The organism is Pseudonocardia sp. CA-142604 (genome assembly GCF_050948475.1).
Classification (GTDB): domain Bacteria; phylum Actinomycetota; class Actinomycetes; order Mycobacteriales; family Pseudonocardiaceae; genus Pseudonocardia; species Pseudonocardia alaniniphila.
This window is the reverse complement of record NZ_CP192045.1, coordinates 7839592-7895397: the sequence shown is the minus strand read 5'-3', so window position 1 is coordinate 7895397 and position 55806 is coordinate 7839592. Positions and strand designations below refer to the sequence as shown.

General features: G+C 67.6%; 54 protein-coding genes and 1 tRNA gene (2 of these 55 cut by a window edge). 26 read left to right on the top strand and 29 right to left on the bottom strand.

Going from position 1 to position 55806, the window contains the following annotated elements; translation table 11 throughout:
- The 7 genes from galK to ACQPZQ_RS35620 all read right to left on the bottom strand — a co-directional run.
- Positions 1-908 carry the 5' portion of a galactokinase gene (gene galK, locus ACQPZQ_RS35650; RefSeq protein ID WP_433288294.1) on the bottom strand. 223 nt of this gene lie to the left of the window's left edge, so only the first 908 of its 1131 coding nucleotides appear in the window; it begins with the start codon at positions 906-908; its stop codon lies off the left edge, out of view.
- A complete protein-coding gene (gene galT / locus ACQPZQ_RS35645; RefSeq protein WP_433288292.1) occupies positions 905-1993 on the bottom strand; it encodes a galactose-1-phosphate uridylyltransferase in 1089 nt (362 codons plus the stop codon). The genes galK and galT overlap by 4 nt, the downstream gene beginning before the upstream one ends.
- Positions 1994-2111: 118 nt before the next feature.
- Entirely contained in the window at positions 2112-2879 is a 768-nt protein-coding gene (locus ACQPZQ_RS35640; protein ID WP_433288290.1) for a DeoR/GlpR family DNA-binding transcription regulator, read from the bottom strand.
- Positions 2879-4864 (bottom strand): beta-galactosidase, encoded by a 1986-nt coding sequence (locus ACQPZQ_RS35635; RefSeq protein ID WP_433288288.1) that lies wholly within the window; start codon positions 4862-4864, stop codon positions 2879-2881. Before ACQPZQ_RS35635 ends, ACQPZQ_RS35640 begins: the two co-directional genes overlap by 1 nt.
- Position 4865: 1 nt before the next feature.
- Complete coding sequence (locus tag ACQPZQ_RS35630; protein ID WP_433288286.1) at positions 4866-5699, bottom strand: carbohydrate ABC transporter permease; 834 nt, start codon at positions 5697-5699, stop codon at positions 4866-4868.
- Between the two features lie 172 nt (positions 5700-5871).
- Positions 5872-6795, bottom strand: coding sequence for a carbohydrate ABC transporter permease (locus ACQPZQ_RS35625; protein ID WP_433288284.1), 924 nt, complete (start codon positions 6793-6795; stop codon positions 5872-5874).
- 13 nt (positions 6796-6808) lie between these two features.
- Entirely contained in the window at positions 6809-8149 is a 1341-nt protein-coding gene (locus ACQPZQ_RS35620) for an ABC transporter substrate-binding protein (protein ID WP_433288282.1), read from the bottom strand.
- A gap of 310 nt (positions 8150-8459) precedes the next feature.
- On the opposite strand from ACQPZQ_RS35620, the gene ACQPZQ_RS35615 reads away from it, so the two are divergent.
- Positions 8460-8675 (top strand): hypothetical protein, encoded by a 216-nt coding sequence (locus ACQPZQ_RS35615; RefSeq protein WP_433288280.1) that lies wholly within the window; start codon positions 8460-8462, stop codon positions 8673-8675.
- A 93-nt stretch (positions 8676-8768) separates the two neighbouring features.
- Positions 8769-8841: transfer RNA gene (locus ACQPZQ_RS35610), tRNA-Asn, on the top strand.
- Between the two features lie 154 nt (positions 8842-8995).
- On the opposite strand, the gene ACQPZQ_RS35605 is transcribed toward ACQPZQ_RS35610, so the two are convergent.
- On the bottom strand, positions 8996-9997 hold the full coding sequence (locus tag ACQPZQ_RS35605) for a hypothetical protein (protein WP_433288278.1): 1002 nt from the start codon (positions 9995-9997) through the stop codon (positions 8996-8998).
- Between the two features lie 111 nt (positions 9998-10108).
- Between ACQPZQ_RS35605 and ACQPZQ_RS35600 the strand changes: the two genes are divergently transcribed.
- The 4 genes from ACQPZQ_RS35600 to ACQPZQ_RS35585 all read left to right on the top strand — a co-directional run bounded on the left by ACQPZQ_RS35600 (position 10109) and on the right by ACQPZQ_RS35585 (position 13678).
- Complete coding sequence (locus ACQPZQ_RS35600; RefSeq protein ID WP_433288276.1) at positions 10109-11365, top strand: sensor histidine kinase; 1257 nt, start codon at positions 10109-10111, stop codon at positions 11363-11365.
- Positions 11362-12063 carry a response regulator gene (locus ACQPZQ_RS35595; protein WP_433288274.1) on the top strand — a complete coding sequence of 234 codons (702 nt, stop codon included), beginning with the start codon at positions 11362-11364 and terminating at the stop codon, positions 12061-12063. The genes ACQPZQ_RS35600 and ACQPZQ_RS35595 overlap by 4 nt, the downstream gene beginning before the upstream one ends.
- A gap of 101 nt (positions 12064-12164) precedes the next feature.
- Positions 12165-12701: a universal stress protein gene (locus tag ACQPZQ_RS35590; protein WP_433288272.1), complete on the top strand. Its 537-nt coding sequence runs from the start codon at positions 12165-12167 to the stop codon at positions 12699-12701.
- A gap of 695 nt (positions 12702-13396) precedes the next feature.
- Positions 13397-13678, top strand: coding sequence for a hypothetical protein (locus ACQPZQ_RS35585; protein ID WP_433288270.1), 282 nt, complete (start codon positions 13397-13399; stop codon positions 13676-13678).
- 275 nt (positions 13679-13953) lie between these two features.
- Here ACQPZQ_RS35585 and ACQPZQ_RS35580 read toward each other — a convergent pair whose 3' ends face one another.
- The 4 genes from ACQPZQ_RS35580 to ACQPZQ_RS35565 all read right to left on the bottom strand — a co-directional run bounded on the left by ACQPZQ_RS35580 (position 13954) and on the right by ACQPZQ_RS35565 (position 16784).
- The gene (locus tag ACQPZQ_RS35580) at positions 13954-14283 is read right to left on the bottom strand and encodes a hypothetical protein (RefSeq protein ID WP_433288268.1); all 330 of its coding nucleotides are present in this window, start codon (positions 14281-14283) and stop codon (positions 13954-13956) included.
- A gap of 172 nt (positions 14284-14455) precedes the next feature.
- Complete coding sequence (locus tag ACQPZQ_RS35575) at positions 14456-15064, bottom strand: sulfite oxidase-like oxidoreductase (RefSeq protein WP_433288266.1); 609 nt, start codon at positions 15062-15064, stop codon at positions 14456-14458.
- Positions 15065-15091: 27 nt separating this feature from the next.
- Positions 15092-15298: a hypothetical protein gene (locus tag ACQPZQ_RS35570; RefSeq protein WP_433288264.1), complete on the bottom strand. Its 207-nt coding sequence runs from the start codon at positions 15296-15298 to the stop codon at positions 15092-15094.
- A gap of 1021 nt (positions 15299-16319) precedes the next feature.
- Positions 16320-16784: a GNAT family N-acetyltransferase gene (locus ACQPZQ_RS35565; protein ID WP_433288262.1), complete on the bottom strand. Its 465-nt coding sequence runs from the start codon at positions 16782-16784 to the stop codon at positions 16320-16322.
- Positions 16785-17141: 357 nt separating this feature from the next.
- Between ACQPZQ_RS35565 and ACQPZQ_RS35560 the strand changes: the two genes are divergently transcribed.
- Both ACQPZQ_RS35560 and ACQPZQ_RS35555 read left to right on the top strand, forming a co-directional pair.
- Entirely contained in the window at positions 17142-18011 is an 870-nt protein-coding gene (locus ACQPZQ_RS35560) for an arylamine N-acetyltransferase family protein (protein ID WP_433288260.1), read from the top strand.
- A gap of 155 nt (positions 18012-18166) precedes the next feature.
- Positions 18167-18673, top strand: a complete 507-nt coding sequence (locus ACQPZQ_RS35555) for an AAA family ATPase (RefSeq protein ID WP_433288258.1) — start codon at positions 18167-18169, stop codon at positions 18671-18673.
- 1257 nt (positions 18674-19930) lie between these two features.
- Here ACQPZQ_RS35555 and ACQPZQ_RS35550 read toward each other — a convergent pair.
- Positions 19931-20200 (bottom strand): hypothetical protein, encoded by a 270-nt coding sequence (locus tag ACQPZQ_RS35550; RefSeq protein WP_433288256.1) that lies wholly within the window; start codon positions 20198-20200, stop codon positions 19931-19933.
- A gap of 265 nt (positions 20201-20465) precedes the next feature.
- Here ACQPZQ_RS35550 and ACQPZQ_RS35545 point away from each other — a divergent pair, with 265 nt between their 5' ends.
- The 9 genes from ACQPZQ_RS35545 to ACQPZQ_RS35505 all read left to right on the top strand — a co-directional run bounded on the left by ACQPZQ_RS35545 (position 20466) and on the right by ACQPZQ_RS35505 (position 30016).
- Entirely contained in the window at positions 20466-20684 is a 219-nt protein-coding gene (locus ACQPZQ_RS35545) for a cold-shock protein (protein WP_433288254.1), read from the top strand.
- A 625-nt stretch (positions 20685-21309) separates the two neighbouring features.
- Positions 21310-22560 carry an epoxide hydrolase family protein gene (locus ACQPZQ_RS35540; protein ID WP_433288252.1) on the top strand — a complete coding sequence of 417 codons (1251 nt, stop codon included), beginning with the start codon at positions 21310-21312 and terminating at the stop codon, positions 22558-22560.
- A 98-nt stretch (positions 22561-22658) separates the two neighbouring features.
- Positions 22659-24356: a formate--tetrahydrofolate ligase gene (locus ACQPZQ_RS35535; protein WP_433299511.1), complete on the top strand. Its 1698-nt coding sequence runs from the start codon at positions 22659-22661 to the stop codon at positions 24354-24356.
- Positions 24357-24647: 291 nt separating this feature from the next.
- Complete coding sequence (locus ACQPZQ_RS35530) at positions 24648-26168, top strand: GMC family oxidoreductase (protein WP_433288250.1); 1521 nt, start codon at positions 24648-24650, stop codon at positions 26166-26168.
- A gap of 501 nt (positions 26169-26669) precedes the next feature.
- Positions 26670-27002 carry a hypothetical protein gene (locus ACQPZQ_RS35525; RefSeq protein ID WP_433288248.1) on the top strand — a complete coding sequence of 111 codons (333 nt, stop codon included), beginning with the start codon at positions 26670-26672 and terminating at the stop codon, positions 27000-27002.
- Positions 26999-27310: an SH3-like domain-containing protein gene (locus ACQPZQ_RS35520; protein WP_433288246.1), complete on the top strand. Its 312-nt coding sequence runs from the start codon at positions 26999-27001 to the stop codon at positions 27308-27310. The genes ACQPZQ_RS35525 and ACQPZQ_RS35520 overlap by 4 nt, the downstream gene beginning before the upstream one ends.
- Before the next feature lie 2 nt (positions 27311-27312).
- Positions 27313-27939 carry a nitrile hydratase subunit alpha gene (gene nthA / locus ACQPZQ_RS35515; RefSeq protein WP_433288244.1) on the top strand — a complete coding sequence of 209 codons (627 nt, stop codon included), beginning with the start codon at positions 27313-27315 and terminating at the stop codon, positions 27937-27939.
- A complete protein-coding gene (locus tag ACQPZQ_RS35510) occupies positions 27936-29072 on the top strand; it encodes an MIP/aquaporin family protein (protein WP_433288242.1) in 1137 nt (378 codons plus the stop codon). Before nthA ends, ACQPZQ_RS35510 begins: the two co-directional genes overlap by 4 nt.
- Before the next feature lie 59 nt (positions 29073-29131).
- Positions 29132-30016, top strand: a complete 885-nt coding sequence (locus ACQPZQ_RS35505; protein WP_433288240.1) for an NAD(P)-dependent oxidoreductase — start codon at positions 29132-29134, stop codon at positions 30014-30016.
- 52 nt (positions 30017-30068) lie between these two features.
- Here the strand turns inward: ACQPZQ_RS35505 and ACQPZQ_RS35500 are convergent, their stop codons facing one another.
- From ACQPZQ_RS35500 to ACQPZQ_RS35480, 5 genes are all read right to left on the bottom strand, one after another.
- Positions 30069-30347, bottom strand: coding sequence for a GlsB/YeaQ/YmgE family stress response membrane protein (locus ACQPZQ_RS35500; RefSeq protein WP_433288238.1), 279 nt, complete (start codon positions 30345-30347; stop codon positions 30069-30071).
- A 144-nt stretch (positions 30348-30491) separates the two neighbouring features.
- The gene (locus tag ACQPZQ_RS35495; RefSeq protein WP_433288236.1) at positions 30492-31589 is read right to left on the bottom strand and encodes a permease; all 1098 of its coding nucleotides are present in this window, start codon (positions 31587-31589) and stop codon (positions 30492-30494) included.
- 106 nt (positions 31590-31695) lie between these two features.
- Positions 31696-32214: a peptide-methionine (S)-S-oxide reductase MsrA gene (gene msrA, locus ACQPZQ_RS35490; RefSeq protein WP_433288234.1), complete on the bottom strand. Its 519-nt coding sequence runs from the start codon at positions 32212-32214 to the stop codon at positions 31696-31698.
- A gap of 157 nt (positions 32215-32371) precedes the next feature.
- The gene (locus ACQPZQ_RS35485; RefSeq protein ID WP_433288232.1) at positions 32372-32878 is read right to left on the bottom strand and encodes a hypothetical protein; all 507 of its coding nucleotides are present in this window, start codon (positions 32876-32878) and stop codon (positions 32372-32374) included.
- Positions 32879-33112: 234 nt separating this feature from the next.
- Positions 33113-33661, bottom strand: coding sequence for a carboxymuconolactone decarboxylase family protein (locus tag ACQPZQ_RS35480; protein WP_433288230.1), 549 nt, complete (start codon positions 33659-33661; stop codon positions 33113-33115).
- A gap of 150 nt (positions 33662-33811) precedes the next feature.
- Here ACQPZQ_RS35480 and ACQPZQ_RS35475 point away from each other — a divergent pair, with 150 nt between their 5' ends.
- Together ACQPZQ_RS35475 and ACQPZQ_RS35470 are read left to right on the top strand one after the other, a co-directional pair.
- A complete protein-coding gene (locus ACQPZQ_RS35475; protein ID WP_433288229.1) occupies positions 33812-34459 on the top strand; it encodes a CGNR zinc finger domain-containing protein in 648 nt (215 codons plus the stop codon).
- A 227-nt stretch (positions 34460-34686) separates the two neighbouring features.
- Positions 34687-37431 (top strand): helix-turn-helix transcriptional regulator, encoded by a 2745-nt coding sequence (locus ACQPZQ_RS35470; RefSeq protein WP_433288227.1) that lies wholly within the window; start codon positions 34687-34689, stop codon positions 37429-37431.
- Between the two features lie 139 nt (positions 37432-37570).
- Here ACQPZQ_RS35470 and ACQPZQ_RS35465 read toward each other — a convergent pair whose 3' ends face one another.
- Both ACQPZQ_RS35465 and ACQPZQ_RS35460 read right to left on the bottom strand, forming a co-directional pair.
- Entirely contained in the window at positions 37571-37972 is a 402-nt protein-coding gene (locus ACQPZQ_RS35465; protein WP_433288225.1) for a GlcG/HbpS family heme-binding protein, read from the bottom strand.
- 72 nt (positions 37973-38044) lie between these two features.
- Positions 38045-39511, bottom strand: coding sequence for an amidase (locus tag ACQPZQ_RS35460; RefSeq protein WP_433288223.1), 1467 nt, complete (start codon positions 39509-39511; stop codon positions 38045-38047).
- Positions 39512-39779: 268 nt separating this feature from the next.
- On the opposite strand from ACQPZQ_RS35460, the gene ACQPZQ_RS35455 reads away from it, so the two are divergent.
- On the top strand, positions 39780-40133 hold the full coding sequence (locus tag ACQPZQ_RS35455; RefSeq protein WP_433288221.1) for a hypothetical protein: 354 nt from the start codon (positions 39780-39782) through the stop codon (positions 40131-40133).
- A gap of 75 nt (positions 40134-40208) precedes the next feature.
- On the opposite strand, the gene ACQPZQ_RS35450 is transcribed toward ACQPZQ_RS35455, so the two are convergent.
- Complete coding sequence (locus ACQPZQ_RS35450; RefSeq protein ID WP_433288219.1) at positions 40209-41723, bottom strand: PstS family phosphate ABC transporter substrate-binding protein; 1515 nt, start codon at positions 41721-41723, stop codon at positions 40209-40211.
- A 531-nt stretch (positions 41724-42254) separates the two neighbouring features.
- Positions 42255-43253: a helix-turn-helix domain-containing protein gene (locus ACQPZQ_RS35445; RefSeq protein WP_433288217.1), complete on the bottom strand. Its 999-nt coding sequence runs from the start codon at positions 43251-43253 to the stop codon at positions 42255-42257.
- A gap of 214 nt (positions 43254-43467) precedes the next feature.
- On the opposite strand from ACQPZQ_RS35445, the gene ACQPZQ_RS35440 reads away from it, so the two are divergent.
- Both ACQPZQ_RS35440 and ACQPZQ_RS35435 read left to right on the top strand, forming a co-directional pair.
- Entirely contained in the window at positions 43468-43830 is a 363-nt protein-coding gene (locus ACQPZQ_RS35440; RefSeq protein WP_433288215.1) for a TraR/DksA family transcriptional regulator, read from the top strand.
- A gap of 84 nt (positions 43831-43914) precedes the next feature.
- The gene (locus ACQPZQ_RS35435) at positions 43915-44571 is read left to right on the top strand and encodes a Clp protease N-terminal domain-containing protein (protein WP_433288213.1); all 657 of its coding nucleotides are present in this window, start codon (positions 43915-43917) and stop codon (positions 44569-44571) included.
- A gap of 26 nt (positions 44572-44597) precedes the next feature.
- Here ACQPZQ_RS35435 and ACQPZQ_RS35430 read toward each other — a convergent pair whose 3' ends face one another.
- Together ACQPZQ_RS35430 and ACQPZQ_RS35425 are read right to left on the bottom strand one after the other, a co-directional pair.
- The gene (locus ACQPZQ_RS35430; protein ID WP_433288211.1) at positions 44598-44789 is read right to left on the bottom strand and encodes a hypothetical protein; all 192 of its coding nucleotides are present in this window, start codon (positions 44787-44789) and stop codon (positions 44598-44600) included.
- A gap of 352 nt (positions 44790-45141) precedes the next feature.
- The gene (locus tag ACQPZQ_RS35425) at positions 45142-46782 is read right to left on the bottom strand and encodes an amidohydrolase (RefSeq protein WP_433288209.1); all 1641 of its coding nucleotides are present in this window, start codon (positions 46780-46782) and stop codon (positions 45142-45144) included.
- 354 nt (positions 46783-47136) lie between these two features.
- On the opposite strand from ACQPZQ_RS35425, the gene ACQPZQ_RS35420 reads away from it, so the two are divergent.
- Positions 47137-47505, top strand: a complete 369-nt coding sequence (locus ACQPZQ_RS35420; protein WP_433288207.1) for a DUF1622 domain-containing protein — start codon at positions 47137-47139, stop codon at positions 47503-47505.
- A 17-nt stretch (positions 47506-47522) separates the two neighbouring features.
- Here ACQPZQ_RS35420 and ACQPZQ_RS35415 read toward each other — a convergent pair whose 3' ends face one another.
- From ACQPZQ_RS35415 to ACQPZQ_RS35395, 5 genes are all read right to left on the bottom strand, one after another.
- Positions 47523-48410: an ABC transporter substrate-binding protein gene (locus ACQPZQ_RS35415; protein ID WP_433288205.1), complete on the bottom strand. Its 888-nt coding sequence runs from the start codon at positions 48408-48410 to the stop codon at positions 47523-47525.
- 10 nt (positions 48411-48420) lie between these two features.
- A complete protein-coding gene (locus tag ACQPZQ_RS35410; RefSeq protein ID WP_433288203.1) occupies positions 48421-49146 on the bottom strand; it encodes an SDR family NAD(P)-dependent oxidoreductase in 726 nt (241 codons plus the stop codon).
- Positions 49147-49345: 199 nt separating this feature from the next.
- Positions 49346-50053, bottom strand: a complete 708-nt coding sequence (locus ACQPZQ_RS35405) for an SDR family oxidoreductase (RefSeq protein ID WP_433288201.1) — start codon at positions 50051-50053, stop codon at positions 49346-49348.
- Between the two features lie 179 nt (positions 50054-50232).
- Entirely contained in the window at positions 50233-52053 is a 1821-nt protein-coding gene (locus tag ACQPZQ_RS35400; protein ID WP_433288199.1) for an AMP-dependent synthetase/ligase, read from the bottom strand.
- Positions 52053-52847, bottom strand: coding sequence for an enoyl-CoA hydratase/isomerase family protein (locus tag ACQPZQ_RS35395; protein WP_433288197.1), 795 nt, complete (start codon positions 52845-52847; stop codon positions 52053-52055). Before ACQPZQ_RS35395 ends, ACQPZQ_RS35400 begins: the two co-directional genes overlap by 1 nt.
- Before the next feature lie 163 nt (positions 52848-53010).
- Between ACQPZQ_RS35395 and ACQPZQ_RS35390 the strand changes: the two genes are divergently transcribed.
- The 3 genes from ACQPZQ_RS35390 to ACQPZQ_RS35380 form a co-directional block, all read left to right on the top strand.
- A complete protein-coding gene (locus ACQPZQ_RS35390; RefSeq protein WP_433288195.1) occupies positions 53011-53616 on the top strand; it encodes a TetR/AcrR family transcriptional regulator in 606 nt (201 codons plus the stop codon).
- A gap of 380 nt (positions 53617-53996) precedes the next feature.
- Complete coding sequence (gene hpt, locus ACQPZQ_RS35385; protein WP_433288193.1) at positions 53997-54566, top strand: hypoxanthine phosphoribosyltransferase; 570 nt, start codon at positions 53997-53999, stop codon at positions 54564-54566.
- Between the two features lie 55 nt (positions 54567-54621).
- On the top strand, positions 54622-55806 hold the 5' portion of the coding sequence (locus ACQPZQ_RS35380; protein ID WP_433288191.1) for a phytoene desaturase family protein. The gene runs 456 nt beyond the window's last position; the window shows 1185 of its 1641 coding nt (coding positions 1-1185); it begins with the start codon at positions 54622-54624; the stop codon falls past the right edge of the window.

Here is a 55806-nt window from a genome sequence, read left to right as displayed (position 1 = left end):
GACACCTCGTAGTCGTGCGCGAGCGACGCATGCGACGCGTCCAGCAGCGGGCCGATCTCGGGCAGCCGGCCCGCGTCGAGAAGTTCGACCGTCTCACGGACCCGCGCGATCTCCGTGACGATGTGGCGCGCCCGCGGGACGAGGTCAGGATCCAGCGTCGTGACCTCGGCGAGCGTGGCATCGCGGAGGCTGGGCCTGCCGAGCGCCGCCGCCGCCTTCTCGACGGCGGCACGGCGCATCCCGTACTGCCCGTCGGCGAGCCGGTGCCGCACCCGGGTGTCGATCACCATGAGGACGAGCCCGTCGTCCGCAGGGGCGAACGGGACCGCCCGATCCGTTCCGTCGCGCATGTCGAGCAGGAGCGCGTGGCCTGCGACGCCCAGCAGCGACGTGGCCTGGTCCATCCCGCCGGTGGCCGCGCCGACCACGTCGTTCTCCGCGCTGATACAGGCCGCCGCCAGGGCACGACGACCGGACGGGGTGTCGCCCAGCCCGAGTCCGAACAGCTCGTCGACGGCCAGGGCGGTGGAGCACTCCAGGGCCGCCGACGAGGACAGTCCGGCCCCGAGTGGGACCGTGTCGGTGACCAGCAGGTCGATCCCGCCGATCTTGTGCCCGGCCTGCCGCAGCGCCCACAGAACCCCTGCGGCGTATCCGGCCCAGCCGTCGGGGGAGCGGGGGGCGATCTCGTCGAGCGTGCCGCTCCAGGAGTCCTGCTCCGCGAGGCTGTGCAGCCGGACGCGGTCGTCGTCGCGGGCCGCGACCTCCACGACCGTGCGCTCGGCGATCGCGAACGGGAGGCAGAGCCCCTGCGCGTAGTCGACGTGCTCGCCGATCAGGTTGACGCGGCCCGGCGCGGCCCACCGGCCGTCGGCCTCGCGGCCGAAGAGTTCACGGAAGCCCGTCATGTCGTGCCCACTTCGCGTAGCCGCTGGGCGATCCGCTCCGGTGCGGCGTCGTTGATCCAGGCGCCCGCGCCCGATTCGGACCCGGCGAGGTACTTGAGCTTGCCCGGCGCCCGGCGCAGCGAGAACAGCCGCAGGTGCAGCCGGGTGAGGTCACGTCCGGTGTGGACGGGAGCCTGGTGCCACCCCGCGATGTAGGGCGGCAGCTCGCCGAAGTACCGGCTGAACCGCTGCAGCAGGTCCCGGTAGAGCACGGCGAGCTCGTCGCGCTCCGCGTCGTCGAGGGCAGCGAAGTCGGGAACGGCCCGGTGCGGTACGAGGTGCGCCTCGACGGGCCAGCGCGCCGCCGCGGGCACGAACGCCGTGAAGTGCCGGCCCTCCAGGACGATCCGCGTGCCGGCTTTGCGCTCGCTGTCGAGCACATCGCCCATGAGGTCGCGCCCGGTGCGCTGGCGGTGCTCCGCGGAACGCGCGAGCAACTGAGCGGTGCGCGGGGTGACGAACGGGTAGGCGTAGATCTGCCCGTGCGGGTGCTCGAGGGTGACCCCGATCTCCTTGCCGCGGTTCTCGAAGGGGAAGACCTCGTCGATCCCCGGCATCGCGGAGAGCTCGGCGGTGCGGTCGGCCCAGGCCTCGATCACGGTGCGCACCCGCTCGACGGGCAGCGCAGAGAAGGACGAGTTGTGGTCGCTCGTGAACAGCACGACCTCGCACCGCCCCACGGCCGGGCGCTGCGGCCACAATGGGTTGCCGTCGACCTCCGGCGCGACGTCGACCGCGATGTCCTGTGCGAACGAGGGGAACCGGTTCTCGAACACCACCACGTCGTAGTCGGACGCGGGCACTTCTGTCGGCTCGCGTCCGGGCCGCGTCGGGTCGAGCGGGCAGTGCTCCGCCGGAGGCAGGAAGGTGCGGTCCATCCGGTGCGCCGCGATAGTCACCCACTCGCCGGTGAGCACGTCGAACCGCATGATCGACCCGTGCTGCACCGTCGGGAGATCACGCGTGTCGGGCACCACCCGGCTCGCGCCACCGCTGACGTACGGCTCGGTGTCGTCGAAGTAGAACAGCTCGCGCCCGTCAGCCATCTGCGCTTGCGTGCGCCGGACCCTGTGCGCCGTCGAGGACCCGCTCATCGCTCGCCCTCGCTGCGCTCGGTCGGCGCTGCGCGAAGGCGCTGTATCGATGATTCACTCGCAAGCTCGCTCATGACGCCAGCACCAGCCGTCCGCAGGAGCTCTCGAGGATCTTGCGGGCGTCCTCGTCCAGCCCCACGTCCGTCACCACCACGTCCACCTCGTCGAGTGTCGCGATCGTGCTCAACCCCACCACTCCCCATTTCGAGTTGTCGGCCACCACGGCGACGCGGCGGGCACTCGCGACCAGAGCCCGGTTCGTCTCCGCCTCCACCAGGTTCGGCGTCGTGAATCCCGCCTCGGCGTCCATTCCGTGTACGCCCATGAGAAGCCAGTCGACGTGAAGCTGCCGCAGCGCAGCCACCGCCACCGGCCCGACCAGCGCGTCCGACGGGGTGCGCTCCCCGCCCGTGAGCACCACGGTCAGATCGTCACGTGGCGACTCGTGCAGCACCTCCGCCACGCGCAGCGAGTTGGTCACGACCGTCAACCGCGGCACGGTGAGGAGCGCCGATGCCACGGCATGCGTGGTGGTGCCCGCCGAGAGCGCCACAGACGCGCCAGGCTCGATCAGCGCGGCCGCCGCCGCGGCGATGGCTTGCTTGGCCGCTGTGTGCAGGCCCGACTTCGCGGCGAACCCCGGCTCGTCGACGCTGCTGCCGGCGGCGGTCGCCCCGCCGTGCACGCGCGTGACCAGGCCGCGGGTCGCGAGGACCTCGATGTCGCGGCGCACGGTCATGTCGGAGACCCCGAGCCGCTCGACGAGCTCGGAGACGCGCGCGCCTCCGGTGGTGCGGACGGCGTCCAAGATCAGCTCCTGTCGCTGGCGAGCCAGCATCAGGACTCCTCCTCACGTACGACGGCGGCGCCCCCCGCCTGCACGACGACCGTACCTTCGACGTTGGCGCCGGTGAGCAGGTCACAGCCGTGTGCGGGCACCTTCACAGGTTCGTGTCCGCGGTTGAGGACGAAGAGGTAGCGCCCGCGGCGGACCAGCTCGACACCCGCCGCCGCTCCTGCCAGGCGCCTCACCCCGGCATCCCGGGTCAGCCGGTTGGCGAGGGCGGCGGTGGCAGCGTCGTCCAGCCGGGTCGCGAGGTACCAGGCGACGCCGTCGCCGACGGCCCGGCGGGTGAGCGCAGGCGTGCCTGGGAGCGGCCCGTCGGTGTAGCGGGCGACGACCTCGGCGTCGAGCGCGGTGAGAACCTCGGTCCAGAGGTCGGCGGTGCTCCCGTCGTCCAGCGTGACGGTCGTTGCTGGCAGCAGTGGCGCGAACTCCTCGGATCGCACGCCCAGCAGCTCGCGGAACGCCCCCGGGTAGCCGCCCAGCCGGATGTGGTCGCTCTCGTCGACGATCCCGGAGAAGTACGTGACGAGCAGTTGCCCGCCGCCGCGCACGTACGCGTCCAGCGAGGCGGTCGTGGCGTCGGAGGACAGGTACAGGGTGGGCACGATGACGAGCCGGTAGCCGGAGAGGTCCGACTCCGGGTGCACGACGTCGGCCGTCGCGCCCAGCTCCGTGACGGCGCGGTGCCACCGGTGCACGGCGTCGACGTAGCGGAGCTCGGCGGAAGGGTGGGAGCTGAGGTCGCACGCCCACCACGAGTTCCAGTCGAACAGCAGCGCGACGTCGGCCTCGACCGGGCTGCCGGCGACCTCACCGATCCGCCGCAGCGCCTCGCCCAGCCCGACGACCTCCCGGAAGCGCTCGGAGTCCCGGCCCGCGTGGGGGACGAGCGCGGAGTGGAACTTCTCCCCACCCGCCCGCGAGGCCCGCCATTGGAAGAACCCGATCCCGTCGGCACCGCGGGCGATGTGGCGCAGCGAGTCCAGCAGCAGCTCACCGGGCCGCTTCGCGACGTTGACCGGTTGCCAGTTCACCGCCGACGTCGCCGACTCCATCAGCAGCCACGGCGCGCCGCCTGCGACCCCGCGGGTGAGGTCGTCGGTGAAGGACTGCTCGGCGCGCGGGTGAGGCAGCCGGGCGTCGAGGTAGTGGTCCTGCGCGACGAGGTCCAGCTCCGGGGCCCAGCTGAAGTAGTCCTGTTCGGATTGGTGCGAGCTGACCATCAGGTTCGTCGTCACCGGGACGTCCGGCGACAGCCTCCGCAGCACGTCCCGCTCGACCCGGTAGTAGTCGAGCAGCTCGTCGGAGGAGAAGCGCGCGAAGTCCAGCTCGTGGGTGGGGTTGGGCACGGCCGGCGTGATCCGGGGAGGCAGCACCTCCTCGAAGCTCCGGTAGTGCTGCGACCAGAACGCGGTGCCCCAGGCGTCGTTCAATGCGTCGATCGACCCGTAGCGGTTGGAGAGCCAGCGCCGGAACGCCGCGGCGCTGACGTCGCACCAGCACTTGCCGATGTGGCATCCCAGCTCGTTGCTGACGTGCCAGAGCCGCACCGCGGGATGGCTGCCGTAGCGGCGCGCCATCTGCTCGACGAGCGCCACGGCGTGCTCCCGGAAGACCGGCGAGCTCGGGCACCACGACTGCCTGCTGCCCGGCCAGAGCGTCCTGCCTTCGGCGTCGACGGGCAGCATCTCCGGGTGCGCGGTGGTGAGCCACGGTGGTGGGGCCGCGGTGGCGGTCGCCATGTCCACCGCGATCCCGCCCTCGTGCAGCAGCTCCAGCACCTCGTCGAACCAGCCGAAGTCGTACCGGTCTGGCTCGGGTTGCAGCAGCGCCCAGGAGAACACCCCGAGGGTCACGAACCCGACGCCCGCCTCGCGCATCAGCGTCACGTCCTCGCGCCAGACCGACGGGGGCCACTGCTCGGGGTTGTAGTCGCAGCCCATGCTGATGCCGTCGAACGGGAGGGAGGAAGTCACGTCAACCTTTCGTGGAGCCGAGCGTCAGCCCGGAGACGAACTGCTTCTGAAGAGCGAAGAACACGACCAGAACGGGGAGCGCCACCAGCACCGACCCGGCCGACAGCAGGTTGTAGTCGACGAAGAACTGGCCACGCAGATTGTTCAACGAGCTGGTGATCGGGAGCTTCTCGAAGTCCTGGATGAGCACGGTGGCCCAGAAGAACTCGTTGTAGATCCATGTCGTCTGCAGCACGGCCAGAGCGGCGAGAGCGGGCCGGCACAGCGGCAGGGTGAGCTGCCAGTACTGGCGCCAGACACTCGCCCCGTCGATCTCGGCCGACTCGTAGATCTCCCTGGGCACCGTCTTCATGTAGTTGCTCAGCACGAACGTGCAGAAGCCCAGCTGGAATGCGACGTTGATCAGGATGAGGCCCCAGTAGCTGCCGAGCAGCGAGCCGCTGTCGCTCAACCATTCCGGCAGCGGGATCTGCCGGTACAGCCGGAAGATCGGGATCAGCAGCGCCTGCGGTGGCAGCAGGTTCGCAGCCAGGAACACGCCGAGCAGCGTCAGGTTGAAGGCGTAGTTGAAGCGCGCGAGGACGAACGCCGTGCTGGAGGCCAGCAACAACACCAGTACGACGGCGGGGACGGTGATGATCACCGAGTTGAGGAAGCCCTGTCCGAAGTTCCCGCGCTCCCACGCGTTCACGTAGTTGTCGATCGTGAACCCGCCGAACGAGACGTAGCCGTGCTCCGCGGTGTAGGAGTAGTCGCGGAAGGAGTTGATCACCGCCCAGGCGAGCGGGAACAGCCACGCCACGGACACGACGATGAGGAACGCGTGCAGCAGCATCCGCGGTCCGCGCCGTCTCGGCGGGCCGGCCCGCCGGGAGGGGCCGGGTGCAGGCGGTGCGGTCGGTGCAACCGTCGTCATGCTCATCGCACGCCCTCGCTACGCTCGGCCGGCCCGAATGAAGACGTCACAGGGCGCAGGCGCTGTGTCGATGATTCGCTCGCAAGCTCGCTCATGACTCGTCCTCCCGCATGACCACACGCAGGTAGATCGTGATGAAGATCGACGAGATCAGCAGCATGATCGTCGCCATCGCCGATCCGAACCCGATCCGGCTCGCCTCACCCACCACGTTCGACGTCACCAGCGCGGCGATGATCTCCAGGCCGTTGCGGCCCTGGTTCACGATCCAGACCAGGTCGAACGCGCGCAGCGACTCGATCACCACCACGACGATGACGATCAGGTTGATGGGCCGCATCACCGGCAGGATGATCCGGAAGAACGTGGACACCTCACCGGAGCCGTCGATCGCCGCCGCCTCCCGCAGCGAAGGGTCCACGCCCTTCAGACCGGCCAGATACAACAGCATGATGTAGCCGGTGTGGCGCCAGCCGGTCGCGAACAGCACCGCCCACAGGTTGACGTCGGGGTCGCCGTACCAGTCGATCTGCGTGCCGAGCACCGCGTTGAGCAGTCCCTGGTCGCGGCTGTACAGCAACTGCCAGATGAACCCGACGAGCGCCAGCGACAGCACGACCGGCATGTACAGCGCGGTCTGGTAGATCCGCGTTCCGCGTATCTCCTTGTCCAGCAGCACCGCGAGGAGGACGCCCAGCAGCGTCGGGCCGAGGATCAGGAAGACCAGCCACACGACGTTGTGCTGCACCGCGGGCCAGAACGGCGGGTAGATCGTCGCGATGTCGACGTAGTTGTCGACGCCGACGAACTTGATCCTGTCGAGACTCCCGATCCCGTTCCACGACGTGAACGACAGCAGCACCGATCCGAGCGCGGGCAGCCAGACCAGGCCGATCACGAACACGGCGGGAATCACGACCATCAGCGTGACCACGACCCGGTCGCGCGGTGCCAGCTTGCGCTGCCGCCGAGTGCGCGGCATGGCCCGGCGCGCCGTCGACGTATCCGACGTCATCTCGAGCGTCCCGTCAGCTCGTGAAGATCGACTGCTTCTGGGCCTCGATGCTCTTCACCAAGCCGTCGATGTCATCCGGGTTGCCGATGAACTGCTGGAACGCCGGGATGATCACGGTCGAGGCGAAGTCGGGACGGGTGTCGCGGTCGAGGAACTGCGCGATCTCCGTCGCCTGGCCGACGAGCTCGGCCGACTTCAGCTGCAACTGCGAGTAGGGGCTCGTGTCGGCCTCGGTGTTGGCCGCGATGAGCGGCAACCCCGTGGTCGCGGCGGCCGCCGCCGCCTGCGGGGAGGCGAGGTACTTGAGGAACGCGATCGAGCCCTCCTCGTTGTCCGGGCTCGCCGACATGCAGAAGCCGTCGATCGGGGCGTCGATAGCGGTGGCCCCGATCCGCGAGTCGACCTCGGGAAACGTGAAGAAGTCCAGGTCGTCCTCGTCGTCGGGGAACTGCTCGTTGAGGAACGTCCCGAGGATGTACATGCCGGCCTGCTTCTTCTGCAGGGTCTGCGCCGCCTCCTGCCAGGTGCGGCCCAGCGCGTCGGGCTGGTGGAAGGGGAGCAGCCCCCGCCAGGTGTCGAAGACCGTCCTGACCTGCGGAGAGTCCCAGGAACCCTTACCCGCCATCAGATCGACGTGGTACTGGTAGCCGTTGATCCGCATGTTGAGCATGTCGAACGTGCCCATCGCGGGCCAGCCGTCCTTGTCGCCGAACGCGAGCGGCACGAGCCCGTCGGCCTGCATCCGCTGGCACAACGCCCTGAACTCGTCCAACGTCGTCGGCACCTGGTACCCGGCCGCCTGGAACATCGACTTCCGGTAGAAGACGGCCCACGGGTAGTAGGACTGCGGCACGAAGTACTGCTTGCCGTCGTCGGCGGTGGACTGCACCTTGAACTTGTCCGGGATGCCCTGCAGCGGCCAGGCCGCGCTGACGTCCCCGATCAGGCCCTGGTCGGCGAAGAACCGCATGCGGTAGCCGGCGAACCAGGAGAAGACGTCGTCCGGGTTGCCCTGCAGGTAGGTGTTGATGTTCTCCTGGAACGTGTTGTGGTCGACCGCGTTGATCGCGATCGTCGTCCCACTGGCCTTGAGGTAGTCGGCAGCCATGGCGTCGCGCTGCTTCGCGAAGGTCGTGCCGCTCTCGTTGGAGCCGAAGGAGACGGTGCCCGGCCCGGCCGCCGCGCCACCTTGGTCACCTCCGCCGCCGCATGCCGCCAGCAGACTGGTCAGGCCGACACCGGCGCCGACCCCGAGCGCCCCCCGCAGCAGAGCGCGGCGGCCGATGCCCCGCGCCGCGACGGATGGCGGGACGAGCCTTGCGAGGTACTCGGCCTGGGACTGCGGACGTGACATCTCGTCTCCTTTGACGCAGGGCACAGTGAGGCGACCGTCCGAACACAACGCAACAAGTTCGAACAGAACCGCAGGAAGAATCGTGTGGCGGAGACCACACGTCAAGGCCTTGAAGGTCTCGAATTGATCGCTTCTGATCGGACGATCACCAGACCGAACAAGTCCGAACATCGCGGCGAACCGCAGCCGTGTCGACCATGAAGCCCATCGCATTGCGCTGAACGCACGTATCGACGACGGGCGTCCCGACGCCGTCGCGAGCCCTGGGGCAGGATGTTCGGGCAAGGGATTCCACGAGCCGGGAGGCGTCATGCTGAAGTTCTTGCTGGGTGCAGCCATCGGCTACGTGCTGGGTGCTAAGGCGGGCCACGAGCGCTACGAGCAGCTGCGCCGCACCTACCAGCGGGTGGCCGACCACCCGGCCGTTCAAGGTGCGGCCGGCGTCGTGCGGGCCCGGGTCGAGGCGACGATGAACGGCGGCAGGCACGCCGACACCACCAGCACCAGCAGCTCCGGCGTCAACTGACGCAACCGGGCAGCCGGTGGGGGGCGTGCGAAGAGGGATGGGGCGGTGCGCTAAAGTTCTCCTGCCCGCGGGGGATGCCCCCGCGTCAGACGGTCCTCCGTAGCTCAATTGGCAGAGCATGCGACTGTTAATCGCAGGGTTACTGGTTCGAGTCCAGTCGGAGGAGCTTCTTCCCAGGTCAGCGGCGGTGTCAGGCGTCAACGCCGAGATCAACACATCGCGTATCCATCAGCTATCACCGGCTGTGTGGCGAGATTGTGGCCGTCCGGGACGTCCGGCAATCCCGTACCGGGGACGGTCCGCGACAGGGGTCGCTCCGCTCATCCCAGGCTCTGGAACCCGCTCAGTGCGGTGAGCAGGTACTGGGCCGCCAGCAGCGTCAACGATGCGACGCCGCCCCACCACACCCTGCGGGAGACGGGCTCGGCGCGCCGCCACAGGCTGATCCCCAGGGGGACGAGCGCACCGGCCAGCAGCACGGCGCCGGTCAGGGAGTTGAGATCGCTGCCCTTCAGCACCCCGCTGTAGTGGGTGATCATGAACGCCACGCCGAGCGCGGGCACCCAGCCGAGCACTCCGGCCCGGTACGCGCCGATCGCGAGCACCACCCACGCGATGTTGTCGCTGCCGTTGAGGGTCTGCAGGACGTACCAGGCTCCATAGGTGTCGCTCACCGCCGCCGTCGCGACCTCCAGTCCTTGCGCCCCGACGAGCTGCAGGCCCAGGAAGCTGATGCCCTCCTGGAAGATGCGCACCGTGCTTCCGACGACCGCGATGGTCGCTCCCCAGAAGGCCCAACCGGGCCGCTCGTGGGCGATCAGTCCCGCCAGGGCGAGGAACGCGGGGATCATCAGGACCAGGCCCGCGGTGTAGAGGGCATACGAGGTCAGCATGGTTCCCGGCGCGCTGACCATCCCGGCGAGTTGCGCGGGGAAGAAGTAGTGGTGCCCCGAGCGGACGGCCTCACCGGCCAGCAGCAGCAGCGGCCCCGCGATGAGCGCACCCGCGCCGAAGCGGGTCCCCGGCCAGCTGGTGAGGGGGCGCGGTGCGCGCACCGTCATGGCCGGGCCCGTGCCGCCCAGTAGCAGCCGGCCGGCGACGAGTCCCGCGACCAGCGCGCCGATCGCCGAGGTGATGGCCGAGAGCTCGGAGCCGCTCCAGCGCAATCCGCCGATCCCGAGCAGTTCGACGAGCGCGAACCCGGCCACCCCGCCGACGGTCACGGCCCCGAAGAAGACCGCAGCCGCCCGCAGGTCGGCACGCGGGTCGGAACCGGTGTGCGTCGGCCGGGGGCCAGGCCCGCCCGATGTCGTCATGGTCATGGACGGACGATCGCAGCGCGGGACCGTGCTCCGCGTCTGACCCGGGTCGGACACGGGCTGTCTGACCGGGGTCAGACGCGCTCGTGCCGGATCCGGGCCTAGCGTGCTCGTGTGCGCCACGTCGTCGGCCTGGGCCCGCGTCCGGAGTCCCGACGGCGCCGTGCGGTAGTCGTGGACGTCGCGTCGGCTGCGGCGCTGGCGTGCCTGGCGGTGTACACGCCGCTCGACCCGCCCGGACCCCCCTATCCCGGTCCGGCATGGGCCGCCGTGCTGGTCGGGGCAGCCGCCGGGCCGCCGCTGCTGCTGCGCCGTCGCTGGAGCATGCCGGTGCTGGCCTGGGTCGTGCTGGTCGCCGTGACGGCGACCGTCCTCGGTGTCGTAGGCGCGGGAGCGGTGTGGGCGACCTACGTCCCGGTCGCCGTCGCCACGTACACGGCGGCGAGCCTGACCGGCCGGACCATCGTCGCCGTGGCGGCGCTGGCGGTCGGCCTCGGCGCGGCCGCAGCGTCCATCCCCGCGTTCTACTGGATCCACTCGCCTGCGGACCGGGGCGCGTCCGGCAGCGAGGTGCCGCTGTGGTGGCAGTTCGAGCTCGGGATCGTCGTCGTCCTGCTCAGCGCGGCCTGGGCCGCCGGGCGGGTGGTGCGGTCGCGGCGCGTGGCCGAGGCCGAGTTCGCCCGTCGCTCGGCCCGGGAGGCGGTTGCCGACGAGCGGCTCCGGATCGCCCGCGAACTGCACGACGTCCTCGGGCACAGCATGAGCCTCATCGCGATCAAGGCCTCCGTGGCCGGCCGCTTGGCCGACGAACACCCCGAGCACGCGAAGGCCGCGCTGAGCGCCATCGAGCAGACCAGCCGGGCTGCGATGACGGAGATCCGCCAGTTGCTCGGGGTGCTGCGGCCCGCCTCCGACGAGGTGGGCCGACCGTCCACCGCTGAGAACAGCGGTGAAGCCGAACGAGGCCCGCTGCCCGGCAGCGCGGACCTGCCCGCTCTGGTCGACCGGTTCCGCGCCACGAACCTGGACGTCGACCTCGAGCTGAGCGGAGCCGTCGCGCTCCCGCCCGGCATCGACCTGGCAGTGTTCCGCGTCGTGCAGGAAGCCCTCACCAACGTCGTCAGGCACGCTGCCGCCCGGCACTGCCGGGTCGTCGTGCGGAGGACGACCGAGTCGGTGCGCATCGAGGTCGTCGACGACGGCCCGGCACGCCGGGTCCTGCGCCGCCGGCCGGGCGGTGGGCAGGGTCTGATCGGGATGCGGGAACGGATCGCCGTGTACGGCGGCACGCTGACCGTCGGGCCACTCGCGGACGGCGGGTTCCAGGTCGTCGCCGACATACCCCGCGTCGAGCCGGACGCCGCCCCGTGACGGCGTCGACCACCCCGACTCCGGAGCCGACGGCGGGCACCCGCGTGCTGCTCGCCGACGACCACGCGCTCATCCGGGAGAGCTTCCGCGCCCTGCTCGAGGCCGAGCCCGGTTTCCGGCCGGTCGGTGAAGCCGGGACCGGCTCCGAGGCCGTGCGGCTGGCCCGTCACTACCAGCCCGACGTCGTGCTGATGGACGTCCGGATGCCGGAGATGGACGGGATCGAGGCCACGCGCCGCATCTGCACCGCACCCGAGACAGCGTCGGTCCGCGTCCTCATCCTCACCACCTTCGACCTAGACGAGTACGTCTACGCCGCGCTCCGTGCCGGGGCCAGCGGGTTCCTGGTCAAGGACTCCACCGCGGCCGAGCTCATCACCGGGATCCGAGTGGTCGCCGCCGGCGAGGCGCTGCTGGCGCCGCGCGTGACGCGCCGCCTCATCGCCGCGTTCGCCCGTCAGAGGGGTCCGGGTGTCGCCGCGGCCACGGCCCTCCGGGGCATCACCGAGCGCGAACGGGATGTGCTCACCCTGATCGCGCGCGGCCTGTCCAACACCGAGATCGCCCAGGACCTGCACGTCACGCTGGGCACGGTGAAGACCCACATCGGACGCCTGCTGTCGAAGCTGGACGCGCGGGACCGCGCACAGCTGGTCATCACGGCCTACGAGACGGGTCTGGTCACGCCCGGCAGCTAGCTCGCGCTGCCTGAGGAGCATCGTCGGAGCGGATGTATCTGTGATCGTGTGGGTACCCCACGGTCGTCGAAACGATCATCGATCCGAGGAGAACCGGCGACATGACCGTCACCAGGGGCTCGGGCGAGTCGCAGCGTCCCGCGATGGAAGATGCCGAAGGGAGCCGCCGGCCGGTGTTGGTCGTTGGAGTCGACGGCTCTGCCGCCGCCGTCGCCGCTCTCGAGTGGGCGCTCGAACAGGCGCAGCTCAGCGGGGCCAGGGTTGTGGCTCTAGCGGTCAGCGAACCTCCACCGGTGTTGGCTGGCGACCTCGGGATCGTGGGCGGCGTCATGGTCCCGCAGCTGATCGAAGACGAGGAGATGGCCGCCGTGGCCGAGCAATGGCTCACGGACGCGATTGCCGCGCTTCCGGTCGGGACCGTCCGGGCGGTGGAGCGGCACGTTGTGCACGGCGATGCCGCGACGGTTCTGCTCGATGCCGCCCGCGATGCTGATCTGCTCGTGCTGGGAAATCATGGACGCGGCGCGCTGGCTTCCGCCGTGCTCGGTTCCGTCGCGCAGCGCTGCGCTCACCACGTCGTGTGCCCGCTGGTGCTCATACCCGCCCCGAAGACCTCGCAGACCGCCGGTGATTCGTGAACGCGATCCGAGGCCTGACGGAGGTGTAGGGCAGGTGGGTTCGATGCCGCCGAGCACCGGCATGCGGATGTCCGTCACCACGACGTCCGGCCGGACGGCCGGCGAAATCGACCGCGGCCTGCCCCGTCCGCGGCATGGTGAGGGCGAAGGCAGGCAACCGTAGCGTTGGAGCGCGGCGACGCTCCTGGTTCCCTTGAGGGTCAGGCCGACGCCCTTGATCCGGACGCGTGTGTGATCGATTTCGACTACGCCGGTCGCGTCCGCGTCTTCCCAGTGGGCACAGATCTGGTAGATCCTTTCGCGCGGCGTCGGGTCCGAATGTAGCTGGGCGATGCCGCTCTTCGGAATGAGCGCCCGCGGCTGACGGCACGGCACACCCTGGCCGCTCCGAGCAAGATCCTCTGCGCTCACCAGTGCTTATCACGGGTCCGATCGCCGCTCGGCGAGGCAAGCGTGTACACCGTCGAAGGCGACCTCTACGAGGTGAACACGCCTCGGGTTCGGCGACGTACGCCCGACCGGCGGCAACGGAAGCGGCCGGGGTCGGCGCGGCTGCCTTCGTGATTGTCAGAACCGAGAACGTCGAAGGCCGCGCGCTGATCGCAGTCGGGGGAGCAGCGGAATGGCAGCCGAACGGCTGAGGTGCAGATCTATCTTGAGAGGACTCGATGGGACATTCACTCACATGGAACCGTGTGACCCAGGCTCACGTGTTGCAGGCGATACAGGAGTACGACCGACTGGGACCGGAGCGATTCTTTTGCGAGCACGGCTTCGCCCCCGCCCGGGCCTATGAGCTGGTCTGGGACGAACGCCGTTACCCGCCAAAAGCGATCCTGGGCACAGCTTACGAGTTCGCTACGGGTGAGCGTCTTGCCTCCGGAGATTTCGAAGGCGGGAAGGTCGGTGCGGTCAGGGTGCTCGGAAAGCTGGGATTCATCATCAAGCAGCGCGAGGACCAGCGGGGCAAAAACTGACCTGGCGTCGCTGTAGTTGTGGTAGGCGCCCCGCTCCGAGATCCGGGCTCGTCGTCGGCGAGCAGCGTCCGGGCCGCGCACCCACTTCACCCACTTCACGCTCTCTTCTCACAGGCAGCCGGTCAGGCACCAGGGGAATTCTCGGGTGAGCTGATGTCGGACATCGTCGGTGCCGTTGTAGCGCCAACCGAGGTGGAGCCAATGCTGCAGCCTTGGACCGAGGACTCCCGGCCGACTATCACGTGGTGGCTCTTTCAGCCGTGGAAAGCCGGGTCTCAGCGGTAACGGCCGTCGAAGTGTGATCCCCGACCGAGCTCGGTGAACCGGAGACCGGCGATCCTGCCGTCTTCCACGATCCATTGCAGGTCGTAGCAGGCTCGATAGGCCGGGGGCCAGAACGAGCAGAAGCGGCCGTCGTCGTCGAGATACCACTCACCTCGTGTCTGCTGGCCCTGCTCGACGTACGTGGTGGCACCGGTCGGTTCGAAGACCTGGGTCGCGCCGTCGTCGTAGACGAAGCTCCCTGCGGTCAACGCGATCCGAATGTGTTCAGTGGTCACGGCGTCGCCGTCCGTGACATGGATGTTCTTCAGCGATTCGAGCATCAGTTCCTCCTTGGATCATGTTCAGTAGGGTCGACTGAACGCGCTGCAGGCATCTGGACCCGGTGCGAGAAGCGCCGGCGCTCACGGACTTGGCGTGAGCGCGCCGTATACGACCCGCCCTTCGATCGGCCTCCGTGCCGGATTCGATCGAGAAGGGATGTGTCATGCCCTCTCAGTCTCCCTGGTAGCGCTGCTCGAGCCAGGGGTCTCCCCGGTCGTGGTACCCGTTGCGCTCCCAGAATCCGGGCTGGTCTTCGGCCAGCAGCGTCATCCCCGACACCCATTTTGCGCTCTTCCAGAAGTACAGATGGGGCACGAGCAGCCGGGCCGGGCCTCCGTGGATCTCCTCCAGGGGCGCCCCGTTCACCTTCCAGACCACCCAGGCCTTGCCATCCGTCACGTCCTCGATCGGCAGGTTGGTGGTGTAGCCGGTGTGTGAACGGGCGAGTACGAACGCTGCGTTGTCGAGTGGACCCGCTAGCTCCAGCAAGGAATCGACGGAGACACCGTCGAATGTCATGCCGAATTTCGACCACGTGGTGACGCAGTGGATGGCGCCCTGGTATCGGGATCCGGGAAGCGCTCGGATCTCCCTCCAGTTCCACGTGGTGGGCGTTGCTACCAAGCCGTCGATTGTGAAGGTCCACGTATCGGTGTGGATTTGTGGAGTGGCTTCCGTATGCAGGACGGGCCATGTGTCGCCGCTGTCGTACTGGCCGGGTGGCAGGCGCGGGTCGGGCTCACTGGCGCCTCGCCTTGTGAAACCTCTGGTGATCGGCATGGTGCTCCTTTTCGTTCGTGGTTGGGCTCAGCAGACAATCATGAGTGCGAGGTCCGGCGGGCAACCGCGCTCGACGAGTGCGGCGACCTCGTGCCAGTCGACGACTTCGGCGAATCTGCCTGCGAGCACCTGCGAGAGGCCCAGTCGCTGTAGCTGAAGTGCTCGCCATTCGCGGACCAGACGCTCCTCATTACCGTCCCCGGTGACCGCGCGCTTGCCGATGTGTATCTTCATCGATCGATTCCTCCTAGCGGTGCGAGACGTCAGGGCTTGTCACGCGGCTTCGAGGCCGGACGTCCGCTGATGGTTGTGCGGGCCGCGACGCATTGCCCCACCGATCCCCGCTTCGGCGATCGTGACGAGTCCAGCTCGGAGGAGCTCATGGGGCTGTGACCTGGTCGCACAGTGGTGGTCGCTGCGGCTTCCGGGACATGGTCAGCTCCAGTCCGTGGCGAGGATCGGTGGATACGTCTTAAGATCTGTGCCACTGACCGGAGACTGTCGTCCAGCACAGCGCTGGTCGCGCCAGTAAAAGACACCGGGCTCGCCCCGAGGGCCCGTGTCCGGAGACCGGGATGGCCAAGGGCGACAGTCCGACAGCTCTATCCGGGCAGTTCCGATAGGCGCGGCGGGCTGCGACGTGGAGAGATGGAAGATCATCGGCACCATCACCCACGGGTAGCCGGCATCGGCGAGACCACCCGGAGATCGGCCTGCGTGTTCGAAGCGTCGCGCAACCCCTGGCCGTAGCGGGGATAGCAAGGTGGCGATGTGATCGGGCTGGGCCAGGTCGACGCGATGCCGCACTGGGGCGAGGGGGCGTGCTGTGGAGGTCGCCGGCTTCGCCTTCGTCCTGCACGTTGACCGGCGTACATACCGGTTCCCGCCGGGAGGCGACCGGCCCACCTACAAGCGCGAGGGCGGCGAGCTGCCGGCTATGGCTGGGGCGTGGACGATGCCGATGGCACCGACTCCGGGGGCCGCTGACTCCCAGTGATGACGATCAACATCCCCCGCCTGGCGTCTGGCTCAGCTGGAAGGGGCCAAGTCGTACCTCTACGACGTCGTGGTGGGAGAGCGACCATCTGGCGCAACGCCCACGTCTGCCACCCGACGTCCTCTCCGCCCGGCGCGGCGAGCGCGGATGGTGCCTTGGCTGCCGCCGTGGACTGCGCGGCACTTCTGCCGCCGTCCGGGTTTGTCCAGTGGCGGGGTAGCTCATGGGAGATCGAACAGTCCTTGCCGAGCAATCAGCTCACGGCAAGTGGCGGACCATGGCGACGCCGAGCGGGCCGCGGCCTTTCCCCGCGACGACGAAGCCGGCGCGACTGTAGAGCCGGACTGCGGGGTTGCGAATGTGGACGTTGAGAGCCAGCTGGTCGTAGCCATGGTGAGCAGCGCGGGCGGTGAGCGCGTCGAGCAGACACCGACCGATACCGCGACCGCGGTCGGCGGGCATCACCGCGATGACGAGCTCGGGGACCGGCGCGCCGTCGGGTGTCACGACCAGCAGGGGTTCCCGGAAGTGCCACCAGGCTGCACCGATCGGATGACCGTCGTGGTCGAGCGCCAGCACACTCGTATCCGGTGATGGGGGAAGACCTTGCGCCAACAAGGGATCGTCGACCGGGGGCAGCGGGCGGCCCTCGATCGCCGAGGCGAGTCGGGCCATCTCGACGATGAACGCCGCGTCGGATGGCTCGCCCGTTCGAACCGGCACGTCGAAGACGGTACAACTCACTTCCGTGGACACTTCACCCGCGCGGACGGCGTGAGGTAGCAGCGTCCAGGATCAACACCGGTGCCCGGCAGTCATCAAGGCGTCAGAGGTAGCCGGGCGAGTGCTGTCTACTCGGTCCAACATGGTTCTGTATGTGATTGGTAAATGAGGTCGAAGTGGTGTGATCCTCCGATATCCGAAGTTGCGTGTGTTTGGATAACACGCAGCCAGGCTCGATGGTTTTCTCCGCTGCCATCTGTCGATCGGTGCCCGGTTGGGTATCATGGTTATCGCATTGTTTCCGCGTCCGACGCATGGCCGATCTTCGTCACTTCGAAGCTGACGGGACACCGCTCGATGACTCTCACTCACGATGGCGCCGCTCCGCCGAAGACTGCTGTCGACATCGCCGCCTATTTCCGCCGAATCGGTCTGTCCGGTTTCGAGGAGTCGGCGGCGCCCGATCTCGCCACCCTTGAGCAGATCGTCGCCGCGCACGCCCAGTCGATCGCCTACGAAAACCTCGACAAGTTCACCGGGCGCGATGTGCACCTCGACGTGGCCGCCCTCAATGCCAAGCTGGTGCACGGCGGGCGCGGAGGCGGGTGCTACGAGAACAACATGCTGCTCCGCCACGTCCTCGACGCGCTCGGCTACCGCACCACGGGCCTGTCGGGCCGTGTCCTGTGGAACCTGCCCGAGGACGCGGTCATGCCGCGTCTCGGCCACATGCTCGTGCGCGTCGACCTGCCGGAAGGCCCGCACCTCGTCGATGTCGGGTTCGGAAGTCTGACGATCACCGGCGCGCTCGCGATCGAGTCGCACGCTGAGCAGGACACGCCACACGGTCCGTACCGCCTGCGGCCCGACGGCCCCGACTACGTGGTGGAGGGGCGCACGGGCGAGCAGTGGCGACGGATGTACCGGTTCGACCTGAGCGAGCAGCTCTACCCGGACTACGAGATGGCTTCGTGGTACAGCTCGCACTACCCCGAATCGATGTTCGTCAGCGAGCTGGTGATCGGCCGGGCCGGCGCCGGCTGCCGATACACCATGTCAGGCGGCGTTTCCCGAGGTGCCGAGCTCGCTGTCCACCACGTCGACGGGCCGTCCGAGCGCTCCAGCCTGGAGTCGCCGGCCGCTGTTCGGGCCGCACTGGAGGAATACTTCCTGATCGACCTCTCCGGCCTGCCCGACCTCGATTTCGCTCTCCTGCGCTTGTTCTGAGCCCGCCGGACGCGGCGGCTTCCCGCCGGCGGGTCAGAGGCTTGCGGACCGCAGGAGAAACCGGCCGTCAGGCTCTCGCGCGCAGACCAAATCTTGGCCGGGCTGGCGCCGCGTTCGATGGGCAGCGTCAGGCCCGCATTCGCTATGATCTGCCAATGGGCATGAGAAACTACCTGGTTGAAGGAGTTTCCGGGACCGGGAAGACGTCGGTCTGCAAAGAATTACAGCGGCGCGGCTATCATGCCATCAACGGTGACCGTGAATTAGCGTATCAAGGCGATCCGGAAACCGGTGAACCGATGGATGGCCCGGGTGGTCACGAGCACCATATCTGGCGAGTGGACAAGGTGAAAGCCATAGTCGCCAGGCGGGACGAGTCGGTAACTTTCTTCTGTGGAGGTTCCAGGAACTTCTCGAAGTTCATAGATCTGTTTGACGGAGTTTTCGTCCTTGAGATCGATCGTGGCACACTGAACCGGCGGCTTGCTGGGCGACCCGAAGGCGAGTGGGGCGGAAAACAATCGGAACGGGATCTCGTATTGCGATTGCATCAGATGAAGGAGGACGTCCCGACAAACGGGATCGTAATCGATGCAACCGCGCCGATCGCGCATGTCGTTGACGAGATCCTTCGCCGAAGCGAAGCAGATAGGCCACTTTAGCTCTGCGCGCTGCCGCGCGGCGGGCATGCGCTGACGGATGACCTGGCCGGCAACTCGACGTCGCAAACGGCCGCCTGGTCGCCAGCGGCTTGGTCGGCGAGAACTCACCGGGCCACCGGCGGGAGGCGCGCTGTTCGGGCCAGGCTGCAGCACTACCGCTGGACATCAACGCGGCCGGTCCGACAACTGGCGGCACCCGCGCTCCCATCCTGGCGGGCATCCTGATGCTGCTCATGGAAGCCGTACTCCTCCGAAGAGCAACATGGTCGGGCACGCCTCAGCCAGGCCCGCGTTGATCTCGCACCTCCGCCTGGCGCAGCGACACGAGATCGTCCCCGTCGGTGGAACCGCAACGTGAAGCACGATCCCACCGTGTTCATACGCTCTTGATCTATCCCCTCGCGAGGATGGGGACGGTGCTCATCTCAGCTCTGAGTTGATCGAGCCGTCGAGAGTGAGACGGAGGTGCCTCCGTCCAGCGTTGTGCGCCGCAGTGACAAACCTGCCGCCAGTTCCGCGGCGCCTCCAGGCAGCACGTGGAGCCGTCGTAGATCCAGTCGTGCTGGCCTCGGTCTAGGCACGCCCAGTAAGTCTGCGGGGCGTCTTCCGGCGCACCCGGCAGGAGCCGGGGGCAGCGGCATTGCCCCGGTGTCGCACCTGCATCCATCTTCATCCAGACCTCGGGCTCGCAGGGCAGGTGCATCGATACCCCTTCTGTAGAGGCCCGAACGATATGCCAGCGCGACGTCGAAACGCGATGTTTCTGCTTTCGCCGAAGGCTCGTAGTCTCGCCTCCGGAGCAGCTCCGCGACGCGATGCACCGGCGCAGCTGACGCTGTATCTCGCTCAGGATGCGACGAGATCGCGGGCCTGACGCCGACCAGCCCGAGTACCCCAGTAGCGCGCGCCTGCGTAGACCTGCCAGGGCGGGCACGAGCCCGTTTCTGGTGGACAAGCGGGGTGAGGGCCGTGAGGAACGGCGAGATGCGGAGCAAGGCCTCGTCGACGAGTCCGAACTCGCCGAGCAGGTCGACGATCAGCATGACATCAAGCACCGTCCAGGTCAGCGGAGCCGCGAGCCGCGGCACCCATCCGGTCAGCCTCACGGCCAGTCCCGCGTATTGGCTCTTTCCCGGCGCCTTCGAGGGAGAGGTCGCGTTTAACTGCGCAGGCCGCTCAGTGGGCGAGAAGCGCCGTCGTCTGATCAGTGACGCCAGAGACCACGGGTCATCGTCAGGACGGCCTCGCTGGCAGACCTCAGGTGAACGGGATCCAGCGTCGGCGCATGGTCGCGAAAACAAACCTCCCGTGATCCGGCGTTACGGAGATCAGCTCCCAGCCTTGCTGTTCGAGAATTTCCGCCGCGATGATCGTGTCGGTGAACCGCTGAAAGAAGAGGTTGCGCGCCGCGTATACCACCAGGATCCGGTGCGGATAGTTGGTCAGGTCCACCCTGTTGTAGATGACGGCGCGGGCGCGCACCAGGCGTCTTTTGGCAATCACCGTCAATTGATCGGTTCTCGGCATGCGACCATCGTAGGGCCGGCGTACCAATCGTCACCGCCTGGCCATGGCTGACCGTTTCGGCCTTACGCCACACAAGGGCGGGTATATCGAATTCGTCAAGAATCGTGTTGCCCGACGTCGTGTCGCGTATGGATGGATGGACAGGTCGATCGCGTTGAGTTCGAGGCCGTCGTCGGCTGCGAGTTCGTGCCGACCCGTGGGTCGGCTCCCATGGCGGCGAGCTGCACGTCTTGCGGATCGGCCGAGAATCAGCTTCGATCCGGAGATGGCCATCGGCGTCGTGAAGTTCTACAAGGCGGAACGCGGCTGGGGTGCCATCTCCAGCCCGGAACTTCCCGAGAACCTCGATGTCTTTGTCCACTTCAGTGCTATCGAGGCCGACGGCTACCGGTCCTTCGTAGAAGGGGATCCGGTGGAGTTCGACTACGTGTCCGGCCGGCAGGACAGCTTCCGTTTCATCGCCACTCGTGCCCGTCGCATCTGAGTCGCGCTCCAGATCGGTTTTCAGTCTCTGGCATCGAATTTGGCCCGACGATGTCTTGGAGTTTATCGAGTTTGCAGGACATCGCGCTCGACCAGTGCGCACCGACCATCGCATCACTGGAGGAGTGGAAACGCACTGATCCGACGGTCCGGCAGACTCGGTGTGTTGTGTGAGGAAATTCCGGTGCCTGTGGGGCTGGCAACCGGGCTCCGGGGTGGCCGTTGCCACGTGATCGTTCTCGGGCAGGTGCTCCGACAAATGAGATGATTCGGCCCCGCGCGGCGCATAACGAGCACGACTCGATACCCGGTTGCTGAAGGTGTCCAACAATGCAGGACACCTGCCTGGACCGGTGGGCACGCGGCTGCTGACCTGTGCCACGACCCGCATCCGTCACGGTCGACGGTTCCGCAGCCGGCCATGGCCGTACGCCGCCCGTGAGGTGGGCGGTGATCGGAGAAATTCATGAACAACGACGGGCTGAAGTCGATCTTCATCGGCGGAGCTGCCGTCGATCGGCAACATTCTGAAATCGCACCGTGGAGCCAAATCATTGTTTGGTCGAAAAATCACGTCCGCACCCCGCACTGCGGCCGATAACCGCCCCGCTGATCTGCAACGGCGCATGGTGCTGAAGGCGGGGCTCGGCGCGGCGGCAGCCACCGCTGTCGGCGCCCTTACGCCGGCCTTCGGGTCGACCACGCCATCGGCTCGGCCCGGCGAGCTGCGAGAGTACGAGGTGGTCTGGAGTGATCAGCGGCTGGAGGCCTTGCTCAGGAAGATCAAGACGTTCACGTTCCCGCGCGCTATTCCTGGGTCGGGCTGGAAATATGGCATGGACCCCGACTACCTTCGCGCCTTGATCGACTACTGGGCCACTGGGTTCGACATGGAGGGGGCGGCCAGGGACCTCAACCGCTACCCGCAGTACATGGCCAGGGTCGAGGATCTCGACATTCAGTTCGTCCGCGTCATCGGCGAAAGCGGCCCCAACAAGGCAAAGCTTCCGCTGCTCAGCACTCATGGCTGGCCCGGCTCGACGTTCGAGTTCTGGAAGGTGATCGAGCCGCTCGCGTTTCCGTCACGCTTTGGTGTGAAGTCGGGAGTGGCGTTCGATCTCATCATCCCCTCGCTGCCCGGTCATGGTGCGTCGGGCAAGCCGTCGCGGCCGATTGGCGCGCGTACAACCGCGCGGCTTTGGAACAAGCTGATGCGGGATGTTCTGGGTTACGAGACCTACTATGCGCAAGGCGGCGACTGGGGTGCCGGTGTGACCGGTTGGCTGGCGATCGATTTCCCCGAAGTCGTGAAGGCGATCCATCTCAACCTGATGATCGTGGCGCCGCAGGTGCCCGCGGAGACTGCCGCGGAGAAGAAATTCTATGCGGAGTCGGAAAGGGATGAGAAGCTCTGGGGTGCCTATTATCAGCTGCAGGCGACCGAGCCTCAGTCGCTTGCCTATGCCATGACCGACAATCCGGTCGCGCAGGCGGAATGGTTGATCCAGCGTTTCTATCAATGGAGTGACAAGCGCGTCTGTTCCTTCGATCAAGTGTTCTCCATGGATCAGCTGCTGACCAGCGTCATGATCTACGTCATGAACGATGCGTTCCAAACCTCCACATGGTTCTACGCCGGAAGTGAGGAGGAGCATGTGAAGCAAATGCCCGAGGGAACGCGTGTCACTGTGCCCACCGGTTTCGCATCCTATTCCGGCGACTCCCGCTCGCCAACGCCGCCGCGCAGCATCGTCGAGAAGGGCTACAACCTCCAATATTGGGCCGACGTGGCCCATGGTGGCCACTTCGCCGCGATGGAGGCGCCCGAGCTCTATGTTCAGGACATGCGCCGCTGGGCGGCCGCGCTGAAATTATGAAAGATCGGCGCGCTGAGCCGGTCGGACGATCTCGCAATCGAGACTCGAGCCTGTTGTTGATGTCGAGGTGTCTCCAGAGCATGGAAAGAGGAACAACAATGGCTTTTCCGTCCGACCTCGCAATCGCCAAGGCGGCAACGCTCAAGCCATTGCTCGACATCGGCTCCCGGATGGGCATCGCCGGGAACCTGATCGAGCCATACGGAGAGCATGTCGCCAAGATCAAGTTGTCGGCGATCGAGGCGCTGGCGGACCGGCCGCGGGCCCGGTACGTGGTGGTCTCGGCGGTGACCCCGACCCCGCTGGGGGAAGGTAAGACGACCACGACGGTAGGCCTGGGGCAGGCGATGCGGCACATCGGCCGCAGCGCCACGGTGGCCATCCGTCAGCCGTCGATGGGCCCGACGTTCGGTATCAAGGGTGGGGCCGCCGGCGGTGGCTTCAGCCAGGTCGTGCCGATGGAGATCCTGAACCTCCACCTCACCGGCGACTTCCATGCGGTCACCTCTGCCCACAACATGCTCTCCGCCGTCCTGGACAACCATCTCTTCCAGGGCAACGAGGCCATGCTCGATCTGCACAACATCACGTGGCGCCGGGTTCTCGACGTCAACGACCGAGCCCTGCGCAACGTCGTCATCGGCCTTGGCTCGGGGCTGGACGGCGTAATGCGGCAGACAGGCTTCGACATCACGGCCGCGTCCGAGGTCATGGCGATCCTCGCCCTGTCCAAGTCCGTCAAGGAGATGCGCGAGCGGCTCGGCCGGATCGTGGTCGGCTACACCGTCGCCGGCAAGGCCGTGACCGCTGAAGAGATCGGTGGCGCGGGCGCGATGGCGGTGATCATGCGCGACGCCTTGAAGCCGAACCTCATGCAGACTCTCGAGAACACACCTGTGCTGGTGCACGCCGGGCCGTTCGGCAACATCGCGCACGGCAACTCGTCGGTGGTTGCCGACCTGATCGGCATCCGAACGGGCGACTTCCTCATCACAGAGGCTGGATTCGGTGCCGATATGGGCGCCGAGCGCTTCTTCAATATCAAATGCCGGGCCTCCGGGCTCATCCCGGACGCTGCCGTCGTCGTCACGACCGTGCGCGCGCTCAAGGCCCACTCCGGCAACCACACGATCGTCGCCGGCAAGACGCTGCCGGACGCACTGTTTCACGAGAACCCGGAGGAGGTTCTCCAAGGCGGGGTGAATCTGTGCAAGCAGATCGAGAACATCCGCCTCCACGGTGTGTCCCCGGTGGTGGCGATCAACGCGTTCCGTGGCGACCACCCATCCGAAGTCGAGGCCATCCGGCAGGTCGCCGAGTCGATGGGAGCCCGATCGGCCGTCTGCACGCACTTCGTGGAGGGTGGTTGGGGAGCCGTTGAACTCGCCGAGGCGGTTGCCGAGGCAGCGGAGGAATCGGCGTCGTTCCAGTTCCTCTACCCCGACGACGCGCCGCTGCACGAGAAGATCGAAACGGTCGCGAAGCGCGTTTACGGCGCGGATGGGGTGGACTACGACACCAAGGCTGCCCGCCAGATCAACACCTACGAGAACAACGGCTTCGGCAACCTGCCGGTGTGCATCGCCAAGACCCACCTGTCCATGTCATCCGATCCCACGCTTCGCGGGGCCCCGACGGGGTGGCGGCTTCCCGTACGGGAGGTCCGCGCCTCCGTCGGGGCCGGGTTCATCTACCCGATCTGCGGTGACATGCGGACGATGCCCGGCCTGGGCACGAACCCAGCGGCGCATCGGATCGACCTCGATGCCGCCGGCGAGATCGTCAATCTGTCCTGAGCCGGCAGCAGGCGGGTTTCGTGGGTTCTACGCTCTACGACTGGCCCCTGGCGGGACGTTCTCTCGTCAGCCGGCAGGCATTTCCTCTTCGGGAGTTGCAGGAGCAGGTCCGGAGCGTTGATGCTCCTGTCGGGCGTCGTTTCGGGGCGCTGCCGGCTGTCGCGCGGCCGCCACACAGTGCGCTGCAGCGGCCATGGAAGTGACATCGGCCGGCCCCGAACCGGCGGCGCCAACCGGTGGGGGCGCGTGGAAGGCTCCGGGCCCGGTCCTGCTCGGTGAGGAGCTGCAGAGATGCCTGCGAATGACGGTGCGGAGACAGTCGACGTCCTGATCGTCGGTGGCGGGTCGGCGGGCGCGGTGCTCGCCAACCGGTTGTCGGCGGACCCGGCACGTACGGTCCTCCTGGTCGAGGGCGGTCCCGCCTACGCGCCGGACCAGTACCCCGCCTCACTGCGGAACCCCGCGCGGGTCGGTGACGACGTCGATCACGACTGGGGCCTGACGGCGACGATCGATGGCACGGGCCGGGTGATCCGGACGCCCCGGGGCAAAGTGCTCGGGGGCAGTTCCGCGGTGAACGCGGCGGTCGCCCTGCGTGCCCGCGCCGACGATTTCGAGAAGTGGGCCGCGCACGGGGCCACCGGGTGGTCCTTCGAGGAGGTGCTCGAGACCTACCGGGCGCTGGAGAACACGCCCGACGGCGACCCGCAGCTGCGCGGGCGGTCCGGGCCGTTCCCCATCCGCCAGCGGTCTCGCGCCGAGCTGACGCCCTCGCTGCGGGCGTTCGTCGACGCGTCCGTGGCACAGGGGTTCGCGAGGCTCGACGACCCGAACGGCACACAGCAGAACGGCGTGGCGCCGTACCCGCTGAACGTCGTGAACGAGGTACGACAGAACACGGGCCTGGTCTACCTGACCGATGAGGTCCGCAGGCGGCCCAACCTCACGATCTGGGGCCGGACGACGGTCGACCGCGTGCTGTTCGACGGAACGGCCGCAACCGGCATCGTCACACTCGACGGGCAGGTGCTCCGGGCAGGCGAGGTCGTCCTCTCCGCCGGCACCTACGGCAGCGCGGGGATCCTGATGCGCTCCGGGATCGGCCCGGCCGCAGACCTCGGTCGGCACGGAATCGAGGTGGTGAGCGATCTGCCCGTCGGCCGCCGATTCCAGGACCACCCCTTCTACTACAACATCTACGCACTGAGGCCGGACGCGAACGCGATGTCCCCCGCGGCAGGCGCCATCGTGTGGACGCGAAGCGGAGAGGCCGTCGGCGACGAGCTCGATCTGCACATCTCGGCCACTCATCTGGCCGACCCGAGCATCAGCCCGACAGGGGGAGCGATCGTGCTCGCGACCGCCGTGACGCAGCCCGACTCGATCGGCTCCGTCGCGCTGCGCAGCCGTGACCCGAAGGACGGCCTGGCCATCAACCTCAACTTCCTCGCCGAGCCGCGCGACCGGCGCCGCATGATCGAGGGTGTGCAGATCAGCCGGCGGATCGGCCGCGATGCAGCCATGGCCGCAGTGGTCGACAGTGAGCTGACCCCCGGGCCGGACGTGCGCGACGACGCCGCGCTCGAGCAGGTGATCCGACAGCAGTTGGACACCTACCAGCACCCCACCTCGACCGCGCCCATGGGTGGCGACGACGACCTGTGGTCCGTGGTCGACAGCGTGGGCAACGTCCGGGGTGTGAGCCGGCTGCGGGTCGTCGACGCCTCGATCATGCCGCGTGTGCCCTCGACCGCCCCGAACGTCACCACGATCATGCTGGCCGAGCGCATCGCCCGCACGAAGATGCTCTGAGGCGACCGCCCGGGCTGTCGGTCGAGCGGCGCGGAGCGGGCTCCGACCAACCCGACGGGACCCTGGTCCACCTCCGCGGTCTCCGTCCGGGCACCTCGCCGTTCGCGGCCTGGTTGATCGCCGACATCGTGCTCTATTCCGCAGTTCGACGACGAAATCACGCAGTTTCGCCATGAGGCTCCCCGACAAATGCCGTACGACGACATGATGTCCTCTTCGTCGGCCCAATGGGGGTGGCACGGTCCCCGATGGTGCCCAGCCGATTCTGTGAGAGCTGTCCGAGATTCCTCCTGAGGGTTATTGACGGCTGCCGAGGACGACCCGAGGCTCGTAACGAGGGCTACGTCCGGGGCCTCGCGAGCACCATGGGGGATGGACGACATGGGTGACCGGAAACGTCGGTTCTCGAGCATTCGCGAATCTGGTCGTCCCCGGCCCGGTTGCTTGTCCGAAAAGATCCCGGGTGGCCGGGAACATGTGCCAATCGAACAGGGGAAGTGAATGACGGAGAAGAGTGGTCTGGTGGTTCATCCACCGCACGATCTCGGCGGGGTGTCCGCAGGTCCGTTGAGCCGGACCGAGCAGGACATGACGCCGTTCGAGAAGAGCTGCCACGCGCTGCTGAACGTGCTCAATGAGCACTTGCTGGTCAACACCGAGGAGAAGCGGCGGGGAGTCGAGGACCTCGGGTCGGAAATGGCCGTGAAGCTGACCTATTACGAGCACTGGGCGGTCTCGGCGTCGGAGGTCCTCATTCAGAAGAACATCATCACCAGCGAAGAGCTGGGGAAGAAGATGACCGAGATCAACGAGCGGCTGCGGGCGGACGCGTGACGACGACACGGTTCAAGCAGGGCGACGCGGTGCGGATTTCCGAACGGTACGCCCCCGGGCATGTGCGCACACCTGTCTACGTTCGCGGAAAGCAAGGATCGATCGAACGCGTGCTGTCTCGCTTCATCAACCCCGAGTTGGAGGCGTACGGGGTCAACGAGGGAACCGAGACGCAGCTCTATCGCGTGCGGTTGAACCAGAACTCGCTGTGGCCGGACTACGAAGGCCGGCCGTCCGATGTGGTCGAGCTCGAGATCTTCGAGCACTGGCTGGAGCCGATCCAGCTCGTTGCGAACGAAAAGGAGTGACCGTGGAATCACATACGCACGCCGACCCGCACGCGCCGATCGAGGAGATGCCGGAGAGCCCGGACTACTTCGACGTGCTCCAGATGGCGATTCGGGAGATCCTGGTCGAGAAGGGCCTGATCGGCGCCGACGAGGTCCGGGCCATGATCGAGACGCTCGACGCGCACGAACCGGCCCACGGCTCCGCTCTCGTGGCGCATGCCTGGTCCGACCCGGCTTTCAAAGAGCGGTTGCTTGCTGACGGCACGGCCGCCATCAAAGAGTTCGGGATCGACAACTACGACGGAACGCACCTCATCGTCCTCGAGCAGACGCCCGACACCCACAACCTTGTCGTGTGCACCTTGTGCTCGTGCTATCCGCGACCGGTCCTCGGATTGCCGCCGGACTGGTACAAGAGCCGCCCGTACCGGGCCCGGGCGGTCCGCGAGCCGCGGGCGTTGCTGGCGGAGTTCGGTACGCACGTGCCCGATGACGTGACGATCCGCGTTCACGACAGCAACGCGAATATGCGCTACCTCGTTCTCCCGATGCGTCCGGAGGGCACCGATGGCTGGAGCGAGGAACAACTCGCGGAGCTGGTCACCCGGGACGCGATGATCGGTGTGACGACGGCCCGCAAGCCGTGACATTGGCCGGACGGCTCCGCGGCCGGCTGCTTGATCGGCAGACCGAGGGGTTACTGGCCTCAGGGGCTGCCGAAGCGCTCGGAACTGCGCTGCTGGTCTTCGACGCGCTGAGCGCAATCGCGGTGACGATGGCTCCGGCGGCTCCGCTGCGAACCTGGCCGCTGGAGATGCGGCTGCTCGTCATCGGTCTCGCTGTCGGAGGCACCGTCGCGGTATTCGCCGTCACGCCTGCCGGAAAGAGGTCGGGCGCGCACCTCAATCCCGCGGTGAGCATGTTCATGGCCTTGCGCGGAGCTTTGCCGGCTCGTGATGCGTTCGCGTACTCCCTGGCACAACTGATCGGGTCGGTCGTCGGTGTGCTCGTGGCACGTCTGTGCTGGGCCGGGCGGATGGACGAGGTCTCGAACGGTCTGATCCAACCCGGCTCTGGTGTGGGCGCACTGGGTGTTGTGGTCGGCGAGACGCTCAGTGTCATCGTGTTGCTGTTCGTGCTGTCGTGGCTGGTTTCCAAGCCACGGCCACGGGAGACACCGTGGGTGATCGGCGGACTGATCGCGGTTCTGATCGTGGCGACCGGTCCGACCTCGGGCGGGAGCTTCAACCCCGCACGCGACTTCGGTCCGTTCGTGCTCGGTTCGGATTTCCACTTCTTCTGGCTCTACATGCTCGCTCCGCTCGTCGGCGCGGTGATCATCGCGGCTGTCTTGCGGCTGACCGGCGCGTGGTCTCCTCGGACCTGCAAGCTGTGCGGGCCGGCCTTGGACGCCTTGGACCAGCCGTCCCCTCAGGAGACCGTCATCGACTCCCCACTGTCGCGGACGGTCAGGCAGCAGCTCGAACTGGCGGGTTTCACCATCCACGGCGGGGGCCCGGCAGGAGGAGTGGAGGTCAGGCCGTGTCCGGCCGAGTACGGCGGTGGGTTGCTGGTCAGTTGGGCACCGCACGTCGCTGCCTTCTCACCCATCGATGAGCGGGTGACCGCGGTCGAGAAGATCATGGCGGACGCGCTGGTGGACGTGTTGTCGGAACTCGGGTTCACCGCAGAGCGTTTCGGCGAGTCGTTCTCGGTCCGGATCGCGGACGCGGAGTGGCCGAGCTGTGCGACGTCGGACCGCGTGGGGACGGAGGCTTGATGCGCCGTCCAGCGGCTCTGTCGATCGTCGGTCGGACCGCCGTGGTCGATGCTGGATAGGTGATCGGATTCCTGGGCACGGGGCGGATGGGTCTGCCGATGTGTGCCAACCTGGTTCGTGCTGGGCACCACGTCGTGGCTCATGATCGTCGGCCCGAACTGGAGACGGAGGTTCTCGCGATCGGGGCCGGGTGGGCGACCACGGCGTCCGAGGCCGCCGCGGCGGCCGAGGTCCTGATCACGATGCTGCCCGGTCCCCACGAAGTGGTCGAGGCGATGACCGGTCCAGGCGGGGCGCTCCGCGCGTTGCCTGCCGGGGCCACGTGGATCGACATGACGAGCAACTCGTCCGCCTCGGCCGAGCCGATTCGGCTCCTGGCTGTCGCCCGGGGTGTGGATGTCCTCGAGGCGCCCGTTGGCGGCGGCGTGCCCGCCGCCGAGGCTGGGTCGCTGAAGCTGTTCGTCGGCGGAGACGCCGAGGTCCTCGAACGGCACCGCCCGTTGCTCGAGGTCCTCGGTGACCCGCACCGCATCATCCATGTCGGTGGCCCCGGTGCCGGGTACACCACGAAGCTGCTGGTCAACCTGTTGTGGTTCGGCCAGGCAGTGGCAACGGCGGAGGCTCTTCTGCTCGGCAGGCGTGCAGGGATCGATCTCGGTGTGTTGCGCACCGCGTTGGCCGACAGCGCCGCGGCAGGCGACTTCATCCGGCGGGACCTCGACGCCCTGTTGGCCGGCGACTACATGAGGTCGTTCGGCCTGGACCGTTGTTACGAGGAACTCGCGAATGTGTCTGCTCAAGCCCACAGCTACGGGCTGCCGTTCGAGCTGTCGGATCTCGTCGGCCGGATCTATGGCCGCGCGCTCACGCGGTACGGGCCGGTCGACGGGGAGTTGCTGGCCGTCGCGTTTCTGGAGGACGAGGCCGGGATCGAGTTGCGATAACGGCGCCGGGCCCACCTCGGAGTGAGGTGGGCCCGGCGCCGTGGAACGCGTGTCAGCGTCGTATGGAACGACGTCCGTAGAGGTTCGACACGAGGATCACGCCGATAGCCGCGACGACGACCTGCACGACCAGTTCGAGCCAGTCGATGCCGCTGGTGGCGGTCGGGATGCCGAGCGCGCGGGCGATGAAGGTCCCGATGAATGCCGCCACGATCCCGATCACGATGGTGAGCCAGATGGGGATGGGCTGCCGCCCGGGAACGACCAGGCGCCCCAACGCCCCGATGATCGCTCCGACGACGATCGCGGTGATGATGCCGGTGATGGTCACGGTCCCTCCAGCTCACGGCGGGCCGATGCTCGGCCCGGTCTGACGATCTGTTCCCGTTCGGGGCCGGGCGGAATCCAGGATCGCGCTCTGTAATCGATTTGAGACCGACCTGGGGCTGCGAGGTGGCACCGGCACGCCAGGCCGTCACAGCACGGTGAGCAGGCCCGCTCCGAGAAGGCCGCCGACAACGACCATGGCGGCCGTCGCGGCAGTGGTCCTCCATCCAAGTGCTCGGCCGACCATGGCGATCCCCGGCAGACTCACAGCGGGCAGTGTGACCAGCAATGCCCCGATCGGACCTGCGGCAACACCGGCGATGGCGAGGCCCTGCAGAACAGGAATCTCACCCGCGGTCGGGATGACGAGCAGGGTTCCGACGCCTGCCGCGATCAACACGGCCAGCAGTCCGAAACCCGACGCGGCGCTGATCGGGAACAACCAGCCCCGGACCGCCCCGACCAGCATCACGACGATCACGTACTCCGGGACCAGGACGATCGACAGGCGCAGCAGCGCTCTCCCGAAACGTGCTGGTGCCGATGCCAGCCATTCCGTCCCCAGCGTTTCCTGCTCGTCGTTCCCGGTCAGCTGTGAGGCGTCCGAGATCGCGACGTCGCGCCTGCTCTCGGTGAGCCGAGCGACGAGAGCAGCTCCTCCGACGACGACCAGCAGGCCGATGACGAGGCGGGTCACCGTCCATTGCCACGGCGCGACGAGCAGGAGGAACACCAGTACCGCGGGGTTGAGCAGCGGGTTGCCGAGCCAGTACGCCACCGCGGCGGATGTCGACACACCGGAGCGGCGCAGGCTGACCGCGACCGGCGCGGTGCAGCAGGTGCACATCATCGACGGGGTGCTGCAGAGTCCGCCGGCGAGGGCGCTGGTCACCCGACCACGACGGTTGAGCAACCGCAGCAGCCAGGCCCGGGGAACGAACGCCTGCAGGGCGGCGCTGATCAGCAGGGCGGCGACGAGCGCCTTCCACACCGCGTCGATGTAGGCGGCGGTGAACGAGAAGGCCGCGTTCCAGGACGGGGCGTCCCCAGGTTGGACGCCGCCGACGCTGAGCACACTCGACCCGCTCCACGCCCCACTCTCGTGCAGGCTGCTCGCCCGAGCCGCGTACGGCAGCCACTTCGCCCACAGCAGCGCCACGACGAACACGACAGCGGCGACCAGTACGCCGGCCGCGGTGGCTGCTCGGACGGTTCGCGGATCGGGAATCGAGGAGCCACCAGTCACACGGTGAGGCTAAGCCACCCCGACGGCAGGTCACCCGGACCGAGGTCAAGTGGTGCCGGTCTTACCAACTCGACCTCGGGCAACTCAGGCCGATGGGGATGGCCGGTTACCCGGCGACGGCGTCGCTTCGCCGCGGCAGCACCCAGTTCGGTCGCGGGAAGTGGCAGGTGTACCCGTTGGGGTAGCGCTCGAGGTAGTCCTGGTGCTCCGGCTCGGCCTCCCAGAACGGGCCTGCCGGCGTGACTTCGGTGACCACCTTTCCGGGCCACAGGCCTGAGGCGTCGACGTCGGCGATGGTGTCCTCTGCGATGCGGCGCTGCTCGTCGTCGAGGTAGAAGATCGCCGAGCGGTAGGACATGCCGATGTCGTTGCCCTGGCGGTTCTTCGTCGTGGGGTCATGGATCTGGAAGAAGAGCTCGAGCAACTCGCGGTACGAGGTGACGGACGGGTCGAAGATGATCTCGATCGCTTCGGCGTGCGTGCCGTGGTTGCGATAGGTCGCGTTGGGTGTGTCACCGCCGGTGTAGCCGACGCGGGTCGACAGCACGCCGGGGCGTCTCCGGATGAGGTCCTGCATCCCCCAGAAGCAACCCCCGGCGAGGACGGCCTTCTGCTGTTCGGTCACTGTTCACTCCTGGTGTTCGCTCTGCGGTTCGTGTCGGTTCTGGTGTGCTCCCTACCAGCATCCAGGTGACTCCGATGCGGTGCCACCTGTCGAGCACCGGGTCACTCTCACTGGGCTACCTGCCTCGTCGCCCTGCGCCTGCTGGACCAATTCCGGTTCAGGTGATCTTGCGCAGCGTCACGTCCATCGATGCGGCCCAGCTCACGCCGTCGGCACTGGACTCGTGGTGGGCAACCTGGGTCATGCCGGCGTCGGTCATCGTGACGGTGCAGCGCGTTCGCTCCCCGATCCACCTGATCACGTCGCCCTCGATCTCCAGCCGTGAGCGGTGGACGTTGCCGAAGCTGTCGTAGAACGTGGAGCCGTACGCCTCGCCGTCGACGCCGATGATCTCGACGCCGCCGACGGCCGTGTCGCCGATCCTCCCGAAGGCCGAGTGCACCACGACGAACCCACCGGGCGCCCACTCGTAGACGTCGCTTGTGAGGATCGGAACCGACGGGGTCTGCGCGGTCCCGATCGTGCGACCTTCGTTGATCCACTTGCCGATGAGGACTTCGAGTGCCTGGTGACGGCCGTCGCGGACGGGCGCCGTCCGGTCGGTGTACTCAACACCGGCGGCGACCTGGACGACGCGAGCGGACTCCGTGGCGGGACGGGACATCGGGGCTCCTTCGGAGGCGTTGTCAGAACGATCCGTCATGGAGTCGGGGCCGACACAGCCGTCTCGACATTCGTCGTGCCGTCCTTGCTGCTGTCCTCGGTCAGAAGTTTGGCGCTCCGTGGCCGACGAGCTCATCGATGAGCCCTCGGCCACGGAGCTTGGTCGGCCGGTTCCCACCTTCTGAAGGGTGGTCCTCGGCCCCGCTCGTGATCGCCGACCGGTAAGGCGTCGGCGTCAGTTCTGCTCGTGCGGTGTGACGACCGGGAAGTCGTTGTCGGTGTCCGCGAGGATGTTGAAGTAGTTGGTGAGGATGTTGAGCGCGAGGTTGCCGACGACCTCGGCGATCTCGGCGTCGGTAACCCCGGCGGCTCTGGCGGTCTTGAGCACGGTGTCGTCGACGGCGCCGTGTCCCCTGGCGATGGCGTCGGACAGCGCCAGGAGAGCGGCGACGTGAGGATCGGAGGACTCGGCGTGCCGCGCGCGCTCGATCTCCTCAGGGCTGAGCTTGGCGACCTTCGAACCGATGAAGGTGTGGGCGGACAGGCAGTACTCGCAGCGGTTGTACTCGGCCGTGGCGAGGGCGAGCTGCTCACGTGCGGGCGCGGGGATCACTCCGCCGCTCAGGGCGGTGGACAGCGCGAGGTAGCCCTTCAGCACGGCGGGACTGTTGGCCATGGCCTTGGCCATGTTCGGGACGGACCCGAGGGTCTTCCTGGTCTGGACGAGCACGTCGGCTACGGCGCCCATGGCGTCGGCGGGTTCGAGCTGAGGCAGCGCGGACATGGTGATGTCCCTTCCGTGGCGATATGACCACTCTCTGGTTCTAACGGATGGATGGCATCGCATCCATTAGCAACGCTGCCACGGCTGTGGACCGCTGTCAAATGGGAAGCACGGCATCAAACCATTAGTTCGCGTGGTAGTGTGGGACAGATGAGACGTCCAGAGGTGCCCGCGGGCGCCACGTTGCTCGGCGAGCCGCTCGCGGTTGAGCTGATGAACACGGTCCGGATGGACCGGGGCGACGTGCAGGACGCACTGAGTGACGACGCCGCCGCGGTCGGCTGGCTGTACGCGATCGGCGATCGCCTGGAGGCGGAGTCCGGCGGAAACGTGGATTCGGCGGAGCTCCACGGGGGAGCCGTTGGTGAGGTCGCCGGACGGCTACGCGGGTTGCGTGACGCTCTGCGCCGATTGGCTGCGGAGACGACTGACGACCCACGTGTTCCGGTGACGCCCGCGATCCCGGCGCGGCAGGACGCGATCGACACCGTCAACGCGCTCGCACCGGCCTGGCCCGAACTGCTCTGGCCGACCGGCGGTGAGCCGGCGCGAGCCTTCCGGACGAGCGCCACCACCGGCGAACTCGCGATCTCCCTGATCGCTCACCAGGCCGTCGAGCTCTTCGCGGGCGCGCAACGCACCCAGCTCCGCGCGTGCCTGGCCCCTGGCTGTCTCCTGTACTTCGTCAAGCAGCATCCACGGAGGGAATGGTGCTCGGCCGTGTGCGGCAACCGGGCTCGCGTCGCGCGCCACTACCACCGTCACCACTCCGGGAGCCACCCCTCGGCTACGGGCTAGCGCCTGGTGCGCGGGGCTCGCACGATCGACCATTCCGCCGAGGATTCCTCGGCGCAGGCCGCAATCCGTCCTACCGGGCGGCGGCGCGGATTGCGTCCGATAGGACGGGGGATCGGTGTTTCACGGGCTGGCTGGCGAATGTACGGGCAAACGTTGCCGAGTCCCCAAGGATGGCGCCTGGATCGACAGCGCGGATAACGTGTGGTGCGTCGACGATGGGCTGACAGGTGACAGCGGTATTGCTGGACCGGCGCAGCGAGCGTGAGCTACTCAACGGACTGCTCGAGGGCGTCCGGACGGGACAGAGCCGTGCCTTGGTAGTGCGCGGCGACGCCGGTGTGGGCAAGACGACGTTGCTGGAATATCTGCTCGGGCGGTCGGCGGACTGCCGGGTGGTGCGGGCCACGGGTGTGCAGGCCGAGATGGAGTTGGCTTTCGCCGGGTTGCACCAGGTGTGCGCGCCGATGCTGGATCAGCTCGCGTTTCTTCCGGATGCGCAGCAGGAGGCGGTGAGTACCGCATTCGGGTTGAGCGCCGGTAACCCGCCTGACCGTTTTCTTGTCGGGATGGCGGTCCTGGGTTTGTTCGCCGAGGCTGCCCGGGAGCGGCCACTGGTGTGTGTGGTGGATGACGCGCAGTGGCTGGATCGTGCATCAGCGCAGGTGCTCGGGTTCGTGGCACGCAGGCTGCTGGCGGAGTCGGTGGCGATCGTTTTCGCGGTGCGTGAGTCCACCACTGGCCGGGAGCGTTCCGAGGTGCCGGAGTTGGACGGTCTGGCGGAGGTACTGGTCACTGGTCTGCCCGACGAGGATGCGCGTGCGCTGTTGTTGTCGGAGCATCGCGGTCCGGTCGATGAGCGGGTGCTGGAGCGGGTGCTCGCGGAGACCCAGGGCAATCCACTGGCGCTTCTGGAGTTGCCGAGAGGATTCACGCCGACGGAGTTGGCGGGCGGGTTCGGGTTGTCGGGTCGGGGCAGGCTGCCGCGTCAGATAGAGAAGAGTTACCGTCGGCAGATCGCGGCTCTGCCGGTGGAGACTCGGCAGTTGCTGCTGGTGGCGGCGGCGGAGCCGGTGGGTGACCCGGTGTTGATGTGGCGGGCGGGTTACCGGCTCGGCATCGGCGTCGAAGCGGCTGCGCCTGCGGAGGCGGCGGGCTTGGTCGATTTCAGCGACCGGGTGCGGTTTCGGCATCCATTGGTTCGCTCGGCGATCTACTGCGCGGCGCCGCCGGAGAGCCGGCGCGCCACGCATCTGGCTTTGGCGCAGGTCACCGACCCGGATGCCGATCCGGACCGGCGCGCCTGGCACAACGCTCAGGCGGCGGCCGAACCCGACGAGGAGGTTGCTCTCGAACTCGAACGCTCGGCTGGGCGAGCGCAAGCTCGCGGCGGTCTGGCCGCGGCAGCCGCATTCCTCGAACGTGCAACCGAGCTGACACCGGACCCGCGACGGCGCGGGCAGCGAGCACTCGCTGCGGCACAGGCCAAACACCTCGCCGGCCTGCCCGATTCGTCGCTGAGACTGCTTTCCGTGGCGAAGGCGAGTTCGCTGGCCGAGCTCCAGCGCGCCCAAGTCGACCTGCTGCATGCGCGGATCGCATTCACGATGAACCGCGGCGGTGAGGTGTCGTCGCTGCTGCTCAAGGCTGCCGCCCAGTTGGAGCCGTTGGACCTCCGGCTGGCTCGCGACACGTACCTTGATGCGTCGATGGCTGCCTGGTTCGCCGCCCACCTGGCGAGCGGCGGCGACATGCGCGAGGTGGGCGAGGCCGTCCGGAACGCACCAGCGCCGCCGCGTCCGTCGACCACGGACCTCCTCCTCGACGCCTTGGCGCTGCGCTTCACGGAGGGATACGTGGCTGCCGCACCCAGCCTGAAGCGGGCACTTCGAGTCTTCCGCGACCGAGGCCCCTCCGGGGAAGAGGGCCTGAGCGTGCCCTGGTTCACCTACATCGCCGTCGCCGCGCTTCTCGCGGACGACGACACCTATGACGTGCTCAGCAGGCGTTACCTCCAGCTCGCCCGCGATGCCGGCGCGCTCGCACTGCTGCCGCTCGCCCTGACGGCCCGCATCAGCTGGCACACCTTCGCCGGCGAGCTGAACGCGGCGGCGTCGCTGCTCGAGGAACAGAAGGTGGTCCTCGGGGAGACCGTTCTGCCCGTCGCCTCGTACGGCACCATGTTGCTCCCTGCCTGGCAGGGTCGCGAAGCGGAGACCTTCGAGCTGATCGAGGCTGCCTTCGAAGAGAACACGCGCCGCGGCGAGGGGACCGGCGTAATCTGCTGCGGGTGGATGAAAGCCCTGCTGTGCAACGGCGTCGGCAAGTACGACGAGGCGCTGACGGCTGCACGGCAGGCCACCGACCCACCCGTGGAGATCGGTATGCCGACCTGGGCATCCCTGGTCGAGCTCGTCACGGCCGCAGTCCGTGTCCGACAGCCGGCACTTGCGGCTCAGGCGTTCCAGCGGCTCACCCTGCTGACTCGGGCCTGTGGCACCGACTGGGCGCTGGGGATGGAGGCGCGCTGCCGTGGCCTGCTCAGCGGCGGGCAGGCCGCCGAGAGTGCCTACCGTGAGGCGATAGAGCGTCTGGGCCGCACCGGCATTCGCGGTGAGCTGGCGCGGGCGCATCTGGTTTACGGCGAGTGGCTGCGTCGTGAGCGGCGGCGGTCGGATGCGCATGAACAGTTGCGGGCGGCGCATGAGATGTTCAGCGAGATGGGCGCGGAGGGGTTCGCCCGGCGCACTGCTCGTGAGCTGGGAGCCACCGGCGCGACGGCGCGAAAGCGCAATGTGGAGACCAGCAACGAGCTCACCGCTCAGGAGATGCAGATCGTCCGCCTGGTCCGCGAGGGGTTGTCCAATCCCGAGATCGCATCCCGGCTCTTCCTCAGCCCGCGCACCATCGAATGGCACATGAGCAGAATCTTCGCCAAACTCAACATCACGTCACGACGGCATTTACGCCGCTGAACGCTCCTTCATCAAGACGACGAAGCAGCACGACGGACGTGAGTCTCAGATCTCAGCGCGCATCTCGGCCGCTCTGCGACTCCTTCAGGTCGTCGCGCCATTCCTGCTCCACGCCCCGGTGGGCGGGACCGTCATGGCGTCAGAGTGAGGCGGCGCCCGCTTCGGCGACGGTTTGGTCCTGGTCGCCGGTCCCGCCGCTGACGCCGATCGCGCCGACCACCTTGCCGTCGCGGCTGAGCGGGATTCCGCCGGCGAAGATCATCACCTTGCCGTTGTTGGAAGCGAGGATGCCGTAGAAGTCCTGGCCGGGCTGGGAGTTCTCACCGAGGTGCTTCGTCGTGATGTCGAAGGCACGCGAGGTCCAGGCCTTGTTGATCGAGATGTCGACCGACCCGATCCAGGCGCCGTCCATGCGGATGTGGGCGATGAGGTTGCTGCCCGCATCGACGACGGCCACGTTCATGGGTTGGCCGATCTCCTCGGCCTTGGCCTCGGCGGCAGCGATGATCTTGCGGGCATCGGCGAGCGTCAGTGCGGTCATGGCGTTCCTTCGGTTGTGGTGTGGAGCGCTCTGTCCGCAGTCGAGGTACCCGTCCGGCGGCCCGAACAATGCTCAGAAGGCCGGAGGCGGGGTGAAGCCGCCGAACTCGCGTTCGAGGAGCTCGGCGAAGCGCAGGGGAGTGCGGTCCTCGAACATTGGTCCGACGAGCTGAACTCCGATCGGGAGGCCTTCCGCCGAGCGGCCGATGGGAGCGACGGTGGCCGGCAGGCCTGGCGCCGTGGCGAGGCCTGCCCAGACGAGCTGGTCGGCATAGTCGTGATCGGCACCGTCGATCGAGATCGTGCGTGCCCACTGGTCGGGGCTCTGATCGTGGGCGAAGGCCGTCGTCGGCGCGGAGGGTGTCACGACGATGTCGTACCCGGTGAACAGCGCACGCCACTGGGCGCTGTGGCGCGTGCGTGCCGTGTCGGCGGCGACCCAGTCGCGGTAGCTCAGGACCGCGCCCCGCGCCCGCTCGGCGGCGAGGCTCAGATCCTCGGGCGCGACGCGATCCGCGGCCGCTCGGGCGCGTTCGTAGGCCTCGTGCGGGGAGGTGGCGGTGATCGAAGCGAGAAGTAGACGCATGTAGAGCCGAGCGGCCTCGACCAGGTCGGGCAGGAGGTCGGTCCGGCGCACCACTCGTGCGCCGGCCGCCGTGAGCTCGGATGCGAGGCCGTCGATCGCGCAGCGGATCTCGTCGGACGTCGGGATGAGCGGATGTGTGTCGACGACGAGAATCCGGTGGTCCGCCAGCGTCGTGTGACGTGCGGGGCGGAGGTCGAGCCGATGGGCGATTCCGATCCCGGTCTCATCCGGTGCGGCAAGGAGGTCGAGCATGAGCGAGAGGTCACCTGCGCTCCGTGCCATCGGGCCGATCACGGTGAGGTCGCGGTCGTACGCGAGAGGTGGCGCAGGCGGAGCCGAGTGGCCGCGTGACGGCAACAAGCGGAACGACGACTTGTGCGCGTAGACGCCGGTGAAGTGGGCCGGTATACGCAGTGAGCCGGCGATGTCGGAGCCGACGGACAGTGCACCGAAGCCCGCCGCGAGGGCCGCGGCCGAGCCACCCGACGATCCGCCGGGGGTCCGGGTGAGATCCCACGGATTGTTCGTCGTGCCGTAGATCGCGTTGTAGGTCTGCAGGTCACCCAGCGCGAAGGGCACGTTGGTCTTGCCGAGGATCACGGCCCCGGCGGCCCTCAGGCGTGCGACCGCGACGGCGTCCTCGGTGGGGATGAAGTCCTTGAACGGCGGGATGCCCCAGGTCGTGGGGAGACCGGCGACGTTGAAGGAGTCCTTGATCGTGATCGGGACTCCGAGGAGTGGACGAGTCTCGCCGCGTGCACGAACGGCGTCAGCCTCGCGGGCCGCCGCCAGCGCACGGTCGAAGTCGCGCACGCTGATGGCGTTGATCGGTGCGTCGTACTGCTCGATCCGATCGATCGCCGCCTGGGTGAGTTCGACGGCGGAGACCTCGCCCGCATCCATGGCGGCAATGAGCTCCGTCGCGGTCGAGTAGCTGTGGTCGGGCGTACCCACGGGTGCGCTCCTTGAGGTCCGGGGCCGGGGATTCGACCGTAGCACTTCTGATTACAAATTTGAAAGTCAGATGGTTATTGGCGCGCTCGGGATGCCCGGGATGAGGTTTGTCCTTACTTTTACATCAAAACAGTGTGACGTGTGAGAATGGTGTTGTCATCGTCGGTGTCACCTGGCGAAAACCTTGCTGCCCGGGTATCAGGGCTGACCATCGCGCTCTCGTTGAGCCGCCATGACCGGTCGATGCCCCAATGGAGGTTCTGCATCGATGACTGACGATCTTTGGTCCAAGCCTGACAAGGGAGATCTCTACAGCACGGCCATCCCGCCCGCGCAGACTCCATCCTCTTCCTCTCTGGACGATCCCGTTCTTCCCTGGTATCAGTCCAGGATCAAGGAGGAACAGAGCCGGCGTGAACGGCGGGATGCTCGCTTCGTCATGCTCGGGGGCCTGGGCGGCCTGGCCCTCGGAGTGATCGCGGCGATCGTCCTGGCGGCAACCGTCCCCGAGGTGTTGGGATCCCCTTGGATCCAGTTGTTGGTGGTCCTGACCGGTGTTATCGCCGGAATTCTCGGCGGGCTGATCCCCGGTCTCAGGTTCCACGCCGGAAAACTCAGATAGTCCGACAACAAATTTCGTCAGGCCGCTGGATGAGATCCATCCAGCGGCCTGATGCTTTGCACCCGTAATCCGGGCCTAGCGCTCGATCAGACAGAGTTGCTCGATGCTGCGGTCGGGTCGTACGCACGGGACGTAGGCCGCGTCCTGCAGGTGCCGGGCCGCAGGGTCGGCGGCGAGGTAGTCGACGAAGTTGTTCAACAGGCCCTCGCCCTCAGGAACGCCGTTGGTGTAGACGTACTCCACCGTCCAGAACTTGTACGCGGTCTGCAGGTACTCCCGTGTGGGCTCGGCGCCGTCGAGGCGCAGGCGGATCAGCCCGCCGAACTGCGCGGCCGGTGCGGCGTCGGAGTAGCCGATGGCGCCTTCGACGCGGTCGACCTCGGTCAGCAACTCCGTGGTGGTCGATCGTTCGCAGCGGATCACGGGTGCGTCGGGGACCCGGTCGTTGGTGTAGCACGAGTTCGACGACACCGGCGCTTCGGCACCGCCGAGGACGTGACTCTCGAACGCCTGCCGGCTCCCCGAGTCGGGCCCTCGACCGACCAGCCGGATCGGTAGGTCGGCGCCGCCCAGCTCCGACCAGTTGCGCACGGTTCCGGCGTTGATCTGGCGGACCTGGTCGGTGGTGAGGCTCTGAACACCGGCGGCGCGATTGACCACCAGCGCGTAGACGAGGACCGCGACCGGGCGTCGATCGAGCTGTCCGGTCGGCCCATTCGCAGGGCCGTCGGAGAAGGCCAGGAGGCGCTGTCGCTCGTCGGGTCTGTCCTGCAGCTCTCGGATGCCCTCGAGGCTCCCGTCCATGTTGTCCAGGCTGAACCGGGCACCTCCGCAGCTGGCCCTATATCCGTCGGAGATGGCCCGGACCGTCGGCTCGATAGCGCTCGACCCGACGATCCGGAGCTCGCCGTCAGCGCAGAACTCCGGGCTCATCGGCCGCACGAAGAGCGCCAGAACGAGCATCACGGCGAGTACCGCTACGGCCCCGACGAGGAGTTGGTTGGCTGAGGGGCGTCGCCGCGGTGCGCCGTGATCGATGAGCTTGCCCGAATGCAGCTCACCATCGAACTCGTAGCCCTTGTCCAGTTGCCTGCCCTCTGGTGGGGCCTTCTCGTCCTCGCGAAGCGCGACCACCAATCGGAACTCGTCTCGTGGCCGCAGCTTGAGCCTGGGTAGCCGCAGCTCGCGGCTGTTGTTCTTGTGTTCTGTGTCTGGGCTCAGCAACGATTCGGGAAGTTCCTTCAGCAGGTCCTCTCGACTGCGGAACGGGGGTGGGGTGCCCGAGTCGGTCACCACAGCGCTGATCTGCGCTTCCTTCTCGACCGGACTCCGAAGGTCGTCGGGCTGCGGCTGGGAGAGCCGGAAATCCAAGATGTAGCGGCCGCGGACCACGAAGCGCAGCGCGCGGCGGTAGTCGTCCGCCTCGATCGTGGCCCGGCCGGAGTTCCATACCCGGATGACGACGACGCTGACGCTGTTGAAGACGCTCAGGATCGTCGCGGCCGGATCGTTGTTGTGGCCGAACGGCACGATGCCGATCTTGGAGTTGAAGTCCTCCTCGAACGACAACCGCTTCCGACTGGCATACAAGCGCGTTAACAGAGCGATCGTGGCAAGCGCCAACGCAATTGCAATGTAGACCGAGCCGGCGCTGAACAAGCCGGCTGCCACCTGTCGGATGAATTCGAGAACGGCGGGCACGCCGCGTGAGGGTAGAGGAGCGTGAAGGTAGCACGGTGATCAGGCCCACGCCCCCGCACTGCTGTTATCTCCGGTTGGCCGACACTCAACCGAAAGATGACGAAATAGTGGCAATCGAGGAAATAGACGTTGGCACCAACGCCCGACGCGGTGCGGCTCGGCGAATCCGTCGCAGGGCTCGGACGTCGTTCGACCGGGGGCGCACCCCCCTCGTGGTGCACCCCCGGTCGAACCTCGCCCGGGCCAGCAGGCCGTCGACGGACGACGGCGGTGCAGTGGAGCGGCCGTCGCGTCGCGAGGTCATGGTGGGGACGCTAGGTCCCCGTACTGCTCGGGGCGTCCCGCTGGCACGTTGCGGCAATGACCCTGGCACGCTCGGACAACTCGGCGCCGCATCCGGGACGGCCTGTCGACGCTCCGTTAGTTCCGCACGTTCCTCACCAGGTCGAACGCTGGTGGCCGACGGGTGCCGGCCCTCCGGCGGACATTGCGCGGCGTGGTTCCGTAGCGGTCGCCGAAGGCGCGGGAGAAGTGCGCCGGGCTGCGGTAGCCCCAGCGCTGCGCGATGTCGGCGACCGGCAGGTGAAGGAGGGCAGGGTCGGTGAGGTCGGCATAACAGTGCTGGAGGCGTTCATTTCGCAGCCACGTGCCGAACGTTGTGCCGTCCTCCGCGAAAAGGCGATGCAACTGGCGGATGGACATGTGGCAGGCGGCTGCGACGGTCGCAGGCGAGAGGGCCGGATCAGTGAGCTGCCGGCGGGCCTCGCGTTGGATGCGGTGCAGGTGCTCTGACGTGCGGGGAGTCCTGTCCGAGGCGGACTCCTCCAGCACAGCTGCGAGAAGCGAGAGCCCGGAGTCGAGAAAGCGGCTGGTGAGGACGGTCGCCTTCCAGTCCGGCGCGGTGAGCGTTCGGAAGTACGGCGACAGCAGCCTGCCGGCGTCGCTGGTGGCGGCCAGCCCGACCCCGGTGACCCCGACCGGCAGCGGGCGTCCTGCGGTGAACCGCCCACGCGGGACACGGATTGCGACGTGCTCGAACGGCTCTGCACCGCCCAGCTCGATTGCGTAGGGCTGATCGGAGTCGAGCACGGCGATGTCCCCAGGGTGCAGGACGGCGCGCCGCCCGTCCTGGGCGAGGCGGGCCGGGCCGCTGAGGTGGAGGGCGACGATGTACTCGTCACGGGGGCTGCGGTGGATATGGCGGGGCGTGCGATATGCGGAGACCGGGGTGCCGCTGAAGCGAGCGATGTTGACGTCGTCGACCTCGCCGGCGGAGAACCTGACATCGAGCCCGGACGGTGACGGACCGCAGGTGCGAGGCGCAACGTCGAGGCTTACGAATCTGGTGTCGAGTGCGTCGTGCAGCCGCCGGAGCACGTCGGCGGCTGCGGTGCTCGCGGTATCGAAAGCGACGTCCACCAGGGAACCTCCGCGTCGGACCCTCCACCGGCAAAACTCGGGGAGCGCTTCTGAGAATCGCAGGACGAACGGCAGCCCGTCGTGGCAGCCGCTGTCGGCAAGGAGCGTACGTCCGCGCCCCGGTCCCTCGAGGATCTTCCGTCGGAGTGTGCGCGTACCGGCGTCGGTCGTTCGCCCGGCGGAACCGTCGCCCGCACATGCCCGTTCCACCTGCATGTACAGGCCCGATGTCGCTGCACAGCTCGCTGCTGAGCGGGAGGAGACAGCGGATCGGATCGCCGGGCTGGAGCGGCAGGTCGGGTCGTTGGCGGAGGAGCAGGCCTTCACCACGCACGACGACGAGCACGATCCTGAGGGGGTGACGATCGCGGTCCAGCGTGCGCAGTTGCAGGGACTGCTGGCCGGCGCCCGACGAGATCTGGCCGCACTGGATCGGGCGGTGGATCGCCTGGCCGCGGGTGGTTATGGCCTGTGTGTGCGGTGTGGGCGTGCCATCGGCGAGGCGCGGCTGGAGGCATTGCCCGCGGCGGAGACCTGTATCGCCTGCGCGGAGAGTCGATCGGGCCGCGGACGCTGAGGCCGCACACCCGTCGGCGAACGGCTTGCGTGGTGGGGTTATAGAGGGTTATAACCCCTTGTACCCATAGCCTCGGAGACTGCCGTGCCGAAGATCAACGTGTACCTGCCGGACGACCTGGCCGCCGCCGTGAAGGAGGCCGGGGTACCGGTGTCCTCGGTGTGCCAACAGGCGCTGGCAGAGGCGGTACTCGCAGCCACCGGCGGCACAGCGCCCAGCGGAGGACTCGACATGACCGAGACGGCGAGTTGGAACCGATTCACAGCGCGGGCAAGGAACGCGGTCGATCGTGCGCTGCGCAACGAGCCGACCACCACTGTCGAGCTCCTGAGCGCCCTGGTCGAAGAAGGCGAGAACTTGGCGTTGACCGTTCTCGCCGCGCTCGACGTGGAGCCGCCGGATGTCGTCGCGGAGGCCCGGGGACACGGCAACGGCACTGATCTGCGCGGCGCTCTGGATCGAGCCGTCAGCGAGGCGGTCCGCCTGCAGCACAACTTCGTCGGGTGCGAACACCTGTTGCTGGGGCTCGCCGCAGGGCCGGACGATGACGGCGTAGCGGTTGCTCTCCGAGCTACGGGCGCCGATCTCGCCAGGCTCCGCACGGCGGTCAGTGCCGCGGTCGCCGGGGTGGTGTTCAGCCGAACCCAGCAGGCCACGGCAGGCCTGTCCGCGCCGGTTCGCGCCATTCTGGAGGACATCCGGTCGAGGCTCACCCGGCTGGAGCGGGGAACTGCGACGTAGCTTGTCGTCGCAGAGGACTTCGGTCGTCAGCCGGCGTCGCGACGGGGGATGTCCTGCACCAACTCGGTGTCCACCCCCACGGGACCGAGGTCCTCGGCGCCGCCGGGTTGCCCCACCGGCTCGTCCAGACCGGGGAGCGGTTCGGCGATGAACCGAATGTTGTCCGCGACGAGGGTCGCATAGCGCGAGCAGCCGATCGAGCCAGTGGCGCCCCTCACTGAACCGGCCGCGTGAGTTCCAGAACGGGAACAGGGCGGCTGCGCGCCGCGCCAGAGGCGCCATCCTGATCACATCGAGCCTTGCGGGTGTCGCGACGAAACTCGTCAGCTCGATCGGGAGATTGCCCTCGGCGCCGCGACGGCACAGCGCACCGTCATCCTGTTCGCTCAGGCCGGCTGACAGGTGTTCGGTCACGTCCGCCCCTCGACCGGCTTGGGCAGTGCTCGATTCGCATCGAGGCGCACCGACCATTGAACCAGGCGCGGCGTCCGCCGAGCCCGTATCCGCAGGTCCACGGCCTGGATGAGCGAAGAAAGGGCGAATGGCCCTTTTCGCCTGCCGGCACGGACGCTAGCTCGTGAGTCTCGCGTCGTGAGTTGTGCGACCACCGACGATTGTGAGACTCGGTGTGAGGTCGCGGAGTTCCGTGATCGAGCAGTGTCGCGGATCCGTGGGCCAAAGCGTGAGGTCGGCGAGCCTGCCTGGAGTGAGGCGCCCTCGCAGGTCGCTCTCGCCCACCAAGCGGGCGGCGTCGGTTGTGTGGAGCGCGATCGCCTCGTCGCGGCTGATCGCATGCTCCCGTCCCTGAACTCCCACCACCGTCTGCCTGGTGACCATGCCCCACACGGATGGCATGGCGCCGAACGGGCCGACCGGGAAGTCCGACCCGGCCGTGACGAGGGCGCCCTCGTCGATCCACTCGCGGGCCGGGAACAGGTTCCCGACGCGCTCCTGTCCCCAGTGGCCGATCCCGACCTCGGCGGTGTCGTGCAGCAGCGGCTGCTGGATCGTGACGGGGATGCCGAGTGCGATCGCTCGTGCGCGCTGTTCGGGGCCGGCCAGGCCGCCGTGTTCGATGACCAGCGAGTGCGGTGGCAGCCCGGGATTGCGTTCGAGGACGCTCTCGTAGACGTCGAGCAGGATGCGCACCGCACGATCGCCGAAGGCATGCGTGCCGACTCGCCACCCTCGCCGGACGACGCGCTCGATCGCTTCGGTCAGCGCGTCCGGTTCCCACAGCAACAGGCCGCAGAAATCGTCGTGCCCGACGTAGGGCGCCTCGGTCGCGCCGCCCTCGAGCCCGCCGTCCAGCATGAACTTCATTCCCCAGACGCGCAGCCAGGGGTCGTGTCGGTAGCGCCACGTCTCCATTCCGTCGAGGAGCCCGTCGACGTCGGACGGGTCGGCCTTACCCAGCGCCGACACCAGGGCTCGGACGCGGGTGCCGAGTCGGCCGGCGTCGAGCGTGCGCTGGAGGAGGTCGAGATCCGGCAGCGGTACGGCGCAGTCCCTGACGGTGCCGATCCCGGTGCGGGCGTAGTCGTGCGAGGCCAGGTCCAGGCCGGAGATACGGCGCTGGTCGTCGGCAGGCGGAAGAAGGTGTTCGACCAGATGGATGGCGGTGTCGACCAGCCGGCCGTTGAGCGTGCCGTCGGTGTTGCGGCCGATGAGACCGCCTGGCGGCGCGGGCGTGTCTTCGGTGATGCCGGCCAGTCGCAGTGCGTATGAGTTGACGACGTCGTTGTGGCCGCCGCGCTTGACGAGGATCGGATGCCGGTCCGTCGCGGTGTCGAGCTCCGTCGCAGTCGGCATTCGGCGCTCGGCGAGGTTGAGCTCCTGCCAGTTGGTGGTGGTGCGGATCCACTCGCCGTCCGGGGTGATCGCTGCTCGCTCTCGGATCAGGTCGAGGAACTCGGCGATGTCCTTGGCGCGATGGACGGGGACGTCGTGCGCGCCGTGCGCGGCGAAGATGAGGTGGGTATGCGTGTCGTCGAAGCTCGGGAGCACAGTTGCGGTCGGCTCGTCGATGACGGTGGTGTCGGGCGTGATCCAGTCGTCCAGGCCGTCACGGTCCGCCGCAACAGCGACGATCCGGTCGCCGCGGACGGCGACCGCGCGCTGTGCCTCTTGGCCGGTGACGAGCGTGTGCACAGCCCCTGCGCGGATCACGATGTCTGCGCCCGGCTTCGGGTAGGCGGCACGATCGGGCATGAGGATCTCCACTCGGATCCGTGGGGAGGCGGTCGTGACGGCCTCCTGAGTATGGAAAGGGTATCGCGTCTGGTTTTCGGACGTCAAATTTGCGACACAAAGCTCCTAGTGGGTGAACCGGACGAGTTGGCGGAACGGAGCCTGCGACGTTGCTGGTCGGGCGTCCGTGGCGGATGCCGGGTCGCACCCACGGGAAACCTCGTGATCGCAGTGGCCGCGCCGGAATTAGCAAGAACAGCTTCGGCATACGGCTTTCCAAGGTTGTTGCACAGTTAGGCCTGCTCGGTGAATCCGGATCCGATTCGGCGATGGATGCTGTAGAGAGGAGTCACCAGTACACCGGGACGGGGTGAAATGCTCTTCGATGAAGTGATCGAGAAGATCGGGATGGCCATCGACGCCGCCGGCGTCGCGATCATCGCGGTCGGTGCTGCGATCGCGGCTGTAGTTGCGGTCATACGACTGGCGCAGCGCAGGGCCGGGTCAGATGTCTACCGCCAGTTCCGGCGAATGCTCGCCCGGACCGTCCTCCTGGGACTGGAACTACTCGTGGCCGCCGACATCGTCCGTACCGTGGCGATCCTGCCCAGCCTCAACAGCGTGGCGGTGCTGGGTGGAATCGTCATCATCCGTACGTTCCTGAGCTTCTCGTTGGAGCTGGAGATCACCGGCCGCTGGCCATGGCAGAAGTCCAGACCGTCGAATGTGGACAGCTCGGTATGACGAGGTCGGACGCAATTCTAATGGTCGGTGAGGACGAGGTCGGTGCGGTACACGTCGGCCGCCCGGAATGTTGCGGGGACGCCGAGTTCCGCGGCGACGGCTGTGATCGCGGCGTCCCCGATCTCGAGGTCGGCCTGGCCGTCGTGGGTGAAGTGCGGGATCACGAATCGGTCGAGGTGTGCGCGGATCTCCTCGTCGGTGTGGCGGCCCATGAAGGTCCGTACGTGGTCGACCACGTTCTCGGGGCGGTCCTGGATGGTGCGCAGGGCGCGCCGGTTGGCGCGGACCATCGCGTGTAGCGCCGGGCTGTCGAGCGGGACGTAGGTCGGGTCGACCATCACTCCCACTGTCGGGATCTGGAAATGGTCGCCCACCCAGGCGAGCACCCGCCATCCCTCCTGCTCGGCCACCTGTTCGGGAGCCATCGTGCTGCCGATCAGCGCGGCGTCGATCTCGCCGGCGCGCAGGCTGCGCAGGTGCATCCCGTAGTCACCGGGCATGCGGTACTGACATTCGAGGTCGCGATCCGGGTCGAGTCCGGCCCGGCGCAACACGATCCGGGCGAAACATCCCGGGGCGGTCTCCGGAGCGTGCACCACCAGCTTGCGACCCTTCAGGTCCTGCAGTGACTCCAGTCCGGCGCGGCCGACGAACCAGAACAGCGGCCGGTGGGTGCTGACACTCAGTGCGGTCCACGGGATGTCGTCGGTGAGTCGCGACAGCATCGACCGGCCCAACCCGATCGTCGCGCCGCGACGCAGGCGCTCTGTCGGCCAGGCGACCCCGTCGCGCAGTGCGACGCGGACGCCTTCGTCCTCGAAATAGCCCTCCTGGTCTGCGATGTACGCGACCAGCTCCTCGTGAATACCGCGTCCGACATAAGCAAGATCGAGCGTTTCCAACACGCCTTTCCTCTCAGTCCATTGCGAGACCGCCGTTGACCGGCGCGTAGCTGCCCGTGGTGAAATCGGCGTCGTCGCCGGCGAAGAAGGCCACCGTGCGGGCAACGTCGGCCGGGCGCGCGAGGCGACCGAGTGGTGTGGCTGCCGCCATCTGTGCCAGCAGCGCCGGGTCGAGCTTCTCCTCCGACCAGGTCTCCTCGACGGTCGCGGGCGCCACGACGTTGGCCGTGATGCCGTGCGGGCCCAACTCCTGGGCCACGTAGCGGGCGAACTGGTTCAGAGCGGCTTTGGCCGTGCCCAGCGCGATCATCCCGGCGCGAGGACGGCGCGAGAGGCCCGTGCTCAGATAGACCAGCCGGCCACGGCCGCGCTCGACCATGCCCGGGACCACCGCCTTCGTCACGAGGAACGCCGCACGCATCTCCTGGTCGAGCTTCCCGCCCAACTCCTCCCAGGTGAGGTCGCGGAAGGAGCCCATCGCGAACGGTGTGGGTGCGTTGTGCACCAGCACGTCGACCCCGCCCCACTGGTCACGGACCTCGGCGAACATCCGATCCACGTCGGCGGGCAGGGTGACGTCGGCCTGCGCGGCCCACGCCTCACCGCCGGCCGCGCTGATCGCGGCGACGACGGCGTCGGCCTCTTCACGGCTCGAGCGATAGTTGACCACGGTCCGCATCCCGCGCTCGGCGAGCAGCGTTGCGCATGCCCTCCCGATCCCGCGGCTTGCTCCCGTCACCACGGCGACTCGTGACAAATCGCGGCCCTCCTTCCCGAGGCTTCCGGTCATTCGCCGCCCGGCAGGGTGCTCGGTTCCCGGCTCGTGGCGCGGACTCAAAGTGGTAGTAAACTGAAACCACCTTAGGTCAGCTGGTTGTGATCTGCAGCGGTATGTGAAATTCGACGCCACGATCAGTGCCGCAGGGGGTTTCTCCCGCTCACGTCGCGGGCAGTGGCGGTCGGACGACGAGATCGAAGATCGGTGCCGTGATGGGCGCGGTGATGACCGCGCGGATGGTGTCGGCCACGTCCTTGGGCTGCAGATAGCGGTGTGGTTCGTAGCGGCCCATCTCCGCGGCACGCACTGCACGCTGTATGTCGGTGTCGGTGCGCCCCAGTTGGAGGGAGGTCACCCGCACCCCGTGCACCTGCTCTTCGGCGCGAAGTGCGTCACCGAACGCGCGCAATGCCGATTTCGAGGCCGCGTAAGCCGCTTGCCCGGCGGCTGCGCTCGCGTTCACCGTCGAGTTGATGAGTACGACGTGGCCCCCGGCGGCCCGCAGCGCCGGTAGCAGAAGTCGAGTCAGCTCGACAATCGCAAACATGTTGACATCAAAGATCTTGCGCCACGTACTCGTCGGTGTGTCCGCAATCGCTCCGGCGGTCCAGATGGCGGCGTTGTGCACGAGAACATCGAGGCTGAGAATCTCACGCGTCGCCGCTCGCAGGGCGTCGTAGTCGGTCAGTTCGACCGGCCATGCCCGCCCCCCGCATCGGGAGGCGGTCTGCGACAGAGCCTGCTGGTCGCGGCCGCCGAGGAGCACGTCGTGATCAATCGCCAGATCGGCCGCTATCGCCCGGCCCAGCCCCCTGGAGGCGCCGGTGACCACGGCCAGTGGACGAGTAGTGGATAGGTTCACGGCCACAAGCTCCTACGAGAAAATGTGACCGTCACTCGTCACCACGTGCAAGAGACCGCCGTGGTTATCCGATCCGACCGGGCGCCGATCTTCGACGTCGTGGCACGAGCCTCCATTCGGTCACATGGGCTCAACGGGACGAACCCACCATGGCAGCAGGTGGCTGTGGTCGTGCTGAGAGCTCTCTACCGGTCGCGCTGGGCGTACAGCGTAGCGAGATCGTCGGCGTGCCGGCGGTGGATCTCTGCTCGCCGGAGTTTGAACGTGGGGGTCAGCTCGCCCGATTCAACGGTCCACGTCGTTGCGAGCAACCGGAACCGCTTGATCTGTTCGGGTCGGGACAGGTGGCTGTTGGCCTCGTCCACGACGCGCTGGGCCTGTGCGAGCACGGCCGGATGATGGACGAGTTCGTCCGGGTCGGCACCGGAAATGCCCTGGTCCCGGGCGAACTCCAGCAGGTTTTCCGGTGTGGCGGTGAGCAGTGCGACGACGTACGGCCGTGCGTCACCGAAGGTGAGCACCTGGTCGATGAACGACTGCCCCGCCACCCGGAACTCGATCGCCGTCGGCGAGATGTTCTTGCCGGCCGCGGTGATGATGATGTCCTTCTTGCGGTCCGTGATGTGCAGGCGCCCGGCCTCGTCGACCCGGCCGATGTCGCCCGTGTGCAGCCGGCCCCCGGCGTCGAAGAGCTCGGCGTTCGCATCCGGCCGGTTGCGGTAGCCGGGGGTGTTGCCCGGTGAGCGCACCAGGATCTCGCCGTCGTCGGCGATGTGGATCTCGGCGCCCGGCAGCGGGAGGCCCACGGAGCCGCGGGAAGCGGTGCCTACGCGGTCGCAGACAACCACGCCGCTGGTCTCGGTGAGCCCGTATCCCTGGATGATCTCGACGCCGAGGGAGGCGAAGAAGCCCCGCACGTCGTCCCCGATCGGAGCCGCGCCGCTGGCGGGCACCAGCGTCCTGTCGAGCCCGAGCGCCGCCCGCACGTCTCGTAGCACTCCTTCGCGGGCCTCGGTGGCCTGCATGCGGAGAGCTGCGGGAACGGGTATGTCGTCGTAGCGCTGCGCCCACTCGCGTAGGAGTGTGTCGCGGTCGCGCGCGAGCTCGTCGCCCCGCGAGCTGAACGCGGGCGAGGCGAGGAGTCGTTCGGCGCCCTGGCGCAGCTTCTCCCACACGCGGGGAACGGCCATGAAGAAGCTCGGCCGGAACACACGGAGATACTCCGCGAGCCGCTCCGGGGCAGGGCAGCACAGCACGTGTCCGCCGGTCTGCAGCAGCAGGTAGATGCTCCACAGCCGTTCGGCGACGTGTGCGAGCGGCAGGTAGGAGATCCCCCGGTACTCGTAGTCGGTCAGGCCGGCTCGCTCGATGGCGCCGGCCATCCAGCGCATGCTGCCGTGGGTCAGCACCACGCCTTTGGACGGACCCGTGGTGCCGGATGTGTAGACGTAGGTGACGGGATCGTCGGCGCGGATGGCCGCCTGGCGGGCCCGCAGCGTTGCGTCGTGCTGCTCCCGGTGGCCTGCGTCGGCCGCTGTCAGCTCCTGCCAGTGGAGCTCGCCGTGCGTGGGCTCGCCGTCGGCGTCGAGCGTGACGAGGACCGGCCGGTTCTGCGCGACCCACGGAATCTCCGCGATCCGGGCGAGTGACGCAGGGCCGTCGACGACGATGATGCGCGGTTCCGCGTCGGAGGCGACGTGGGCCAGCTGCTCGGCGGACAGCGTGGGGTAGATGGTGACCGAAACGGCGCCGCAGTGTGCGGTGGCGAGGTCGGCGACCAGATGCTCGATCCGGTTGCCGGCCAGGATGGCCACGGTTTCGCGCGCCTGCAGGCCCAGGTCGAGAAACGCCGCCGCGGCGTCGAGGACGCACTGGTGGTAGTCCGCCCACGTCGTCGTGTGCAGCTCGCCGTCGCGGAGTTCGGAGACGGCAGGCGCCTGCGGACGCTGCCGCGCCTGCCGTTCCAGCAAGGCGCAGATCGACTGCGACGACGCGGTCTCGAGCATCAGCGGTTCTCGAAGACCAACTGGTTGTGGTTCGCCCGGAACTTCCGGGCGCCCTGTGAGAGAAGCTCGCCGACGGCGTGCTGCATGTCGTGGCTCTCGAACAACGGCGTCGCGGCGTCGAGCAGGTAGAGGTCGGCCTCCCGGGGCCCGTGCGCGAGCCCGTACCGGACGAGTCGCTTGGTGACCGCGTGCGCGGCCGTCGGTCCCTTCGCAAGGCGCTGTGCCCAGTCGAGCGCGTGTTCCCGCACCTCACCGTCGGGGACGACCCGGTTGATGATGTTCCAGCGCTCGAACGTGGCGGCGGTGTACTGCTCGGCCCCGAAGGTGATCTCCCGGGCACGCGCCGGTCCGCAGCGCTCTGCCAGCCGGTAGACCCCGCCGAGGAACGTCGTCGCCCCGATCATGGCTTCGACCTGGGCGAAACGGGCCGACTCCTCGGCAACGATCAGGTCGCAGGCGAGCGCGAGTTCCAGCCCGGCGGCCAGGCACAGGCCGTGCACCGCCGCGATGACCGGGAACGGGGCGTCCTCGATAGCGGCGATCAGTGGCATGGACCTGCCGATCAGTTCGCGCGCGCCGCTGATCGTGCGGGACCGGAACATGGAAACGTCTGCGCCACCGGAGAATACGGCGCCGTCGGCCTGGAGAATCAGTGCACGCTTGCCCTCGTCGGAGGCGCGCTCGACGTCGGCCAGGAGGTGATCGGACAACTCCTCGTCGAACAGGCTCGCTGGTGGGCTGCTCATCGTCACGACCGCGACGGCGTCCACGGCCTGATAGTCGGTGTGGCCCATTTACACCTTTCCTTCGGATATTTGCGCTGGTCACGGCCTCATATTGAGCGTTAGACTAAATCGTCTAGACCAGGTCGTCAAGGAATTGTGGAAGGTTATGGGCGCGTCAACGAACAGTTAGAATGGACGGAAAGGACCTTTTCCATAAGAGGACGCAGACGACATGAGCACGCAGCAGAGCGAGCCGTTGCCGCACAAGGAGCGGCTGCTTCGGCAAGGCCTGAAGTACTTCTACGACCGTGGCTTCCACGGCACCACGGTCGATGCGATCCTCGAGGCGTCGGGAGTGCCGAAGGGCTCCTTCTATCACCACTTCGGGTCGAAAGAGGAATTTGCCCGAGCCGTCCTGACTCGCTACACGGACTTCCAGCTCGCCCTGCTCGACCGCTGGGCGAGCGAGCCGGATCTCTCCGCGACCGAACGGCTCGGCCGATACGTCGACGAACTGGTGGAGCTCTTCGTGCGGTCCGGCTACCGGCGGGCTTGCCTCGTGGGGAAGCTCTCCACCGAGGTCGCCGTCGGCTCCGACGCCTTCCGCGAGCAGATCGGCGCCTCCTTGCTCGCCTGGCGGGAGCGCCTGGCTGCCCTCCTCGCGCAGGGGCAGGAGCGCGGCGACGTCCGTGCCGACCGCGCGGCAGAGGATTTGGCGAACGCAATACTCGCCCTCATCCAGGGCACCTTCGTCCTGTGCATCGCCACGCGCGACGAGGAGGCGCTGAAAGCGGTCCGATCGACGATTCATCTCGTGGCTGCGCGCCCGGCGGACTAGCTCCAGCATGGTTCGTGGTGGGAGGGCTCCCGGGAGCTTCCTTCTGGTGCCGTGGCCTGAATGGAACACCTTCTGTGCGCTTCCGGAATGCGCACGCTCTGTCCGGCTTCACGCCGGGCAGGCGAGCGCATGTTGTTGCGGCATTCCTCGCAGGCGGCTAGCGTGCTGCTGGATGCGGCGAAACCCGGGGGGCTCGCAATCCTCAGGTTTATCCGGCGCTGGTCGCCATCTTTCGGGTCCGCCCACACTCAGCATCGTGAGTGGCGCTCGGGCGAGGCTAGGGCCTGCTGGTCGTCGACCATGCACGACGTGACGTTCATCCCTGAATTGACGGGATCGGGGAAGAATCTTGCTGTTATACGCAGACGGGACGATACGGCGTGTATGACGCAGAGTTGGTTCGTGTGCTCCTCACGGAGCAACAGATCCGCAACAAGATCGATGAGCTGGCCGAGCAGCTCAGCGGGGATTTCCGAGAGCGCTGCCGGGATAGCGCCGATGCCCTCGTGCTGGTCGGGGTGCTGAAGGGCAGCATCATGTTCCTGGCGGATCTCGCCCGCGCGCTGTCGATCCCGGCGCAGTTGGAGTTCCTGACACTGAGCTCGTACGGGTCGGCCGCCGTGTCCTCGGGCAAGGTGCGGCTGGTCAACGATCTGGAGACGGATCTCAGGCGCCGGCACGTACTGATCGTCGAGGACGTCATCGACTCCGGCCTCACCCTGGCCTGGTTGCTGCAACACCTCGAGGTGCGCAAGCCTGCCTCCCTCGAGGTGTGTGCCCTCCTGCGCAAGCAAACCACACAGAAAGCCGACGTTCCGGTGCGCTATGTCGGGTTCGACATCCCGAATGAGTTCGTGGTCGGCTACGGAATCGACTTCGCCGAGCGCTACCGCGACCTGCCCTTCATCGCGACCTTGGAAACTGACGCTGAGCCCTGTACGCCTCGCTGAGGGTGTGATGGGCTGGCGAGACTTCGCCGGATGACGAGACGCACAGGAGAACCGCGTGGACGAGTGTGATGTGGTGGTCATCGGTGCCGGCCATCAAGGCCTGGTCGCTGCCACCGTGCTCGCCGACGCGGGATTGTCCGTGGTGGTGGTCGAGGCCAACCCCACGGTGGGCGGGGCGGTACAGAGTGACGAGGTGACGCTGCCCGGATACGTCCACGATCTCTATGCCACGAATATGAACCTGTTCCTCGGATCGCCGTTCTTCGCGAAGTACGGTGCCGAGCTGGGCAACCAGGGGTTGCGGTTCGCGAGGTCCGCTCATCCGTACGCATCGGCCTTCCCCGACGGTGCGAATCTTCGCGTCACATGCGACCAGGACACCACTCTCGCGATGTGGCAGGAACACTCCCCGGCGGATGCGGCCGGGTGGGGGCGCCTTCGCGAACTGTTCGAGGCTTTTGCTGCCGCCTACCTACCGATCTACACCAGCCCTCAGCCGTCGTGGGTCGCCATGAAGTCCGTGCGCGAGGTGTGGCGCCATCGGAAGAGCATCTCGCCGGGCGATCTTGCGGCAACGCTCCTCTCCTCGACGCGAGCGCTCGGCGACCGATACTTCTCGACGCCCGAGGCTAAGTCGTTGGCGGCTGCCTGGGGCATGCATCTGGACTACGCGCCCGACATCGCCGGTGGTGCCGTCTTTCCCTTGCTGGAGATGTTCGCCGACATGCTGGGGGGCATGTCGCTGGTGGAAGGCGGTGCCGGGCGGCTTCCGGAGGCGATGGCCGCACTGGTGAAAGCTCGCGGCGGCACCGTTCTCACCGGCGCGCGGGTGGCCCGCGTCGACGTCGACGGGAGCGGTGCACGCGGTGTGACCCTCGCCGACGGGCAGCGGATCAGTGCGCGGCACGGGGTCGTCTCGACCGTCGTGCTGCCTCGTCTCGTGCAGGATCTCCTCGCCGACACCGCGCTCCCCAACGGAATGGCGGCGGCCGCGCGAAATTATCGATTCGGGCCGGCCACCTTCATGTTGCACCTGGCTCTCGACGGCCGCATTCCGTGGCGGGATCCGCGGTTGTCCGATTTCGCCTACGTCCATGTCGGCTCGTACGTCGACGACATGGCGCGGACGTATCAGCAGGCGCTCGCACACCAGTTGCCCGAGGCCCCGTTGCTGGTGGTCGGCCAGACCAGCGTCGTCGATCCCACCAGGGTTCAACGGGCGGGACAGCACGTGGTGTGG

What these genes read in the sequence shown, in the direction of transcription:
- ACQPZQ_RS35560 (WP_433288260.1), top strand. Translation starts at nt 17,142, where the DNA reads ATGACTCTCACTCACGATGGCGCCGCTCCGCCGAAGACTGCTGTCGAC.
- ACQPZQ_RS35400 (WP_433288199.1), bottom strand. Translation starts at nt 52,053, where the DNA reads ATGCTCGAGACCGCGTCGTCGCAGTCGATCTGCGCCTTGCTGGAACGG.
- ACQPZQ_RS35395 (WP_433288197.1), bottom strand. Translation starts at nt 52,847, where the DNA reads ATGGGCCACACCGACTATCAGGCCGTGGACGCCGTCGCGGTCGTGACG.
- ACQPZQ_RS35625 (WP_433288284.1), bottom strand. Translation starts at nt 6,795, where the DNA reads ATGACGTCGGATACGTCGACGGCGCGCCGGGCCATGCCGCGCACTCGG.
- ACQPZQ_RS35475 (WP_433288229.1), top strand. Translation starts at nt 33,812, where the DNA reads ATGAGACGTCCAGAGGTGCCCGCGGGCGCCACGTTGCTCGGCGAGCCG.
- ACQPZQ_RS35420 (WP_433288207.1), top strand. Translation starts at nt 47,137, where the DNA reads ATGCTCTTCGATGAAGTGATCGAGAAGATCGGGATGGCCATCGACGCC.
- ACQPZQ_RS35615 (WP_433288280.1), top strand. Translation starts at nt 8,460, where the DNA reads ATGCTGAAGTTCTTGCTGGGTGCAGCCATCGGCTACGTGCTGGGTGCT.
- ACQPZQ_RS35575 (WP_433288266.1), bottom strand. Translation starts at nt 15,064, where the DNA reads ATGCCGATCACCAGAGGTTTCACAAGGCGAGGCGCCAGTGAGCCCGAC.
- ACQPZQ_RS35425 (WP_433288209.1), bottom strand. Translation starts at nt 46,782, where the DNA reads ATGCCCGATCGTGCCGCCTACCCGAAGCCGGGCGCAGACATCGTGATC.
- ACQPZQ_RS35480 (WP_433288230.1), bottom strand. Translation starts at nt 33,661, where the DNA reads ATGTCCGCGCTGCCTCAGCTCGAACCCGCCGACGCCATGGGCGCCGTA.
- ACQPZQ_RS35605 (WP_433288278.1), bottom strand. Translation starts at nt 9,997, where the DNA reads ATGACCATGACGACATCGGGCGGGCCTGGCCCCCGGCCGACGCACACC.
- ACQPZQ_RS35485 (WP_433288232.1), bottom strand. Translation starts at nt 32,878, where the DNA reads ATGTCCCGTCCCGCCACGGAGTCCGCTCGCGTCGTCCAGGTCGCCGCC.
- ACQPZQ_RS35545 (WP_433288254.1), top strand. Translation starts at nt 20,466, where the DNA reads ATGGCCATCGGCGTCGTGAAGTTCTACAAGGCGGAACGCGGCTGGGGT.
- ACQPZQ_RS35390 (WP_433288195.1), top strand. Translation starts at nt 53,011, where the DNA reads ATGAGCACGCAGCAGAGCGAGCCGTTGCCGCACAAGGAGCGGCTGCTT.
- ACQPZQ_RS35525 (WP_433288248.1), top strand. Translation starts at nt 26,670, where the DNA reads ATGACGGAGAAGAGTGGTCTGGTGGTTCATCCACCGCACGATCTCGGC.
- ACQPZQ_RS35620 (WP_433288282.1), bottom strand. Translation starts at nt 8,149, where the DNA reads ATGTCACGTCCGCAGTCCCAGGCCGAGTACCTCGCAAGGCTCGTCCCG.
- ACQPZQ_RS35465 (WP_433288225.1), bottom strand. Translation starts at nt 37,972, where the DNA reads ATGACCGCACTGACGCTCGCCGATGCCCGCAAGATCATCGCTGCCGCC.
- ACQPZQ_RS35555 (WP_433288258.1), top strand. Translation starts at nt 18,167, where the DNA reads ATGGGCATGAGAAACTACCTGGTTGAAGGAGTTTCCGGGACCGGGAAG.
- ACQPZQ_RS35550 (WP_433288256.1), bottom strand. Translation starts at nt 20,200, where the DNA reads ATGCCGAGAACCGATCAATTGACGGTGATTGCCAAAAGACGCCTGGTG.
- ACQPZQ_RS35540 (WP_433288252.1), top strand. Translation starts at nt 21,310, where the DNA reads ATGGTGCTGAAGGCGGGGCTCGGCGCGGCGGCAGCCACCGCTGTCGGC.
- ACQPZQ_RS35590 (WP_433288272.1), top strand. Translation starts at nt 12,165, where the DNA reads ATGACCGTCACCAGGGGCTCGGGCGAGTCGCAGCGTCCCGCGATGGAA.
- ACQPZQ_RS35440 (WP_433288215.1), top strand. Translation starts at nt 43,468, where the DNA reads ATGTACAGGCCCGATGTCGCTGCACAGCTCGCTGCTGAGCGGGAGGAG.
- ACQPZQ_RS35640 (WP_433288290.1), bottom strand. Translation starts at nt 2,879, where the DNA reads ATGCTGGCTCGCCAGCGACAGGAGCTGATCTTGGACGCCGTCCGCACC.
- ACQPZQ_RS35535 (WP_433299511.1), top strand. Translation starts at nt 22,659, where the DNA reads ATGGCTTTTCCGTCCGACCTCGCAATCGCCAAGGCGGCAACGCTCAAG.
- ACQPZQ_RS35455 (WP_433288221.1), top strand. Translation starts at nt 39,780, where the DNA reads ATGACTGACGATCTTTGGTCCAAGCCTGACAAGGGAGATCTCTACAGC.
- ACQPZQ_RS35580 (WP_433288268.1), bottom strand. Translation starts at nt 14,283, where the DNA reads ATGCTCGAATCGCTGAAGAACATCCATGTCACGGACGGCGACGCCGTG.
- ACQPZQ_RS35630 (WP_433288286.1), bottom strand. Translation starts at nt 5,699, where the DNA reads ATGCTGCTGCACGCGTTCCTCATCGTCGTGTCCGTGGCGTGGCTGTTC.
- galT (WP_433288292.1), bottom strand. Translation starts at nt 1,993, where the DNA reads ATGGCTGACGGGCGCGAGCTGTTCTACTTCGACGACACCGAGCCGTAC.
- ACQPZQ_RS35530 (WP_433288250.1), top strand. Translation starts at nt 24,648, where the DNA reads ATGCCTGCGAATGACGGTGCGGAGACAGTCGACGTCCTGATCGTCGGT.
- ACQPZQ_RS35570 (WP_433288264.1), bottom strand. Translation starts at nt 15,298, where the DNA reads ATGAAGATACACATCGGCAAGCGCGCGGTCACCGGGGACGGTAATGAG.